This is a genomic window from Weissella muntiaci, assembly GCF_008107635.1.
Classification (GTDB): Bacteria; Bacillota; Bacilli; order Lactobacillales; family Lactobacillaceae; genus Weissella; species Weissella muntiaci.
The window spans coordinates 1-57671 of sequence record NZ_SDGZ01000008.1; the positions used below are offsets into that span (position 1 = coordinate 1).

Annotated in this window: 51 protein-coding genes; 46 read left to right on the forward strand and 5 right to left on the reverse strand. The window is 36.3% G+C overall.

Annotation, left to right across the window (positions count from 1 at the left end; all coding sequences use genetic code 11):
* The 21 genes from ESZ50_RS11605 to ESZ50_RS02245 form a co-directional block, all read left to right on the forward strand.
* Positions 1-810 (forward strand): CAP domain-containing protein (locus ESZ50_RS11605; RefSeq protein ID WP_187387522.1); only part of this gene is annotated, 810 nt, incomplete at its 5' end.
* A 407-nt stretch (positions 811-1217) separates the two neighbouring features.
* Positions 1218-8744, forward strand: a complete 7527-nt coding sequence (locus ESZ50_RS02150; RefSeq protein WP_148621960.1) for a mucin-binding protein — start codon at positions 1218-1220, stop codon at positions 8742-8744.
* Positions 8745-9900: 1156 nt separating this feature from the next.
* Positions 9901-10425: a hypothetical protein gene (locus ESZ50_RS02155; protein WP_148621961.1), complete on the forward strand. Its 525-nt coding sequence runs from the start codon at positions 9901-9903 to the stop codon at positions 10423-10425.
* A 1-nt stretch (position 10426) separates the two neighbouring features.
* On the forward strand, positions 10427-11635 hold the full coding sequence (locus tag ESZ50_RS02160; RefSeq protein ID WP_148621962.1) for a hypothetical protein: 1209 nt from the start codon (positions 10427-10429) through the stop codon (positions 11633-11635).
* Positions 11636-12427: 792 nt separating this feature from the next.
* The gene (locus ESZ50_RS02165) at positions 12428-13084 is read left to right on the forward strand and encodes a hypothetical protein (RefSeq protein ID WP_148621963.1); all 657 of its coding nucleotides are present in this window, start codon (positions 12428-12430) and stop codon (positions 13082-13084) included.
* A gap of 28 nt (positions 13085-13112) precedes the next feature.
* Positions 13113-13703, forward strand: coding sequence for a single-stranded DNA-binding protein (locus ESZ50_RS02170; RefSeq protein ID WP_148621964.1), 591 nt, complete (start codon positions 13113-13115; stop codon positions 13701-13703).
* A 553-nt stretch (positions 13704-14256) separates the two neighbouring features.
* The gene (locus tag ESZ50_RS02175) at positions 14257-14679 is read left to right on the forward strand and encodes a hypothetical protein (protein ID WP_148621965.1); all 423 of its coding nucleotides are present in this window, start codon (positions 14257-14259) and stop codon (positions 14677-14679) included.
* Positions 14679-15218, forward strand: a complete 540-nt coding sequence (locus ESZ50_RS02180; RefSeq protein ID WP_148621966.1) for a hypothetical protein — start codon at positions 14679-14681, stop codon at positions 15216-15218. Before ESZ50_RS02175 ends, ESZ50_RS02180 begins: the two co-directional genes overlap by 1 nt.
* 29 nt (positions 15219-15247) lie before the next feature.
* Complete coding sequence (locus ESZ50_RS02185; protein WP_148621967.1) at positions 15248-15514, forward strand: hypothetical protein; 267 nt, start codon at positions 15248-15250, stop codon at positions 15512-15514.
* On the forward strand, positions 15507-16799 hold the full coding sequence (locus tag ESZ50_RS02190) for a DUF3854 domain-containing protein (protein ID WP_148621968.1): 1293 nt from the start codon (positions 15507-15509) through the stop codon (positions 16797-16799). Before ESZ50_RS02185 ends, ESZ50_RS02190 begins: the two co-directional genes overlap by 8 nt.
* Positions 16800-16876: 77 nt before the next feature.
* Positions 16877-17416, forward strand: coding sequence for a hypothetical protein (locus ESZ50_RS02195; protein WP_148621969.1), 540 nt, complete (start codon positions 16877-16879; stop codon positions 17414-17416).
* Between the two features lie 39 nt (positions 17417-17455).
* A complete protein-coding gene (locus ESZ50_RS02200; protein WP_148621970.1) occupies positions 17456-17707 on the forward strand; it encodes a hypothetical protein in 252 nt (83 codons plus the stop codon).
* 83 nt (positions 17708-17790) lie between these two features.
* Complete coding sequence (locus tag ESZ50_RS02205; protein ID WP_148621971.1) at positions 17791-18780, forward strand: DNA-methyltransferase; 990 nt, start codon at positions 17791-17793, stop codon at positions 18778-18780.
* Between the two features lie 48 nt (positions 18781-18828).
* A complete protein-coding gene (locus ESZ50_RS02210; protein ID WP_148621972.1) occupies positions 18829-19302 on the forward strand; it encodes a hypothetical protein in 474 nt (157 codons plus the stop codon).
* A 12-nt stretch (positions 19303-19314) separates the two neighbouring features.
* The gene (locus tag ESZ50_RS02215) at positions 19315-20514 is read left to right on the forward strand and encodes a DUF6094 domain-containing protein (RefSeq protein ID WP_187387523.1); all 1200 of its coding nucleotides are present in this window, start codon (positions 19315-19317) and stop codon (positions 20512-20514) included.
* Positions 20515-20626: 112 nt separating this feature from the next.
* Positions 20627-24010, forward strand: a complete 3384-nt coding sequence (locus ESZ50_RS02220) for a helicase C-terminal domain-containing protein (protein WP_148621974.1) — start codon at positions 20627-20629, stop codon at positions 24008-24010.
* A 157-nt stretch (positions 24011-24167) separates the two neighbouring features.
* A complete protein-coding gene (locus ESZ50_RS02225) occupies positions 24168-25202 on the forward strand; it encodes a hypothetical protein (RefSeq protein ID WP_148621975.1) in 1035 nt (344 codons plus the stop codon).
* Between the two features lie 8 nt (positions 25203-25210).
* Complete coding sequence (locus ESZ50_RS02230; protein WP_148621976.1) at positions 25211-27334, forward strand: helicase HerA domain-containing protein; 2124 nt, start codon at positions 25211-25213, stop codon at positions 27332-27334.
* A gap of 12 nt (positions 27335-27346) precedes the next feature.
* Positions 27347-27922 (forward strand): hypothetical protein, encoded by a 576-nt coding sequence (locus ESZ50_RS02235; protein ID WP_148621977.1) that lies wholly within the window; start codon positions 27347-27349, stop codon positions 27920-27922.
* A 12-nt stretch (positions 27923-27934) separates the two neighbouring features.
* A complete protein-coding gene (locus tag ESZ50_RS02240; RefSeq protein ID WP_187387524.1) occupies positions 27935-31264 on the forward strand; it encodes a TrbL/VirB6 family protein in 3330 nt (1109 codons plus the stop codon).
* Between the two features lie 17 nt (positions 31265-31281).
* Positions 31282-31770 (forward strand): hypothetical protein, encoded by a 489-nt coding sequence (locus ESZ50_RS02245; protein ID WP_148621979.1) that lies wholly within the window; start codon positions 31282-31284, stop codon positions 31768-31770.
* 211 nt (positions 31771-31981) lie between these two features.
* Here ESZ50_RS02245 and ESZ50_RS02250 read toward each other — a convergent pair whose 3' ends face one another.
* Positions 31982-32596 carry a hypothetical protein gene (locus tag ESZ50_RS02250; RefSeq protein WP_148621980.1) on the reverse strand — a complete coding sequence of 205 codons (615 nt, stop codon included), beginning with the start codon at positions 32594-32596 and terminating at the stop codon, positions 31982-31984.
* Positions 32597-32794: 198 nt separating this feature from the next.
* Between ESZ50_RS02250 and ESZ50_RS02255 the strand changes: the two genes are divergently transcribed.
* Complete coding sequence (locus tag ESZ50_RS02255) at positions 32795-34120, forward strand: Y-family DNA polymerase (protein WP_148621981.1); 1326 nt, start codon at positions 32795-32797, stop codon at positions 34118-34120.
* A complete protein-coding gene (locus ESZ50_RS02260; protein ID WP_148621982.1) occupies positions 34113-34490 on the forward strand; it encodes a hypothetical protein in 378 nt (125 codons plus the stop codon). Before ESZ50_RS02255 ends, ESZ50_RS02260 begins: the two co-directional genes overlap by 8 nt.
* 133 nt (positions 34491-34623) lie before the next feature.
* Here ESZ50_RS02260 and ESZ50_RS02265 read toward each other — a convergent pair whose 3' ends face one another.
* On the reverse strand, positions 34624-34956 hold the full coding sequence (locus ESZ50_RS02265) for a helix-turn-helix domain-containing protein (protein ID WP_148621983.1): 333 nt from the start codon (positions 34954-34956) through the stop codon (positions 34624-34626).
* Between the two features lie 259 nt (positions 34957-35215).
* Here ESZ50_RS02265 and ESZ50_RS02270 point away from each other — a divergent pair, with 259 nt between their 5' ends.
* The 11 genes from ESZ50_RS02270 to ESZ50_RS02315 all read left to right on the forward strand — a co-directional run bounded on the left by ESZ50_RS02270 (position 35216) and on the right by ESZ50_RS02315 (position 41496).
* Positions 35216-35689 (forward strand): hypothetical protein, encoded by a 474-nt coding sequence (locus tag ESZ50_RS02270; protein WP_148621984.1) that lies wholly within the window; start codon positions 35216-35218, stop codon positions 35687-35689.
* Between the two features lie 9 nt (positions 35690-35698).
* Positions 35699-35860, forward strand: a complete 162-nt coding sequence (locus ESZ50_RS02275) for a type II toxin-antitoxin system RelB/DinJ family antitoxin (RefSeq protein WP_148621985.1) — start codon at positions 35699-35701, stop codon at positions 35858-35860.
* Positions 35861-36032: 172 nt separating this feature from the next.
* Positions 36033-37283, forward strand: a complete 1251-nt coding sequence (locus ESZ50_RS02280) for a MucBP domain-containing protein (protein ID WP_148621986.1) — start codon at positions 36033-36035, stop codon at positions 37281-37283.
* Positions 37284-37504: 221 nt separating this feature from the next.
* Positions 37505-37663: an alpha-crystallin domain-containing protein gene (locus ESZ50_RS11610; protein ID WP_187387525.1), complete on the forward strand. Its 159-nt coding sequence runs from the start codon at positions 37505-37507 to the stop codon at positions 37661-37663.
* Between the two features lie 66 nt (positions 37664-37729).
* Entirely contained in the window at positions 37730-37981 is a 252-nt protein-coding gene (locus ESZ50_RS02285) for a hypothetical protein (protein ID WP_148621987.1), read from the forward strand.
* Between the two features lie 125 nt (positions 37982-38106).
* Positions 38107-38388: a hypothetical protein gene (locus ESZ50_RS02290; protein ID WP_148621988.1), complete on the forward strand. Its 282-nt coding sequence runs from the start codon at positions 38107-38109 to the stop codon at positions 38386-38388.
* 329 nt (positions 38389-38717) lie between these two features.
* Positions 38718-39038, forward strand: coding sequence for a hypothetical protein (locus ESZ50_RS02295; RefSeq protein ID WP_148621989.1), 321 nt, complete (start codon positions 38718-38720; stop codon positions 39036-39038).
* Positions 39035-40399 (forward strand): Tle-like phospholipase domain-containing protein, encoded by a 1365-nt coding sequence (locus ESZ50_RS02300; RefSeq protein ID WP_148621990.1) that lies wholly within the window; start codon positions 39035-39037, stop codon positions 40397-40399. Before ESZ50_RS02295 ends, ESZ50_RS02300 begins: the two co-directional genes overlap by 4 nt.
* A 38-nt stretch (positions 40400-40437) precedes the next feature.
* Positions 40438-40668 carry a hypothetical protein gene (locus tag ESZ50_RS02305; RefSeq protein WP_222860785.1) on the forward strand — a complete coding sequence of 77 codons (231 nt, stop codon included), beginning with the start codon at positions 40438-40440 and terminating at the stop codon, positions 40666-40668.
* Positions 40665-40964: a hypothetical protein gene (locus tag ESZ50_RS02310; protein ID WP_148621992.1), complete on the forward strand. Its 300-nt coding sequence runs from the start codon at positions 40665-40667 to the stop codon at positions 40962-40964. Before ESZ50_RS02305 ends, ESZ50_RS02310 begins: the two co-directional genes overlap by 4 nt.
* Positions 40965-41316: 352 nt before the next feature.
* Positions 41317-41496 carry a hypothetical protein gene (locus tag ESZ50_RS02315; RefSeq protein WP_148621993.1) on the forward strand — a complete coding sequence of 60 codons (180 nt, stop codon included), beginning with the start codon at positions 41317-41319 and terminating at the stop codon, positions 41494-41496.
* A gap of 79 nt (positions 41497-41575) precedes the next feature.
* Here the strand turns inward: ESZ50_RS02315 and ESZ50_RS02320 are convergent, their stop codons facing one another.
* Entirely contained in the window at positions 41576-42181 is a 606-nt protein-coding gene (locus ESZ50_RS02320; RefSeq protein ID WP_148621994.1) for a hypothetical protein, read from the reverse strand.
* 316 nt (positions 42182-42497) lie between these two features.
* On the opposite strand from ESZ50_RS02320, the gene ESZ50_RS02325 reads away from it, so the two are divergent.
* The 4 genes from ESZ50_RS02325 (at position 42498) to ESZ50_RS02340 (ending at position 45568) form a co-directional block, all read left to right on the forward strand.
* Positions 42498-43220, forward strand: a complete 723-nt coding sequence (locus ESZ50_RS02325; RefSeq protein WP_148621995.1) for a DUF6198 family protein — start codon at positions 42498-42500, stop codon at positions 43218-43220.
* Positions 43221-43230: 10 nt separating this feature from the next.
* Positions 43231-43611 (forward strand): VOC family protein, encoded by a 381-nt coding sequence (locus tag ESZ50_RS02330; protein ID WP_148621996.1) that lies wholly within the window; start codon positions 43231-43233, stop codon positions 43609-43611.
* A gap of 14 nt (positions 43612-43625) precedes the next feature.
* Complete coding sequence (gene scrK / locus ESZ50_RS02335) at positions 43626-44498, forward strand: fructokinase ScrK (protein WP_148621997.1); 873 nt, start codon at positions 43626-43628, stop codon at positions 44496-44498.
* Positions 44499-44578: 80 nt separating this feature from the next.
* Positions 44579-45568, forward strand: a complete 990-nt coding sequence (locus tag ESZ50_RS02340; protein WP_148621998.1) for a LacI family DNA-binding transcriptional regulator — start codon at positions 44579-44581, stop codon at positions 45566-45568.
* 35 nt (positions 45569-45603) lie between these two features.
* Here ESZ50_RS02340 and xerS read toward each other — a convergent pair whose 3' ends face one another.
* Together xerS and ESZ50_RS02350 are read right to left on the reverse strand one after the other, a co-directional pair.
* Positions 45604-46794 (reverse strand): tyrosine recombinase XerS, encoded by a 1191-nt coding sequence (xerS, locus tag ESZ50_RS02345; protein WP_148621999.1) that lies wholly within the window; start codon positions 46792-46794, stop codon positions 45604-45606.
* 20 nt (positions 46795-46814) lie between these two features.
* Positions 46815-47525, reverse strand: a complete 711-nt coding sequence (locus tag ESZ50_RS02350; protein WP_148622000.1) for a hypothetical protein — start codon at positions 47523-47525, stop codon at positions 46815-46817.
* A gap of 183 nt (positions 47526-47708) precedes the next feature.
* Here ESZ50_RS02350 and ESZ50_RS02355 point away from each other — a divergent pair, with 183 nt between their 5' ends.
* From ESZ50_RS02355 to ESZ50_RS02390, 8 genes are all read left to right on the forward strand, one after another.
* Entirely contained in the window at positions 47709-49928 is a 2220-nt protein-coding gene (locus ESZ50_RS02355) for a Cna B-type domain-containing protein (RefSeq protein ID WP_148622001.1), read from the forward strand.
* Between the two features lie 519 nt (positions 49929-50447).
* Positions 50448-51047, forward strand: coding sequence for a TetR/AcrR family transcriptional regulator (locus tag ESZ50_RS02360; RefSeq protein ID WP_148622002.1), 600 nt, complete (start codon positions 50448-50450; stop codon positions 51045-51047).
* A gap of 403 nt (positions 51048-51450) precedes the next feature.
* Positions 51451-52089 (forward strand): WxL domain-containing protein, encoded by a 639-nt coding sequence (locus ESZ50_RS02365; protein WP_148622003.1) that lies wholly within the window; start codon positions 51451-51453, stop codon positions 52087-52089.
* A 68-nt stretch (positions 52090-52157) separates the two neighbouring features.
* On the forward strand, positions 52158-53189 hold the full coding sequence (locus ESZ50_RS02370) for a WxLIP family cell surface protein (protein WP_148622004.1): 1032 nt from the start codon (positions 52158-52160) through the stop codon (positions 53187-53189).
* A gap of 36 nt (positions 53190-53225) precedes the next feature.
* Positions 53226-55781 carry a hypothetical protein gene (locus ESZ50_RS02375; RefSeq protein WP_148622005.1) on the forward strand — a complete coding sequence of 852 codons (2556 nt, stop codon included), beginning with the start codon at positions 53226-53228 and terminating at the stop codon, positions 55779-55781.
* 55 nt (positions 55782-55836) lie between these two features.
* Positions 55837-56169 carry an LPXTG cell wall anchor domain-containing protein gene (locus tag ESZ50_RS02380; RefSeq protein ID WP_148622006.1) on the forward strand — a complete coding sequence of 111 codons (333 nt, stop codon included), beginning with the start codon at positions 55837-55839 and terminating at the stop codon, positions 56167-56169.
* A gap of 86 nt (positions 56170-56255) precedes the next feature.
* Positions 56256-57080, forward strand: a complete 825-nt coding sequence (locus tag ESZ50_RS02385) for a WxL domain-containing protein (RefSeq protein WP_148622007.1) — start codon at positions 56256-56258, stop codon at positions 57078-57080.
* Positions 57081-57276: 196 nt separating this feature from the next.
* Positions 57277-57660 carry a YxeA family protein gene (locus tag ESZ50_RS02390; RefSeq protein ID WP_148622008.1) on the forward strand — a complete coding sequence of 128 codons (384 nt, stop codon included), beginning with the start codon at positions 57277-57279 and terminating at the stop codon, positions 57658-57660.
* Positions 57661-57671: the final 11 nt, after the last annotated feature.

The window sequence follows — 57671 nt, forward strand, 5'->3', positions numbered from 1 at the left end:
GGAACTAGCACAAGCGAAAGTGAGGCTGGAAGCGACACAACAGGAACGAGCACGAGTGAGAGTGAAGTCGGAAGCGACACAACTAGCACAAGCGAAAGTGAAACTGGGAGTGATACAACAGGAACGAGCACAAGTGAGAGCGAAACTGGAAGTGAAACAGGTAGTGAAACAGGTAGTGAAACAGGGTCAGATAATGGGTCATTTACTGGTAAGACCAACGCTACAATTGATTCCATTAACGACTCCGTTGCCATGCAAATTAAGGATGCAATGTTAACGGAAATAAATGACTATCGCGCGCATTATGGAGTAGCTCCGCTTCAAAAAGATGATGTTGTTCAAAATTTTGCAGATACAAACATGCAATGGGGTGTTGACGTAGCAAACCAATCTGCAACAGATCATCAATACTTTAATACGCATGGAATTGATATTTTGATGAGTACCAATTTTAGCAAGATTGGAGAGAATGCTACCATTTCAGGTACAAGTTATGGTGTAATGCTTAATGATGTTTTGTCTGAAAGTGTTAATACCAAGGATAGTATTACCTATTCGCAAAAAGTTATGAATGCTAACTTATTAAATGAAGCTGAACATAACAATTCAACAATTTCAGATATTGCAAAAACTCTAATTGCCTTATTTGGAAATGACGGGCAGCCAGTCGGATATCAAGGAACTACTAGCTTGACCCAAGGCTCAGCTCATAAGCAAACTATGCTAAATTCTGCATATACTGCAGTTGGATTTGGAATTGGCTTGGATAAAGATGGGAATGTGCAAGTGTTAATTGATTTTGCTGGATAATTTAGAAGTTAATGAAAGAGCACTTTGTGCTCTTTTTTGTTTTAAAAAGGTATATGCATCAGAATCTATTTCAACATCAGATGGAACTTTAGAATCTTATGGATATAGTCTATATGAGTTTTTGACTTTGTTAGATAATTGTCAAATAAACGAGATGTTTAAGATACCAAAAATCGGTGCTTCAATTGAATCATTTATCAAGCCTATGATTGATTTGGTGAAAATGTCAACGTGAAATATAAACCAAAAAGGAGCAATTCATTTGAAATGTTCCTTTTTTATGTTTAAAAAGGTTGTTAAAAGGTTTTTCATTGTTATATGAAGAGTAAAATAATATAATAAAATAGTAAGTCTTTCGTTTAGGGCTATTTGTAAAATTATTTGTTTTTGGAAAAAGGAGAAAGTGTATGACGGCTAAGACGCTATCCCATCGCGCTATGTTAAAGCATGATGAATTGGATATGACCAGAAATCGCAAATATAAGTTGATAAAGGTTGGGAAATTTTTAACAACTGCTTCAACTATGGCTATTACAGGTGTTCTGGTAAACACAAGTTTTGTAAGTGCTGATGTGCAAAATGCAACAGGAAGTAAGAATAGTGACACTAGTGTTACTGAAGTATCGAGTAGCAAAGTTTCAGATGTTTCTGGAGACAACCTTGATGCAAGTAGTAATACGACAGGTGATCATTCTGAGGTAGTAGTCAAAGCAGGAACTGATACTACAGTTACAAAATCAAGTGAAACCAGTGCTAATTCGACAAGTTCATCTGAAAACAGCTCACAGACTAATTCTGAAACAGTGAATACCAGTGAGACATCATCAACGGCAAGTACGAGTGAGTCGTCATCAACAGCTTCATCACAACAATCTTCAAGTCAATCACAAGAAGCTGATAAAGCAAGTTCGTTACATGTTGAAGCAAGTAACTTTTCGAGTATTGCTGCCTCAGCCCAATCTGCAATCGATTCGATGGCGATTGAAGATGGAAATGCTAATAAAGCTGCAGGATTTGTATCCAATGACGCTTTTGTCGCTTTAGGTCAACATCAAGAGACTGAGAGTAGTGTTGTTGCAGACAACGTAAAAAAAGCTGATGAATATATGGCCAAGGGTGATAATGAAGCAGCAAGCTCATTGATCGTTGCTACGGCAGGTATTATCGCAACTATGAATCAAGAGATTCAATTAGCCGCTGCAATGGTCGAAGAGGACTCTTTCGGAGCCGATGCTAATGTAAAGGCTAGAGCTGATGAAGCGTTGAATAAGTTGCCAAATATTGACAAAATCAAGTACCAAACTGATGCTTATGGAGATCTGATTGTTTCCGTTGATAAGTCAGCTGGGCTTGGAGCATATAACGACGCGATTGCCGCTATTACTAAGGCTGGCTTGAGCTCAAACTTCCGAAACATTGTTGACCCAATTGTTGGTGATGGATTAAATGGTGGGACAATAACTGATCCAAGTGGTATCAGCATTACATTGAGTGGTTCTCGAAATAATTCGACTGCTGCAAATATTAACTGGGGATCAGAGGGTTCGGCTCAACAAATTGAGCAAGGATTCAACCCTACTTTGACGATTACGCCTACCCCTGGTAGCAAGCTAACGCAAGAAAATATGGAGGACATGTTAGTCAATGACAACGGTCTTTCATTCAATAGCGGGAATGTTCAAGTTACTGGACAGGATGTGCGGACAGGTGCATCAAAAGATGCATATCTTTCGGCTGCTGGTGCAAATACAGGTGATAACAATGCAGTTGTTGCCGATTGGCAAACTGGGACAGTCATTCATTTAGGGCAAGTTGGAACTACGGTGTCAGGTAAAGCTATTTCGGCCGATATTAAAATTACTGGTGTAAATGGAGGATCAGGACTATCTGCATTACCAAATACTGGTTCATTCTGGTTCGTTGGTGCTGGAGGTATTTCATATAATGGTGTCGGACTTTCAAGCGACCTGGAATGGTATGTTGATGGAAAGCCAGCTACATTAGTAACGATGGATATGATCACTGATTTAGATCAGGGACAAAGTGTTCAGTACCAGACAGGTGTTCCTACAGCCGTTCTAGCTGGATCTGCACTAACTTATGATGCTTCTACTCAAACATATAATGGGGGACTTCAAACTGGCGGTGGGAAAACAGCTGGAGCCCAAGCATTTATCTCAGTGACAGTTGGAACCCATATTGGGATGAGTTTTGTTGAGTACAATGGTTCAGCAACGTATGGTATTCAAAGCTATGGTAATTTAAGTCAAACTATTCGGAATATTTCCTATCCACAAAAGCTACAAGTTCAGTATTATGACGATACTACCAAGACATACTTATCTGATGATCAGGTTAAGTCTATGGGATTGTCTAACGAAATTAACGGTTTGTCTGGTGAGTCCGGAACAGTTGTCTTGCCGATTCCGAAAAATTACGAAGTAAGTTGGGCAAACAATGGCCAACTGGTAGCAGATAAAGGTACCGTTAAAAACGGTTATGAATTAGTTGGAAGTGGCCTTTCAACTGATACATCTGGTATCAATGCCACAAGTAAGCCTTTGTCTGTAAATAAAAATTATTACGAGACAACTGGAACTAGTAAATTGGCTTATACTTTCGATAACAACGAGGATAGCCAAGGAGATACTCAAAAAGTAATTGTCCATTTGGTTCATGCAACTGAGGATGGTGTTGCAACCAATAACTATACAGTTAATTATAAGACTTCCGATGGGTCTAAATTACCAGCATACGTTCACTCAGTTACTCAAAGTGTGAACTGGACTGATTCACATGACTTGTTGACAGACACTCATGTTTATACTCCAGATTATGATATTGTGAACACAACTTCTCCAAAAGTCCCAGGTTATGTAGCAGATCAAGAAGCGGTTACGTCTGGTTCATGGAATCAAAGGTCAACACAAACTGTCTTGCCTTCAAATGAAGTGAAGTTGGTGACTTACACACCTGCGACTGCCAAGGTGATTGTAAAGTACCTTGATGATACTACTGGTGGGACGCAAGTTGGTACAACCCAAACGATTGATACCATCACAAACGGAAAGGGTAGCTATACTGTAGTTAATCCAGACCCTAGCAAGTGGGTGATTTCTGATATGGTATCTGAGCCTGTACAACTTTTGTATGGCACTTCAGCAGATGGTGTAGGCTCTATGACTACGGACGGTCAGAACTTTGGTTCAAAGATTTCTTATGTAGGATCTGATGGAGTAGGTGGAGTTCAAGAAATTGATATTCATCTAAGCCACAAAAATAATGTTACTGAATTTGCCAAAACACAATATGTTGTAGATTATAAATTCGGTGATGTCGGAAGTTCATTGACTGGTACAACGGCAGCGCCAAGTCATACAATGAACGTTGTATGGACAAAAACTATTGACGAAGTCACTGGAGCTATCACATTATCTCCAAATACTAGTCAATTTGAATCAGCGGTACCATCCCCTGAAATCAAAGGATTTACGCCTGATTCAAATCAGTCATCATTCACACAACCTATTGCTGTAACCTTCCCAAAGGGAACGCCTGATAGCAATATTGTTGCTGCTTTGCAAAATGAACATATTCTAGTTCAGTACGATGGAGACCACCAATCAGCAAATGTACATTTTGTGGATGTTAATTCGAAGTATATGGGCGATGGAAATGGTAATGATCCGAAGGGACAAAAAGATGGCTTCGATGAAAAGGATGGCAATGAATTAACTGCCTATCAAGATACATTGACTGGAATTACTAGCCAAGGTTTGCAAACAAGTGTTCAGGATAAGATCAAGGCTCTTGAAGATAAGGGATACAAAGTTATTGAGACATCTGCTGGTGCGCAAACAAACGGAGCAATCAATTTAACTTTCGACAATGATGATGCAACTAATCAAAATGTTGTATTCTATGTAATTCATGATGGTGGACCAGTAACAAAGGATGATGTTCCTGGACCAAATTTGCCAGATAAGAACGGTAACGTCAGCGTTTCTACTGAAATTGATTACGTTTATGGTGCAAATGCTGGGGATAAAGCTGGACAACAAGCTGCAAATCCATCAATTGAAAATTCAGTGATGAATGGTTGGAAGGACAAGGTAACCGGAGATATTGATTGGAACCCAGCTAGTGTGAAAACAGCTGATGTTAAGTCACCAATTATTAAAGGTTACACACCTTCAGAGAGTGTTGTATCAGGTCGAGAAGTTACACCTTCTTCGAATAATTCAAAGAAGACAGTGACTTACTTCGCTGATGACCAAAAAGCTAACATCACTTATCATGATGAGGACTCAAACAATCCACATGACAATATACCTGGACAGGTTATCACTGGTTCGACTGGCGAACATAAAACAGTGACGTTGACGCCACCAGATGGTTATGTGATTGATCCTTCTAACTTACCATCAGATGGTAAATATAATCCGGATGACAAGTCATGGACATTTGATATGGACGATGACGATAATGTAGATCAAAATTTCAATTTTGGACTAAAGCATGATTATCAAAATGCCAAAACTGGCCAACCGGGTGTTCCTGATGGTGTTGAACTTGATGCTGATGGTAACAAAGTTATCACGCGTACAGTTCACTATCTGTCTACTACAGGAGTTACTTTAGCTCCAGACGTAGTACAGACAGTTGTGTATCATGGAATTTATGATCCAGTCGAAAAAATGACTAAATTTGTAGTTTATCGTGATATGACTACGCTGACTACTATTCCAAATTCAGTCAAGAGTGTTACATCAGATACTAAGAATGAAATTGCTTACGGTCTTGGTGATGATGGATTAACATCAGGCATGGAAATGAACGATGTGCCATCACCATTTATTAAGGGGCATAATGCTTCGCAAAGCCAAGTGACAAATTATGCTACAATTTTGACGACACCAAGTCAGGATGAAGTTGTAACGTATGATGGTTACAAGGATTCAACAATGTTTGTATACTATGATGATGTAACAGGCAAGATTATCCCTGAGACAGAGCAAATGTTTAGTGGGGATGAAGGTCAAAAGTTTGTAAATCAAAGTTTGGACTTTGATATTTCAAAAAATCATTATTCATACGTAGACACAACTGATGGTAGTGCTGCTGGAAATGTAGTAACTGATGTTGTAAATTCTGATGGAACGAAGGCAACATTTGTGACAGGTTCACATGTGTACTACATCCATTTAACACATCAATATATCCCCGCAAAAAATGGAGATACAGGGCTTCCCGAAGGTGTAACTCCTGATGAAAAGGGAAATTATGAAGTTACGCGCACGATTAAGGTTGTAAATGAGAACGGTGACGCATTGTTTAGTATTCCTCAGAAGGTACAATTCAATGCACAACTCGATCTTACAACAGGAACGGTCTCTTATACTCCAAGTGAGGGGATGTTTGAGGCATATACTGTACCTGAGATGAATGGTTATACTGCAGATAAGTCGTCTGTGGAAGCAATGAAGGTTACGCCAGACACCAAATCATCGGAAGTGGTTATCACTGAAATTGCCCAAGGGCAAAAAGCTGAAATCTCGTATGAAGATGAGAGCGGTAACAAGATTGATTTGAGTTCTAAAACCCAGAATATTGCAGGTAAAACAGGTTCTCAGGCAAGTGTAGGTCTATGGGACTTCGCTAGTGCTGGATTTATGATTGATGAAGCTAAGGCCAAAGCAAACGGTTTGTCATTGTCAGATAACGGAAAAACACTCAATTTTGCGTATGATACAGATACAAGTAACACGCAAAAGTTTGTTATTCCGCTAAAGCATGTAATTCGTGGGGCAGTAACTGGTGATAAAGGTCTACCGGATGGAATGACTTTGGATAGTAATCATAACCATGTAGTATCACGTACGATTAATTATGTTGATGCAAATGGTAAGGTAGTAAGTCCTAAATATGTTGAACAAGTTGCTTACCATGCAACAATTGATGTTGCATTAGGTAAAGTTTCTTGGACAGTAGATAAGGCAAACTCAGTGGACTCACAAACGTTGACACCAACATTGATCAGTTCTGATTCAATGGAGTCTACTTTCAACCGAGGTATTGTTGGAGGCAGCTTGCAGGATAGCTTGAATGAAGTTTCAGTTCCAACATTGTCAGGCATGAAACTTATTTCATCAGATGCTAGCGTTAGTGATCTAAAGGTATCACTTGGAAGAGATAATGCTGTTGTCAACGTTGTATATGCCGAGCAAGGTGCTACCGGTTCAGAAGTATCATCAGTAGTTGATAGTGCTGGAGCAAGCCAATCATCAAATAATTCAAATGCCTCTGGAACTGAGAACTTAGCTACCGCACAACAGGATGCACAGTACTTCATTGACCTGGCATCTACTGCGACTTATACAACTCCTAATGTGGACAAAGCAATAGCAGTATTAAAGGCAATGTTGAGTAATTCTGATGTTACCGCCCAAATGATTATGGATGAATTAAATGCGAATAAACCAGCATTGATGCAAATCAATTATGCAATCAAGGGAGCCGGTACTCCAATCGCAAATTCAGACTTCATTATGGGAACAGTTTCAGATACTGTTGCAGCGGGGGATGATCCAAACGCAGGATTTAAAATCCCATTGAAGAATATTCCAGGATATAAATTCGCAAATACCATCAACAATGGTTCAACCGAGTTTAAAACTGCATCAGGTAAGACAATTAAGGTCGTAATTGGTGAAGGTGGCGCATACATTGAAGACGATATGGAGTCTATTAATTTGACTATGGATTATGTAGTAGACAATACTTCGGGTACTAGCCAAGCAGGATCAAATTCGTCACAAGGTTCGCAATCACAAGCTCAATCACAAGGTTCAGCGGCGCATAGTAACGCAAATTCTCAACCTGTTGATAACACGTCAGGCGACAATAAGGGTGAAACTGGTAATCCAGTTGTTGATACAACAGTTACTCAACACTTTATTGACTCAACTACGGGTAAAGAGGTTGAAGTATTGGCACAAACTAAGGCTGGAACACCAGGTAGTGATCATAAATTTGATCTACCAGATTTCGGTGCTCTAGGTTACGGTGACGATACCTCTAAAGCTTCAGATCAAGACAGTTTGACCGGTAAGTTTGGAAACAAGAATAGTGATATCTATCATTACTTAGTTGAAAAAGAGGTCCCAGCTACATCGAAAGATGAGGGAGTACCTTCAAATGTCGATGATAAGACTGGCATTGCCGAAGTCACTCAAACTGTGAATTTTGTGGATGAGAATGGTAAGAAAATCTCTGATTCAAATATTCAAACTGCTAGTTTCAAATACATGAAGAATTTGGTTACTGGCAAGATCACAATGACTGTGGTTAAGAATAATTTTGTTGAGGTTAATGCTCCAAAGGTGGATGGTTATCAATTACTGACACCTTCATACGCTACAATTAAGCCCGTTAATGGGCTGACAGCTATGTCAGAGTCATCAGTGATTAATGTGCCATATCATCAAATTAAGACTATTTGGAATGATCAAAGTGGTAAGGAAATCAAATCTGTTGTAGGAACTGCAGTAGTTGGAGATGTTGATGGATACGTTTTGGTAAACACTAAGCAAACAGCTAAGGGCGATACTGTTTATACTATGGAAGCGGTTGATAAAGCCACTCCCGGAGCCGACAAGACAATCGATAATGGTAACGATAATGCGGGATCCCAAAACAACGGTGGTTCAACAAAGGCTGCTGTGAACGATTCACCAAGCACAAAGGCTACTATGCTACCAAACTCAGATACTGGCGTTCAAGCTGCAGGTATTGGCGGAGCTGGCGGTACTAGTCAAGCAACTCTGCCTGACACAGGAATGACTGATAGTTGGTTCTTAGTTGAGGAAGTAGTAGGAGCTTTGACACTTGCTGGAGCTGCGGTAGTAGGAAAGAAAAATAAGCGTGAGATTTAAAGTTTTATTGAATTAAAGCACGTTAAGCACACCAGAGATGGTGTGCTTTTTTAGTACAAAAAAACATAAAAATTTAATTGTAAATTAGCGGTAATGGCGAAGGTGTTGCAGATTATAATACTGCCATTGATAACGGTGTAAACATTGGAAACTTTGCCATAGCAGGTGTGGTTATTGTAGGTGTCGTAGGAATGTTCTTTGCACCCGAAGCAATACCAGCTATTTCAGCGGCGATGACGGCGGTAGTTGCATCTGTGAAGGCATCCTTCGGTATGGGCGCTTAAATAGTTTAAAAGATGCATCAGATAGAGTCTGTTGTATCTTTTTTTTGTAGAAAACTATATTATTGGACTTTTAGAATCAATACAAATAAAACAGCCATTTGATTAAATCAAATGGCTGTTCGGAAGAAGAATAATTGGATTTATCACCCACGCTAATTGTAGGGCTCGCATATATTCGGGGAAATATTATGCAACAACTTAATTGTAGTTGATCTTTTGTAATATTACAACAAATACTTTTAAAAAAGGTTATTCAAAGGTATACTAAAGTAGTAACATCTTTAATTTATTTTTTTATTCTATCTATCCTTATAGATGAGCACTTAATTAATTTATTCTTTAATTAGTTTAATTAATGAATGGATATTCCAAAGTGTTATTTTTAAAAGATTTATCAACGATATTTTCGTTATGATTGGACATAATTGGTTTATGGAGACATAATTTATCAATCAATGCTAGTAACTGGTAATAAGGAATACGGGGCTAACAGTTATTTTTTGCAGGAGATTATTATGATTGGACGTCAATTAGCCAGACGGTGGAGAATTTTTATGTTGTTTGATATGCCCTTTTTTGGTCATATTTGTGTTGAACAACACAACAGCTAGAATGTTAATGTCACGATATTTACGTACTTTCATTCATTATTTTTACTTAGCTGCATTTTTTAATTTAGATTTATAGACACTAGTTGAATTTTTTTGACTGGTGTTTTTTTGCGCTCAAAAATCACGACACTTTGATAGGACTATTTAGCATTTCACTTAAAACTCCTATCAAAGGTGGTTTTGAGTGCGATGCTAAGTGGTTTTGTACTACTTAAATCTTATAGGGAGGAACAATTATGTTTAAAATTAGGAGGAATTATTATGCGTTTAGCTAAAAATATTGTGATTAGCGCGATTGAAGTTGAAAAAGATATGCGGTTTATAAAATACACGTATCATTATCAACGCGGTCAAGCAGGTAAGGACTATAAGACTGTGAATTCTTATCATGACAAACTGGATCTTGTTGATGATTTGGTGAGTCTTGCTGAGAAGGTTGTCTTAAAGAAGGAACCAATCACGGCTGTGGGCAGTGCTAAGGAGCTTTTTTGGCGACTTTTCGAACTATTACATTGGCATGCGGAAACGCCGAGTCAGGAGCTTATAAGTGGCGATTACGGAATTACCGTAAACGAGCTTGCGAAGCTGATACAAAATAATAAGTTGAAAAGCGTCAGGGCAGCACGGTATGGAGTGAAGAATGAAGATCAGGGAAAGTACGTATGGTTTGCTGACAGCGGAAAGATAGAGATATCATCGCAAGTTAAAGCTAAGTATGCGTATGCTCAAGTCTATCAATTTCTAAACGCTAATGCCGAATTCAACTTAGTGCAATTGGAGGATTAATATGTCAAATTACTTAGCAGAAAAATTACCTACAGTTATTGGTGAATTGTTTGGTATAGGAATTTCAGAGTATACACTTAATGGCCAGGAGGAACAGACAATTTTTGGGAAGTTCCGGGACACGAATTCTAAGAATATGTTTAGCAATGATAGACAAATTAATGTGCCTATCGTGTCTACGTATGATAAAGAGCCATTTGAACGCCTAAATAAAGTGTTCGAACGCCTTATTATGCAGACAGGTAAACACGTTAGTATGCCATCAGAAATTTCTTTAAATTCAATTTCAATATGCTTACATGATCTTATAGAGTCAAGAATACATGTTGAGTTGTATATAAAAGAAAGTACTGTGAAAAGGACCCAAACTGACGGTGGTGATGAATTCGTAACTAAAAAAACATACTCATTTTTTGAGACTGTTAATAGTACAAGTGTCTTTCCTAATGCAAGCATACAAGAACTTGTGGAGTTGAAACCTGATTCGGTGGGCAATGTATTCTATGGAAATTTGGCTTCTATCTTGGTCGAAAAGAATGATAGTGTTTATTCCAATCGTCAAATACAGGGTGCTGAAATTGAAAAAAATACAAAGACCCGGATGGGCCTAATGTTGTATATTGGCAAAACATTGAAAGATGATAAATCTCCAAATGCTATGAAACTTGCAAAAAGTCTCGCTGAGTATATGCAACAGGTTGATCCAGATAGATATACGACACTTGATATTTTGAAACATGGAGTATATTCCAGTAATGCAAGATTTGCAGAGGGCATAAAAAGAGAAAATATTGATAAGTTAAAAAGACTCATTGATAAAAAGTCGGATTACGGCCGTGCAAATTTTGCAACTGTCAGGTTCTCTTTTACATTGCCAGATGTTGATCCAGGTAAAATTTTCAGGACCAAGGAATTACTACCTAATATATATTCTCCACTAAATGTTGAGAATGATTGGGAGGTGATTTTCAATCCTGACGATTTTACCATTCACGAATTTGCGAATATTCTTAATCCGTTAATTGAACGAGGCTTGCTTGATGATAACGATTTTCAAAACCTGCAGAAGGCTACACACTACAGTACAGTGTTCGACGTTGTTGAGAAAGTGTTGCATAAGCAAAATGTAACTTTAAAATTTGCGTACACAAACTTAAAGAATGGTGCTACGACAGAAATGTCGGCGATCTCATTCTTAGGAACCTTATAGTTGATTAATACTTGTTAAAGAGTAAAGGAGAAAAATTATGAATAACCTAATGAAAAATTTAGTACACTTTTCCGTTGTGATTGTATTATCCATTTTGGTGAGTACAACAGTCTTAAAATACGCGGAGGAACAATATACAACACATCCAAGATTAGTAATAGTTACATTGCTAATACAATTGGTCTCGCCAACGATAATTGCGAGAATAATTGGTAATGAAAAGGCTAGAATTAACGTCGCGTGGACATTAGTTTTAACGTTCATCGTAATATTAGTTTCGGACATTTCAATTACTGCTTATTCATCAGTTTCCTCTGTGAAAAATACAGCGATTTTCGTTCTAGTCGGAGGTATTGTATTGTATATTGTCCGTGCTTTAAGAAATAAAATGGAAATGAAATAACAGTGCTTGGATATATGCTAAAATAGTTAGTATATTTAATGAAAAGGTGACTAAGATGACTTTTGTTTTTGTAATGATTGTAGTGGTATGTTCATTCATATTGGCATATCTATTTCGCAAATTAACAAGCATTGTAGAAACGAAAGTATCAAGTTTACCAGCACAAAAACAATTACCAGTAACACTGGCGTATCTTGCATTTATACTGATATGCCTTGTCGTTCTTGTAATTTTGATATTAAAGATACTAAATTTTTAAAATATTCTAAGCACTGACCAATTTAATATTGGTGAGTGCTTTTTGTTTGGAGAAAAAATTATTTCATATTTGGAATGATTTTATGAGATTTGGTAAGAATAATTATCGAGAATTTAATGGGAGAATTGAAATGAGTACACGTTTAGAAATTGCTATTAAGAAGATGCACAATTTGGAATCAGAACTTGAAAATGCACAGAGGCTTGCTCGTGAAGCTTCAAATGAAATTCCTTTTGGGCAGCCTAACATAATTGGGCGGAAAAACATCTATAGAGACGTCCAACATTATCATAATAAGGTAATTAGTTTGGATATCGAATTAGAAGATCAGAAGAAATATGTGGAGAAGCTACAACAGTGGTCTGATAACAAGGATTCTGGACGTAGAAAAGATGGTAACGTCGACTTTAATAATGTCGCAAACATCGAAATGATTTCACAGATGATTGCTGATTTAGAACTTGAAAAGATTGAGCGAAAAGCCAAAGGGGATTGGACCTCAAATTCTCAGACCAAGCTTCGTACTTGGAAAAAGAAATTGAGTATTTTAGAAGACCTGAAGGCACAAAGTGAGATTGGTCAAGATTCAATGAGTAGTCTTACAAAAAGAATAATTGATTCAGGCCGAGTTAAACGTTGGGATAAAAAGCCTATGTTTTACTTTGTTCAGGGCCTTCAAAAAGTCGCGTTGCAACTGACGGAGCAAGGTGAATTCGTAATGTCATCACGTTATGCGGCTAAAAATGAAGATGATTTAAAAATTGTAAATTCGTTATTAGAAATGTAATAAACAAAAGATCAAGGAGAAACAAATTATGATTAATAGCACATCATTAACAGGACGATTGACGAGAGACGTAGAGCTAAAGTATACACAAAATGGAGCCGCTGTTGCCTCATTTACTCTTGCTGTGGAACGGTCTTACACTAACGCTAATGGCGAAAGAGAAGCAGATTTTATTAACGGAGTAATTTGGCGCAAACCCGCTGAAACCTTTTCGAATTTCTTTTCAAAAGGTTCTTTGGTTGGAATAGAAGGTAGGCTACAAACTAGGTCTTATACTGATCAAAGTGGTCAACGTAGGTATATCACGGAAGTTATTGTTGAAAACTTTACTCCTCTTGAGTCGAAAAACGATAATATGGCACGGAAAACAAATAGAGAACAAAATAATTCGCAAGCTAATAATGGTCAATATAATGCCGGAAACAATGCTAACGGCAATGTTAATGGTAATGGTCAATACAATGCCAGAAACAATGTCGCTGGTAATGGTAGTGATAATGGCTTTAATACAGGCGGAAATAGTAATTTTGGATCTGGATTTGATGGAAACAAGGGTAACCCTGGAGGATTTAACGGGGCGACTGAGGTAAATGTATCAGATGATGATTTGCCATTTTAATTTCTGATTTTAGATGTTTTTTATAGGAGATAAATTATGACTGAATTAATTAAATACTTGATTATTGCTTTGTTCGCTGTATTCGTATCAAAGGCTTACGATCAAATCGTAAAACCGCGTAATCATAACGATAAAAAGTAATTAGAAGATTAACCAACCAAGGCAACTTAGGTTGGCTGTCCAAAGCTATCAACCCGGAAGGGAGGTGCGGCTGGCATGGAAACACTTTGAAAGGAGTGATGCCAATGTATCATGATAGTAAAGGACCGCAAAAAGAAAACGACTTTGCAGAGAACGCAAAAGCCGTTTTGATTGCGGTACTAAGTACCTATTTAGCTGATCATATTGACAGTATGATCAACTTTTTAGTGAACTGTATCAGCCACCTAATACAACTTAGGTAAATTATAACATATTAATTAATTAGTTAGTTATAAAGGTTGATCGTCGCAAAATTATTTACTAAAAAGTTATGTCAGCTAGGTTGATAGCTTTGGAGAGCCAATTTAATTGTTATTTCATAGGAAATCAGCAATTGAAGAGGAGATACGTTATGAGTGCATTTGCAATCTCAAAATTTTTTTCGGATAGAATCAAGGATACGCTAAGTATCTTTAGTACATCGACAGATTGGCCTCAGACTAACGTGAAGTTATTTGAGAATGACTGTTATGAGTTGAAACTGAAATGGAATGTAATTCATGGAGATCAGGAAATTTCGTTGTTTGAAATTGATGATGAGTCAAGAATTGATGCATCCTTTATGACAACAAGAATTCATTTATCTATGAGTATTCTAGAGTCAAAATTCCCAGACTATATTCAAACTAAAGAATATGACTGGGAACTAAGAACTGATGGTCATAACATTGATTTTTTGAATAGTAGAATGGAAGTCGTGGGCTATTGGCTTGGTGCAATGATCCATCTTGGCAGTTATTTGCATCCAAAGCAAGTCGTGAAATCTGGTGAATAATGGAAAATAATGTACTGAATGAAATTATATTTCCAGAATTGCCAAAAATGGTTTTTGACGAAAGATTTGGTATTACTGGTAATCCTGAAACGATATTATGCGTAATGGCTGATATTAGAGCTTCAATATTTCAGAATTCTGATGGAAAAGTTGTGGGAGGAGTAGCTGTTGAATTTGAAGAGTATCTTGATCGAGATACACCGATTAAGGCAAACGGTACTGTGAGACAACGTGGAGCTGGGGATTTACCAGGATACATGTATTTGAAAAAGTCAGAGAATGTTAATGGTTTCTATCCAAAATTTGATATTGTCACAAATGGAGTTAATTTCTCAAACTGGGAAGAGTATAAATTTCTAAGAGAGATGTATGAGCGCCTTGAGAATATCAATGACTTATTAGCTGTACAAATTCGTATTGCTGTAGATAAGGTGGAAGATCTGTTGAGTTCAATAAGACAGAAACAAATCAATCTTGATTTGAAAATCAAAAAAAATGTAACACAAAACAAAGTGAACAAATATTATATTGTTGACTGAATGTAAAATTAAAAAATTGGAGAAAAATTATGAATGAAGTAGTTTTGTTCAAAAATGGGAGTGATGAGAACGAGGCAAAAAAAATCATTGAGGCATTTAAAGACGCAGGTCTTGAAATAGCCGAGATTGATATTCAAGGTGATGAGGACGCGCAAGCAACATTAAAAAATGTTTGTGATTTCAAAACACCTGTTATTTTGTCAAATCTGATTGAAACATTCCAAGGTTATGATGCTAACAAAGTTAGCACGCTAATCGCTAGAGTAAAACAAGTTAGGGAGAGAAATTATGTCTAAAAGTATACTTGAAATAGATGTTTCAGATTTGAGTAGAATGACGCATCCCCGTGGGGGTGGTGAATTTACTGATGAACAGGGCAAAGTAGTAAAAAAACATTTCTGGTATGTAATCGATAAAGGAGTTTGTCCGATTTGTGGTAAAGGTGGCAAAAAGAATAATTGGTGTGAGGTCAGAGATGATGGCATGGCAGTTATTTGCAATCACGATTTATCTGGGGAATCAATATATGGTGAAGATGTCTATCCAACCAGAATGAAGCAAGGTTTTAATCATTATTTTGGTAAGAAATCAAACATCAGTGTTAAACCAGTTAAATTTAATAATATCCCCACAATCAAACAGCTTCCTTTGGCTGATGCTTCTACAAGGGATATCGTTTATAGATTAGTATTGAAATATTATCCGCTAGTTGAGAAAGATAGAGAAAATCTTCTTGCACGCGGGTTGAACAATGAAGATGTAGACGGTAAACTATTTGGTTCTTTAGTTTCAACAAAACCGATTGATAGATGGTCAAAAATATTTGCTGAAAATAATTTACCTTCTGACATTTGGAAAGGCGTACCAGGCTTTGCAGAACAAGTCTTTGGAGACAAAACACTGGTATCTTTTGGTTATAGTTCGCTGACCTACGAAAAAGATGGAAAGCGCGTGAATTCACTTAAAGATGGTGATTCAATGTTAATGGTCCCCTATCGAAATAATTCGCTTCAAATAGTTGGTATTCAACTAAGAAGTGCAAATTATACAGGTAACGGATCAAAATATTTTTGGGTATCATCATCGAGTGAAAATAATGGAGCTAGTGTTTCACAAGAAGTAAACTTTGCATTGCCTACCGCTGGAATGAAAAGGTTGGAGCAACAAGACGGCAAGCTGAGCACAAAAACAGTTTGGCTAACCGAAGGTGGCTTGAAGTCAGAGGTGGCGGTGCGACAACTAGTAAATATCGCAACTGATATTACAAAATTGCCAAACCAGGAAGACAAGCTGGCTCGCTTTCTTGATGACTATGGATTAACAGTAATTGCTGTTGCCGGTACAGCTGTTTGGAGAAAGTTCATTGATGTTCTTCAAGAGTCACAGGTCAAGCGTGTAATCGTCGCTTATGACTCTGATTGGAAAACAAATGAAACTGTTGCTGCAAGACGTAATGAATTAATTGAGGCATTAAGAATTATGGATGTCACATTAATTGTTGCCGATTGGGATGGCTCAAATGGTAAAGGAATAGATGATTTATTAGCCAATGGTTATTGGCCAAGCCTGGAAACTCTTTAGATTTAAAAAAGTATACAAATAACTCAAACCGAGATAGCTATGCTACTCGGTTTTTTATTATAGAAAAGAGAAAAATTATGGATAAGTTTACTGTAGCAGTCGGTGTTGTATCAATGTTTGATGTTCAACCATCCTCGGATGGCTCTGATAGTTGGACATTAGTGATTAATCTTCCTCAAACTTCACAAACAGAAAATGACCTTGACTCGCGTTTAGAAGCGCTTGACGGCGCTGAATACGACAAGATGTCAGACAAGTTTTCGTTCCTCCTTAATGAGGACATATTAGGCAAAGATATTAGGCCAATGATGGATCCGGAAGTGTTGAAGGAATATTTTGTGTCTAAAAAAGCTAATGAAGATATTTATGATGAATTAGAAATTCAAGATTGGGAAAAACAGATTTCGTTGGCAGAAAAGAATTTCAACGAAGGTCACAAGCCAATCAGAACCGTTGGAGATCTAATATCACAGATAACAATTCAAGATTTCACTCTATATCTGAAAAATGAAGAAGACAAAGAATCTTTGATTACATGGGCAGATTTAGATTGGGATGCAAATTACTTCACGGAGTACTCGAATCGGTCAATATTTGATTTCTTTGGAGAATATTAATTATCACTTCATCAAAAAGCTTAATCAGGAGAAAAGATTATGAATACCAAGCAAAAGTTAAATATCACTCATAAACTTGAATTGATAAATTACAGTATTAAAGCAATAGGTTTGAGAATTGTTCAGTATAAGGAGATAACTTCTACAGAAAGACAAGTCGATAAAGCGGCAAATTTCTATGTATGTCGAGACCGAGAAAAAGAAACGGATAAAGTAATTTATTCGACAAACTACTTTTGGGATCTTAAAAATTATCTTCGTTATCATGGCGTTGACGTATCTATGCTTTAAAAATTTATGAAGTGGAATTTAAATACGCAGTCAGGCGATTACAGACTGATGAACGGGTTGGGAGCACCCAATAGGAGAAAATTATGACTAACAAAACAATTGTCACAAAATTAATTGCAGTATTTGTTGATTCTCAATTCACTTTGAAACAAGCATATACAGCCAATAATGACAGTAATGAGACTAGTGTAAGAGCTCGTATATATGAAAATTTGGGTACAACCTTTGAACGCATTGAGCGAGGAGTATACGCAGTGTCTGATGATGCAGCAAAAATCTTCTTATTAGAAGGGGATGGCCGTGATCTTTCATTTATAGACGATAATTCTATTGACTTGATTTTGACTGATCATCCATATTCTTTTGACAAGAAATCGTTAAAAGGTGGAAATCGGAACTTTGCAGATTACGAAGGGTTTCAATATACAATGCAAGACTTTGTTGAAAAGTACAGGGTTTTGAAACCAGGTCATTTCTTGGTTGAATTTTTGCCTGAATTCAATGCAGAAAATTTTGACTATGTAACTAAAGTTATCAAATTTGCAACTCAGGTTGGCTTTCAGATATACACTGAGGTTGATTGGAAGAAAGGCAATTTTGTTTCTAATACAGGTCGGAAAGCAAAGAATAAAGAGCAAATTTGGATGTTCTCCAAAGGCAAGGCTGTATCTATGAGGGCTGACAAAAAGAAGGACTTGGCAGAACCTGGTAAAAGACATTATATGTCTGGTACTTCGGGTATGTTGCCTACAGCTTTTGATGTTCAGCCTCCAGGTCGCCTAGAAAGAATACATCAGAGTGAGAAACCAGTTGAATTAATTTCGGAGATTTTAGCATACGTGCTACCAAAATCGAGGTTTGATATGCCTGTAGTATTGGATCAGTTTGCTGGTTCAGGCAGCACCGGTATTTCAGCTGCATTAAGTGGCTATCTTGCTATCATGATTGAAAAATCGCACGAGTATTGTGAGAAAATCATAAACCGTTTTGAATCGCAAAATATCGAGATATTTAGTGTTTTAAAAAGTAAGGTTGTGAATGAGTTTTATGATGATGAAATTTATTTGTTTTAGATGAGTAGCGGGCCAACTAATTTTAGTTGGTCCTTTTTGGAGGATATTATGACTTTTAAAGAAGACGAGCAATTTGTATTTTCAGTGTTACACAAGGCTGTAAAAATCAAACAACGAAAGTTGCGAGAATTTATGAGCCAAGATGTTAGCTCACTAGAAAATAACACATTAGTAGGTGAATTAATTACATTGGCGAAATTGCATAGTCAATTAGATCGCATACAGAGTATCCAAGAGTATTATGACGTAATCAATTTTACTTACACTTCGATTAGTGTAGGTAGTTCGAATACCATTAAAGCTATGTTGGATAATTCAGTACAAAAATTATTTAATCTTGCAGAAAATGTTGACGATTCATCCTTGGCCAGCGACTTATACATGTCCGCAATCGAAACAACTAATGTGCTGCTTGGAAACATGCTTAGTACAGAAGTTGCTAGGGAGCAATGCAAAGGAAGTGAGCTAAATGCAAAATATAATTTGCCTGCATCAAAGAATAATAGTTACACAACTATCTAAAGGAGAATGATTATGAGAATAAACAATGGAAGTGGACGAATCGGAAATCAACTGATGATGGGATATTATGCGACACCAGAATTTGGTGTTGGTGATGTTCTAGTGAACAAATTGTTGAATTGGGGAGACCCATCTGACGAAAATTTTTACCATAGATTATTTGATCCAACTGCCGGAAAAGGGAAAATATTAGCTTATATCGTTAATAATTCTAAAAATGTGAATGTTGAATTGATGGATACGTTTGGGGTTGAATTAGATGCGTATAGAGCTAGTGAAGCAAAAAGTGTGCTTAACCATGTTCTACATTCACCAATTGAAAAAACTCGTTTGTCTCCAGAGATGTTTGACTTTGTTTTTAGTAACCCTCCATATTTAGCAGATGGAGATGGTAATAATTTTGAATACACTGTGCTTGATAGAGCTACAAATGTTCTGAAAGCAACTGGTATACACGTATTTATTGATAGATGGGATAGATTTACATTACCAAAGTTTCAAAACCACTTTTTGAGTTTGTACGAAGATGGCATGCTTATGCGTTTTAATGATGAGCAGTTTGAAGATTTTGAACAGGTTATATTTATTGGTAAAAAGAGACGTAGTCAAACTGTTATTGACCCAAAATATCAAGACAATGATGTGTTGTTAAGAAAACAATTTTCAAAGCTAAATGAGTTAGGATCTACCCGATTTGGCGATATCCACCAGATGGTTAAAGAGTATTTACCTACTATTGGTGATATTAACCACGAATGGACAGTTCCCTTTTCAAAACAGGGAAAATATACGTTTTCATCAGTTGTCGATTATCCAGAAGATTATCAAGGAGTTGGTAATTCTGCTCCACTACAAAGTTTGTTTGAACGCTTTGTTGAGAGTTCTAAACCATTAGACCAAAGCAATCCACTTAATAGACCCAAATCATTAATTAATTCGGGGCAAATAGGTGTGATGATAATGTCTGGTTTAGCAAAGGGATCTTTTGGTGAAGGTAGTACATTTCATTTAGCTCAAGGATCTGAGAGCGTATCGACTAGCACGAGAAGTGAAATTAGTTCAGATAACGAAGGTCGTGTTTCAAGTATCAAAGAAATTGAAACCACCTCACGTCAGGCGAGCTTCGTAATTGCTACAAAGGCGTTTGGATTTAGAAGGCTTTATAATAAAATGCCGGAACCAGAACGGAATGTTGATGAAATTGAAGAATGAGAACATTTATGTGTAAAAACTATTAATTAAAGTTTTAGTTTAAACCCAATAGGGACAATTATTATCCCTATTGGGTTTAATAATTGTCCCTTTTTTTTGAAAGAAGGACATTATGACTGAAAAGATTACTACTAACAACTTTGTGTTCACAACAAATTGGAATTATACACGCGATTATCATGCTGAAAATCAGCAGGGTACCGAAGACGATGCAAGTTTTTTGTATTATGAAGGGGCAGATAAGTTAATTAAGGCTCAGATATTGTCTTTGACATTAGATAAACTTGATTATGAAAAGTTTGCTTTAGTATTTGGTGTATTTGGTGGTTCATCTTCCGAACTGCAAGCTCTAAGAAGTATTTTATCTATGAATACAAAGGTTTATGCTCAAGGTGCTAATTGGGATGAAGATAGTAATGATTATGACTTAAAGGCGAGAAAATATGATAGAGCGATTGTTTCAAGGCCAGCGAGTGATGCTGGTAAACTAGCATTTAATTTTGTTAGAGAAGACAACGGAAGACATATTCTTGTAGCCTATAACACTCAATTAATTGATGAAGGTTATATAACATCTAATGCCGGGCAACGGTATGGAATTATTGCCAACAAATTAAGAAATGCACCATTTGGAATACCAATTCTCGAAGAGTGGGAAGAACCAATATTTAAGTATTTAGTAGATAAACACGAATTAATTGAATATGAAAGTTGGATACAAAGGAAAGCAATTGATACACCATTCTATGCCGGGAAATTAGTGATTAGTCCTGATGAAGCAATTCAATCTCTGAATGAAATGCTGAATGAAGGTTTAATAAAATTACCTGATAGAGGTGACGGATCCGCGATGTCCGATATTAAGTTGATAGATGAGTACATGGCTGAACAAGGTCCCGTCTTACTCGATACTGTTCGTAATGAATATCAACCGCTATATCGACCTGGTCAAGATGAAGGATATACTGATGAAATTTCGCAATTGCAACCAGGCCTGAAACTTTATCCTAAACAAGAAGAAATCGTTAACTCGGTTGTGACGGCATTTAATGCGAAGCAGAAGGCCATTATTGTTCAAGGAGAGATGAGTACAGGTAAAACAATTGTTATGAGCGCAATAGCCCAAGTTACAGCTTTATCTAGAGGCCAAAAGGGGTACTTCGCGTTTATTGACTCACCTTCCATTATGACTGATAAGTGGGCAAGTGAATTGAAGGTTGTAATTCCAGATGTTGAGTCAATAGTGTTGAAAAATACATTTGACTTAATAAAATTTCATAGACAATGGCTTCGTGAAGGAAGTAAAAAACCAGATAGACCAACATTTGTAATATTTTCATTTGAGTTGAGCCGAAATTCTTACTCTATGGCATTTGCTGGAGTTAAATCTACGTTGAAAATGGCAGATAAATTTGAAATTGTTGACGGAAAACTTGGCCAGTCAACCGGACTAGTTGGTGAATTAAAGTCTCAGGTGTTTAGATCACCTATTACTGGAAAAGTATTAGTGACAGATGTTAAATCTGAGATGGTCACGGATGAGGAAGGTAAGCAGCAGGTTAAAGTAGAGAGCATGGTTCCACTAACGTCGGAAGACTTGGAATCAGTAACTTCAAAGAACTATAAAGATCTTGATGGGAATGTCATGTGGACTCCGAAGGTCCCAACGAAATATAAAAGTTTCTCTGAATTTAATAGTATTTTCCAAGAAAAATATGTTAAGTCGGTTGAAAGTAATAATATTCGTCAGGCTGAATACTTGCTGAACCTTCATAGACAAAGGTCGGAACAGAACTTTTATAAATCTGGTGACAAATTCGACTTTTCTAATTCAAAGACTGCTTATCGACGTCTTAGCGTTGCATATTATATTTTTAAACAGATGAAAGACTTTTTCGATTTTGGTATCGTGGACGAAATCCATGAACTAAAAGCTGGGAACTCGTCGCAGGGAGCGGCTTTGGGTCAATTAGCAAAACGTGCAAAACATATAATTGGTGGAACTGGAACTCTACTTGGAGGTTTTGCATCAGATGTGTATTACACGTTATGGCGGCTTTTCCCAAATCTTATGTCACAGAATAATTATGAATATTCGAATGTAACACAGTGGGAACGTGACTTTGGAAATATTCAAAAGATCGTGTACAAAGATGCGAATGGAAATGAAAGGCATAAATTAACAAGTCGTGGTAAAACTACTTCCATGAACAGGATAAAAAAATTACCTGGAATTTCGCCAATTGTATTTGGTAAATTTTTGTTACAAAATACGGTTAATATGAGTTTGAAAGATGTATGGACAGATGCGGTAGAGCACGTTGAAATGCAGCCCATTTATGTACCTTATGGTCATGAACTTGGTGCTGTGATGCAAGAAACTACTCATCAGTTTGATAATTATCGAAAAGGATTAAATAAATTCTCCGATAATTTCAAATACTCTCAGGCCATGTTGAGGGAAATGGAAGTTTCACTGTCATTTCCTGATAATCCATTCACTGATAAGCAAGTTCGAATAGACGAAAAAATTGTGTTTGATGCTGAATCAGCTCGTTCTAAGTCTACTCTGCAAGAGGACAAGTTGTTACCTAAAGAAGAAAAGTTAGTTGCAATTGCTAAACTTGAGAAATCAATGGATAGACCAATGGTCGTTTATATCAAAGACGTGAACAATGGTTTGCCTGAGCGATTGACAAAAATTCTTTCGGATAGAGACTTCAAGGTTAGTGTACTTAAATCAAATACAACTGCTTTGACGAAACGGAGTCAATGGTTAGAGGACCAAGTCGTAAAAAAACATGTGGATATAATAATTACTAATTATTCACTAGTTAAGGTTGGTCTTGATTTAATTTCTACACCAACATTATTGTTTTACCAGTTGGGGTATTCATACTTTGATGTGGCACAAGCTGCAAGGCGGGCTTCAAGAATAGGCCAAAAGAGAAAAACTGAAACATATTATTTGGCATACGAAGGTGAAAAATCTTATCAGAAAATCTTACTTGCTTTGATTGCTAAAAAACAGCAAGCTACTAACCTAATAAATGGAAACACATCGTCTGATGGTCTATCGGCCATGTTAGGTGGGGAAGAAAGCGGTTCATTAGCCGATCAGGTATTAAAAGTCATTCAGGGGAAGGAAAAATTAGATGATAAACTTGGCCAAAAATCTAGTTCCGAACTTTGGATACTGGATCATATAGGTAAAGAGGTAGAGCCAGTTGATCATCGACCAAAGTTTACGAAGGCAGAATTAAAAAAGCAAAAAGTTGAAGATACAAATAGTCTGAATAGACAAAGCGATGTAGATAGACAAACTAACAATGTAACACAGACTTTGCCGAAATCTGCTTCGATAACTAACCAGGTGACTGTTGATGTTACTGATTTATTTTCATTCACTGAAGATGGTGAAATACAGTATGAGTTTGTTAAAAATGAGAAAAAAGGAATACAGGAGATGGATTTGTTAGCAGGATTCTTTAATTAATAGAATTTGATATTTTCGTAGATGATGATTCGTCATCATCTACATACATATAGACCGGCTTGGCTGGTCTTTTTTGTGCAGTAAGGTTATTAGATGTATATAGAAAGGTTTTTAAAATGTTATAATTTATAGTAAAGAGTTTTTGTAGGAGTATGTAATGGAAGAGAATAGCAATGAAAAGGGCCAAGAAATTCAAGACCTTGATGAAAAAGGTGAGAATACTGAGCTAGAAGAACAATTTATCGAACAAATTGAGAAGAAAGAATTAGATGATGAGGAATATTACGATGATCTAATGCAAGTAGTTAGGGACGGCGAATATTACTTTAGTGATTTTGTCCCATTTATTGATTTTCTACTTGAGATGGGAATATTGTACATCCGGGACTCAATGGTTATTTATGAAATTCCTAATGGTTATCGTTTTGAAATTCTATATGAACAATCGACTATGAACCCCTATTTGAAGTCTCCAAAAGAACTTGAACTGGATCAAGCAATGCGTCAACAATTTTTGTCGACGTTAGATAACAGAAATAGAACTGACTTTTATGTTCAATCAGAGAAGATTGATATGTCCACATACACAAAGAAGTTGATAAGACAAACTGAGGAACGTTGGTCGAAACCTGACCAAATTGCCCTAAAAGAACGTGCACTAGAAATAATTCAGCACACTAGTGAATATCAAAGACAAGAGGAACGATTCGAGCCCAGGGCGTATGTTGGTCTGTCCTATAAAGTGTATTTTGAAGAAGTCAATGACTATGAAGAAGACGAGAAACTAGATGCAATGATTCAAATCGCATTTATGCACCTAACTAGTAAAGGTGAATATTACAATCAGACTTTATCAACTGTTGGTCGAAGTTTGAAATTTGTTGATACAGAGGCACTTGTAAATATACTATATAGAACATTTAATCCTGAAATGGCTAATAAATTACCATTACACAAGCTACGCGAAAACTCGAATTTTTCACTCATTCCCGTTTCTGAACAAACTGAGAAAACACTTGTTTTAGTGAAAGAACTTGGTGAGATATTTAGGAAATCCTTCAAGAGTTCGATCGAGGAATTAAGAAAAACAAGGAAAACAGATGAGCTAATTGTTGATGAATTCACAGGAAAGACTTTCAACGATGTATTGGCTAATGTATCAGACGATGTATTTAATAACACTAATGGATAGGCGGAAAGATGGGATTATTAGATAAAATTTTTAACAGGAATAATGATGAAGAAGACGTTAACGATATCGAAGTGGGATACCAATTTGGTGAAGGAGAAGATGCCATCCCCTCTGTGACGCTATCTAATGTTATCGGGCCTTCGGTCATAACAACTAATGATAACTATAGGGATGTGGTTCTTATAAGCGATACTGTGGGACATCACACAGTTTGGTTACCATTTTTTATGACCCCAACCGGTTATCCGCATATATTTAAGCCGGATATGCTGGATCAAGTCCTAGCAAATGGATTTGTAAATATGCACTTGGCCGTCAATGCCTTCTCAACTAGAGAGTCTGTTAAGAAGTTTCAAGATCAAGAACAAAACATGATGGTAGATACTATTACGAAGTCACAACAAGGTCAAATAGCTAAGGTTGAAGCGAATAGGCGGCAAATGGATGAAGTTACTGCACATTTAAGAGCAGCAGACATGCAATTGAATCAATTATTTGAAATATCGCTTACAGGCGTTATTACAGCCGATAGTATTCGTGAAGCAGATATGAGGGCAGCAAGTATTGAAGGTCAATTTGCATCAGTAAATGGTTCGATAGCAAGGTTCGATCAACAAGCGTTGACGGGTGTGAAATTAGCTTTGCCATTAGGCTATCACGAGGATAATACCGAAGCATGGCATACTTATCGAGAAGTAAGCCGAAGTGCAGTAGCTATGATTGATTTTGCCCGCTCAGGTGCATCAGTTTTTAACGAAGGCTTTCCATTTATCAAAAACCTTTCCACTCCAGCAAAGAACATTGAGTATTATAACCATGCTGGTACGGATATTATGCCTGTCGATAGTTACAGCATGATAGTTACTGGGTCGACTGGAGGTGGTAAATCCTTTGCAGTCAAAGTATTCCTTTACAGAGATATTTTAATGACTGGGAATCCCAAAAGAGGATTTGATCCAGATGGTGAATATATAAGTCTTGCAAAAGCATTAGGAAAACACGGCTTAAATCTAACATTTGACCATGATTCTCCTTTTGTAATTAATGTTATCGAGGCTAATATTACAGAAATTGACATAGAAGAGCTTACAGGTGAAAGAGACGCAGATGGTGAACCGTTGGAGACAGATGCCTTAGTAAATAGTTTGAGATCAGCAGGTAAAAAAGTTGTCTATCGAAACAACAATTATTATGTACAACGTGTCAGCATCAATGAGGCGATAGATATGGGTGTTTTAGTAATGAACACTTTCCTAACGACTTTAAAACAAGAGCCAATGAACGAGAGAGAAAACAGATTAGTTTTGAACATTATGCGCAAGTTGTTTGAAGAACGCGGAATTAATTCTGATCCAGACTCTTTGTATTCTGGAACTCCAGGAACGAGAAACGGACTTTACTATAAATCACTACCGAAGGATCAACCAACATTAACTGATTTATTTATCAAATTAAATGAGGAAAAGGGAGCCGAACGGTTAGTGAATACACTTGCTGAGTTTGTTTCTGGGATTGGTACTTATACACTGTTTGATGGACAAACAAACTATGGAAATAATATCAGTACTAAATTAGAAGAATTTCTCTATGTAAACTACGATATGTCCAAATTAGACGGGGAAAATACACGTTTAAAATTTATCACAATGACGTTACTTGGTTACCAAGTATCGAATTCATGGATGAAGGCACCTAATGTAGCAGATAAGATAAAACTGATTATGTTTGAAGAACTTACGACTTTTACGACTTACGAGCCAATCAAAGACCTAGCGGCATATATTGCACAACGTGGACGCAAATATTCTGCTGGCGGAATTTATGTAACGCAGGACATGAGCCAATTTGAAACGGATCAAAAATATATAAGTATAAAGAACAATTCTTACAACTATATGTTTTTTAAGACACAGAGTACGCAAGCAGAAATTGTTCAAAATTTGTTTAACTTGTCTGATGGAGCTACAAGGATAATCTCATCAACTGATACTTCCATTGATACGCGAAGTAAGGACCACGCAGGCTTATTCATTCAAGGAAATCAGGTGACTCACGGTATAGTGGACGCTACTGAGACTGAAATTAAGTTGTTCGAGAGTAACCGTAAGAAGCGCATGGAAGCTAAGTTATAAGGTGAGTAAACGATGACAAAAAAATCAAAAATTATTGCAGTTGGTTCAATAATAGTTGTGATCCTTTCGGTCATAGGACTATCTATCCATTTTTCTAATAACGGGGATGCACACAATAATCATTCCACAGTTAAAAAAAATACGGTAAGTAGAACTAAAAATAAAAAGGATACCAATAATAGCGAGGAAAGCCACGGAAGTATTGGGGAAATAGCTGGTTATAGCTATTCAGAGAGAGTGGAAAAAGCAGAGACCTATACTGATTACGATACGCCTACTCTAAATAATATTTTTGGAAAAGTCCTATCAACATATCAACAAGACATAGCGGACCACAAATATAGTGATAATACTGATTATTCTGTGGGATTAAAAATTGATGTAAAAACTCAAACCCTAGTTATCTCTTTTCCAATTGCTAAAAAGGCTAGTACATCTACAAAACAAGCTATAGCCATTGAATTGTTAAAAACTGCAGTTCAACAAAGTGAAACTGTTGTACAAAACAGTCCAACTTTTATCGTAAAAATGAATGGAAAAGAAGTGGCATCAATTCTCAGTGGTGAGGATGTTGTGAATTATTTTTAGAAAGGAGATAGGATGAGTTCTAAATATAAAACCATATTGTTTCCGGCCCTAATATTATTATCTGTGTTAATGGCTTCTATGCTGGTATCTAAGTCGAGTATTGTTCAAGCTTATGATACTTCGGCACCTAACTACCAGAAAGGTTCTGGAGAAGCGGAAGAAGCCGAGGGTCACATCAAAGGTACGATTATTGATAACACAATCAATAAGGGATCTGAAATATTAAGTAATATTGGTGCGGATATATCTGGCGCCTTGGGAAATAAGACCGCCGCTGAGGTTTCGAGTGAAAAAGCAAAGAATGCAAGTTCATTGAGCGCTAAAACTGAATCAAACAAATCTGTTCAGGCATCAAATGCTTCTACAATTTCAAGTGAAGCGAAACAAAATGGTGTTGATGATTATAGCGAAATTCCGCTCTGGAGCAAAATTAAAAGCGCAATTTTGAATATGATCTTTCCTGTTGAAGAATTGAATAATGTAATGTCATTCTTTGGATTATCTAGATTCATCTTGATGCTCGATAGTGGTGAATTAGTAAATAAGGATGGTTCCAATCCCACCAAGTTACGTGGAGTATTTTCGAGTGACGCATCAAATGAGGATATGCTGAAAACTTTAGGCGCAAATCCTTTGGTTGTGATTTTCTTGGCCTTTGATCAGGATGGTAAGTTAATTAGTTCACTGATGGATATTTATCAAAGATTCTCATTATTGTTTACTTATCTAGCAGGAATAATATCAGTAATTGTATTAATTTTCCTTGGTATGAGGTTAGTTAAATCAGGGGTGTTAATGGCTCCCTTAGAAAGAGTAAAAGCGATATATTCGTTATTAGACTTTGTAGTAGTGGCAACAGTCGAGGTCACATATACTAAGATTGTTGGAATATTATTATACTTTGATGGCATATTTGTGATACTAGTGCGAAATACGATGAAAGCCATCCCCGTGGGAAATGGAAATCTGCTACTATTAGCAGAAAACTTGTTCAGTACAGTTGCGGGTAAAACTGTTGAAGCCGGAGTGGCAACAGGTGCATCAATGGCACTTGCAACATTATTTCCGGGTGTTGGAGCTATTTTGACAGGTACTTCAGCTATGTCATCCATAGCTATTCTATTTGCTCTGATGGCATTAGCAGGTCTGATGGTCTATAATTCATTTTTCTATTTTTCAAGAATGATCTCATTTGGTTTTTTGTTTGTCATTGGCCCAGTGATGATAATATTTGCGGTAGTCCCACAGTTAAGAGGGCGATTCTACAATTGGATTAAGGAACTATTGGGTACAATATTCTATCAAGCAATTCAGGCATTCGTATGGGCAATTTGTCTGGTTATCATTGGTGTAGGCTTGACAAGCATGAATATCATTAAGGATCTTTCAGGTTCAAGCATGATTGATGCGTTGCTAATGATTATAGGCGTTAGTATGTTAAGACCCGCTACTAATGCAATAATGAGTATCTTACAAATAACTTTCAACATGGTTGGGGACATTAATAAAGCAACATCAACAAGTACTATTGCAGCTGCTACAACATCAGTTGTAAGTGGTGTAACAGCTGGAGTAGGAGCCGCAGGTCTCTTATCAGGGTTAAGCGGAACAGCATTGGGTGAAGCTGATATTTTATCTAAGATTGGAGACTTTGGTGGACTTGCTAAGAAATTTGGTGCTGGAAATATCGGCAATAGTCTTAAAAATTTGGAATCTGCAATGGCTCTGGGTAAAAATGGTGCTTCAGAAAGTGCTTTGGAAGCAGCTAAGGAATTACCCGATGATGCGTTAGATAAATCTAAAAAAGCAGCAAATTCTAAGATAGAACAGTGGAAGTCAGATGGATATGATGTTGAGAATGGTCAAATTCCCAAAGGTGGTATTGCTGAGCTTTCAGATGCGATGAATGAGGGCTTTGAACATAATGACGTTCGGAATGATCTTGCACTAGATAAAATGGAAGATGATAGTCCTGGAATGAAAACCAAGAGACGTTTTGGGCAAATGTTTGGTAACAATGAGAACTCGAATTTTAAAAATTACGTGGATAAGGTAGCTGGTTGGCAAGGTTTGAGTAAGATGAGCTCAGTAGTTTCAGGTGCTGCAACTGCTGGATTTGTAACTGGCTTAACAGATAATGGAATCTATGGATCTGCGGCTGGAGCAAAAGTAGCTCAGTTGACGGGGAAAAAAGTAGAAGAATTTGGTAATGATAAGGTTGGTCGATGGTTAAGTACATTACAACCGACAGTCGAAGGTGAACCTACAGATATTGACGATTCCCTTGATGAAGCAAGAATATTGCAAGCAAATGATTCAACAAGTGAGTTTATGGATTCATTAGGGCGTACATCCACAGATATGCCTACTAGGAGTGGCAACAAGGGCTTCGCCATAGATGCTAGTACAATTAAGTCTCCTAGGCCTTCGGGTGTTTCTGAGGCGGGAATGACGTTCAAAGCTATGGGGCTTCCAGATAATATATCTGACTCAATGGCAGACGGTTTGCCTGACGGAGTGTCCGCTTGGGGAGTACAAACTAATAAAGGGCTCTCAATAAAGGGGGATGACGGTCAGCTTTATGGTGGTATTGGTCGCGCTGATATGCAATTAGGAAATTCTCAGGTTAAAATGCAGCCCCTTGTTTCTCGCAATGGTACATTTGAACCTAAAGGCAACTACGCAAAGATATTAACATCAGCAGGAGCTTCCGCGATCTTGTCAAACTCTAGGACATTTGATAGTTTGGATGGCATTTTGGACCAGCCTCTCTCAGCTGATGGAATCAATTCAACAGGTATAGGAGCAATGAACTCAGTTGGAGGAATTGCACCAGGAACATCTACAATTACCCCCATGCAGTTTGGTTTTGATTATTCTAATCCGCCAGTGGCAAACGGTAATGTATTGAAGACAATGTTTGATACTGGTGCTGATGCCATGATTGTAACTGGTAAGAATGGTGCAAACCAATTCTACAATGGTCGTATTTCTGGAAATGGCGTCATTCAAACAACAAACTTCAATCCCATTTCATCAGGATATTCGTCAAATATGGAAACGATTGCTGCAAAAGGCAACAGGCCGTCAGTTAATCGAGCAATGTCTAGCATCAGTTTGCATCCGGGTGAAGCGATGTTGTATGACTATAAATCTTCTGCCTGGGGCCTTACAGTAGATGGTGAGCGACAACCAATTGTTTCGGATCGTTTGAAAACAACAGCAAACGCATTGGAGACTCTGCGGAATAACGGGGTTTTTGATACACCGACCCCAGTACAAGCTATTGCAGATGATATGGCTAATGGTATCATGTTTGATATTCCATATCGCCTGCAGTAACGAACGGTCAAGCATCTATGAAAGAACACAATACTTTATATTTAAATGCTTGGATAGGGATGTCCATAATAATAGTTATAGTGACTATCCTTGCAGTGTGGAATGAAGATGCAAAGCTGATCATAGTATTCTTGCTTCCACCATTACGTTATACGTTGCTTCCTGTTTCAACTGTGCTGACAAACAGATTAGGAGACACGTTTACTTTTTTGGGATTATTTCAGGGCTATAGAAATGCGTCAGCATCAAAGATTCCTAATGTAAGTAAGATGGATAATAGGATTAGAACGATTTTAAAGGGAACTGGTAGTCTTTTGGTCAAGTCCTATATTATGTGGGTTGCAGAGGGAACGATGATAATTTCTGGTCAGTATATGAAGACTGAGAAGCGTACTCATGCCATAACAAAAAGTCCGTATAGGCTAAAAAATGGATTGAATGACCCGTCAATAGATCATATATTAGATAGTACGATAGTGAGCCAGGATAAACAGGTTGATAAATAAAACTTCTACAATGATACTTTATCGTTGTGGTACACAATACAGGTGTTTCAGTAGTTAGAAACGCAGTGATAAAAAGGAGTTGTGAGACTTTAAAATCTCACAACTCCTTTTTTATTTAGAATAACTATAAAATTATTTAAAAAAATGTTACTTCAACTTTTGAAGTGCACATTATTGATTAATAGCAGGACATTTTTATCAATATATACCCTTAGTTATTCACCGGTGCCTTCTTACCCGTCATTATATATCCAAGGTCTTGTGTTATTTGTTGATTATTATTTTGATTTGTAAACGTATAAGAGTCGTTTTTATTATCAATTGCAACAACATGATCACCATTTGTAAATTTGATATCAAAGCCACCGGGTATCTCGGTTAATGCGTAACTATCTGGATCAAACTGTTGTGCATAAGGTTCCGCAAACGATAGAGCGTAACTAGCAATATGTTCTCTTATGTTGTGAATAGCCAGCATTTTATCTTCATTACCAGTGTATATCGAACTGGTAGATGAGACTACGCTGGAAGAACTAGCTATTCTAGAACCGTCAGAATTATTTGATTTATCAGTGTTTGAGTTACTAGATGATTTTGTATTTGAACTGACAGATGACTTTGTGTCTACATTTGAGCTGGATTTTTTGGAATGCTTATTTACAGATTTATTTGTTGAAGGGGATTCTATTTTTGAATCTACTTTCGTATTTACATTCAAAAAATAAGCAGCAAGTGCCGCAACAATAACTACGAAAAAAACTATTGCCGAAATTATTAGAGGCTTTCTCTTCCTGGGCGACTTATTTTTATCAGATCGACTTTCCATTGCAATATCCTATCCTTTAAGTGTTTAAAAATAATATTACCATAAACTATGCATAAATTTATAAGGAATGAGTATAAGTGATAAGGATATAACATTGTTCGTACCACTTATAAACGGAAAACTCAATCCTTTAAATACACTTTTACTTGATGTATCATAAAAATATTAACTTAAATCTAATATGATGAGGGCGGAATTATGCAGGATAAAGATGTAACTGCTAACGAGACTCGAAGAAAGATTATGCTTATTGATTCGAAGAGTTTTTACGCCAGCGTTGAAAGCGTATCTCTCGGTTTAAATCCAATGAAGTCGCTTTTAGTAGTTATGAGTCAACAGAAGAATACTAATGGCGGGCTGGTGTTGGCGGCGTCTCCAAGGGCTAAAAGTGAGCTTGGCGTTAAAAATGTAATGCGTCAACGTGATTTACCTAAAGATCAAAGACTAATTATAGTTAACCCACGTATGAATTTTTACATTGCAATGAATAAAAAAGTTAATGATATTTTCCGGCAATACGTGGCAGAGGAAGACTTACAGCTGTATTCAATTGATGAATCAGTTCTTGACCTTACAAACAGTTGGGAGTACTTACGTGTTAAATTTGGCGCTGATTTGACCATGCACAAACTTGCACGAATAATTCAATTGCATGTAAAACGTGAACTCGGATTATATTTGACTGTTGGCATCGGTGACACTGCAGCAATGGCAAAAATGGCTTTAGATATTGAATCAAAACACAATCATTCATTAATAGGTGAATGGAGTTTTGAAACTATACCAGATAAACTTTGGCCTATTGAGGATCTTGATGAGGTATGGAGTATTGGTAGGCGAACGGCCAAGAAACTACGTCAGTTAGGTATTTTGTCAATGGGTGAACTTGCCAGGACAAATCCTTTCTACTTAAAGAGTAAGTTAGGCATCAGAGGGGAAGAGCTATATGCTTTAGCTTGGGGAGTTGACCGAAGCGTAGTTGCAAATAAATACCACGTTAAAGAGGGTAATATATCCAATAGCCAGGTCTTACCAAGAGACTATGCCAAGTCATCAGAAATTAAAAATGTCATTCGAGAGATAGGAGAGCAAGTTGCTTCGCGACTGAGAGCAAAGCACAAAAATGCAGGTGTCGTCTCGTTATATGTTGGGCCGTCTTATGCTAGTTCTGTGAACGGACACAAGGGGTTCAGTGCACAAATTGCTATCCAGCCAACCAATAAGTCACGGCCAATCGTGCAGGCATTATGGCAGATCTTTGATACACATTATGATGACGCTGTTGTTCGTAATCTTGGGGTATCGGCTGGAAAATTGTCAGATGACGGAGTAGAACAAATGGATCTCTTCACACCTGTGCCAAAACAGTTAGAGGAATCTATTTTAGAAAAAACAATTGATGCAATCAGAAGTAAGTACGGAGTTACATCATTAGTCAAACTATCGTCACTTAGTAATGGAGGCACAATGATTCAACGTGCGGGATTAGTTGGTGGCCATAACGGTGGAAACGCTTATGGATAATGAAGAAGAATATAGAATAATAGCAAAAGATTATTTTGAGAAATATTACGTTGATCGAGGCATGGTTAAATGGAACGGTTATTATTTGTCGGATCATACTGAAAGCGCTGGTAAGCATTCTGCTGACGAAGCGCACAAACGTAGTCAAGTTGCTATGCCGGAAATGGCGGTTGAAGAAGTTACAGAAATTATATTTAAAGCTTATGCACAAAACGCTGAGATTAGTGTTCAGGCAAACTCCAAAAGTAAGATGGGTTTCAATAGCCCAATAATCAGTGGTAAAGTTAAAGGCTTTGATGATACTCATATATATATTGGTGAGCACAAATTTGAGTTAGATGATATATTGTGGTGTGAATTAAGAAGATAATTTATAGTTAGGTACAAATCAAAAAAATCAGAGACGTTTAAAATCCATATTTGCTGTATAACGGCCTAAATCTAAAAAATCCGCTAGAGTCACAATATAAATAAAGGGTCAGAATTTAAGTTTCTGACCCTTTTTATTTATCTGAGTAACGAGAAAGGAGAGTTAGAATTACTTGCCAATCATCATCATTTATAGGTTTACCGAAAGCATTGACGTATGAAGTCTGTTCAGTAACTGAAAGCTCTGCAATATTGATCGGAAGGCTGTTAGGAGAATCATTTCCAATTAAGTAGTCAACATTAACATCCAATTTTTTTGCTACAGCAATTACGTTATTCAAACTTGGTGCGTGTTTCTTCCAGTCATAAATAGCGTTAGTCCCTAAGCCAACGGCTTTAGAAAGCTCAGATAGATTTCGATAGCCTTTCTGTTTGGCTAAAGTTGATACTCTTTCATAGATACTCATGAAAAGCGCTCCTGATATACATGAAATATAATTAAAAAAACGGCTTGCATTAAGGAAATATCGTGTTATATTTATATATATACAAGCGGAAACTATGAATGAATTCAAAGTGAGAATATATATAAACTTGCGCTGTTTGAGAATAAAAAACAGCCGACAATATTTTTTTCAATCAACGTTAGTATATCATAGATTGGCACATTGATGGATTTTATAGAATCATGTTTGTATACAAAATATATTTGTTGAGGTGAATACAGTGAAAATTGATTCTACTTCGCAATATCATGTTGAACGTATAGGTTCATTACTCGGAAACATCTATTCCGCTGGTTTACGTGAGAAAGATGTATTCGATTATTTAAAAATTTCCAAGATGTCCTGGTGGAATTTGAAAAACAACAAAGCTGGTGTATCTATCAATTTGTATCTTACACAAGCTGAATTGTACGTTTCTAGAATCAATGACGAAGTTGATTTAAAGGAGTCATATTCTACAAGGGTTTGGAGTAAAACGGTTGGCAAAATGACTGCACTCATATATTCGGCAAGAATAAAAGAAGCTGATGTATATGAGCAAGTGGGAATTAGTAGGCCAACGTGGTTGCAATTCAAATATGGAGATTTATCAAAAAATCGAATGCAGTATGTCTTTGATCAAGCGAAAAAAATTATAATGCAGAACCTAGATGAAGTTCGCTGTAAGGCCGGATACGTTCGAATCATAGAATAGGAGAAAAGTATGTCAGAAAAGCTAATTCAGTTGAGAATCGACGGAGAACTTAAAGACAGTGCGGATGAAATATTCAAAAAGCAAGGCCTTTCAACTCAAACCGCCATTAAGATCTTTTTGACTCAAGTGGCAAATTCGGGAACAAGTCCGTTTGATAATATTTTTATTTAGTAACTAATTTGAGTATTTTCCACGTATATGTAAAATACAAACCTAAACAAGGTCTGCAAGGATACTCCTATCTAATAAATTTTAGATAGGAGTGTTTTTAGTTTATAAAAGGTTTATAAAAGGTTATATATTGGTTTATAATAAGTAATTATAAATCAATAAGGGGTAAGTAATGAATATCAAGAAGGCAAGTGTAGTAGGAATTCAGCTGATTGGATCGTTTGTACTAATGGCTACGCCAGTCATCGATTTAGGAGTTTATGCCGATACAACTAAGAGCAGTATCAGTGAATCTCAGAAGAGTGCTCCTATTACAGTAAAATATGTAGATCAGGAAAATAATGAATTCTTGACTGAAGATACGTTAGTTGGCCAGGTCGGCGAAGATATAGATTTTCGTCCGAAAATGCACGATGATATGGAGCTTATTAACGTAGAAGGAAACCCAAAAGGGAAATATACCACTGAACCACAACAAATTGTGTATCATTTCAAGCGTATTCCAATTAATTTTCCTGTCCAATATTCAGATGAGAATGGACATGCATTAACTAATGCTAATGGTGTTGCAATAAAGCCAAATCAAACATATTCATATACGGGATACAACACTGATTTGTTTCCAGATGATCTACTTAATGTTCCCGGGTGGCAATTAGATCTTGATAAATCCATGTATGGCGACTCTTCTGTTAACCAACTAATGTCATTCAGGCAGTTATTAGAGTATACCGGACTTCCTTCAATTTATGACCTGCCAATGATGCTAAATTACCAGTTAAACTCATTTCCCATTGATGATACTCACACCTATAAAATGCCTGAACCTATCATCAAACCTGTCTATAAACGGATACCTAACTCAACTGGTGCAATCACGGTAAAGTACGTGGATGCAGAAGGTAAAACTATTATTGCTGATCAGACAAATTCAGGAGTCATCGGCTCACAATACTCAGTATCACCTCGAAATATCGACGGCTATAAATTATTAAAAGTCGTCGGTTCATCTACAGGAAGTTATTCAGGTACAGGTCAAATTGTTGAATACGTGTACGAAAAACAACCTATTGCAGATAATCAGGAAAAAAATGAATTAAGTAATGAGGAAAGCAATTTGGTTAATTCAGAGAAGAATATATCGGGTAATCACAGCAACAATAGTGAGACTACCATTAAGAATAATTTCGAACAGTCTGCTGGCCATGAGAATGTAATTGTTACAAGTAACAACCCATTACAATCGGTTGGGCTTCAGAACAAGCGAGTTAGTTCTCAAAAGACAATTAATCAAGAAATGTCACAAGAAAAACTCCCTAACACTGGCCAATCTGAATCGACCGGCATTACAATCGCTGGAATTCTTTTTGTCCTTGCTGGATCTATCGTATATTTAGTTAAGGTGCCATTTTCAAAGAAATAAAGAATCTTATAAATAGCTCACTTAGTTAGAAGAAATGTCTACGTAGTGAGCTGTTTTCTATTAACAAATAAAAAACATGATGTTAGAGTTTGTGTGTAGAAAAAACGCTTAAGTCTTTGCAGGTATCTTATAATGGCAAAAGAGTTGTTTAAGAGTTCATGGAATCCATTTGATACTTTCGAGATGAACTTTGCTGTAAATCTACAAAATGTCGTGGATTTATGAAAACCGATGTTTGGGATAATGATGATAAGTATGTTGAGAGTGTTGAATTACCAGGTCTGGAAAAGACAGATATTGGTATTGATTTTAAGAATGATACACTTACATCTCTACAGTTAAGCAGGATATTGCAGATGATGGTCACAAGGCCGTTATGATCGATTACAAAAAGAAATGGCTAACAGCATTAATCGGCAGGGACAAACTTATAGGAGTAATTAAAAATGGATCAAAAATTAAAAAAAGTTCTATTATTTTTTAGCGAACATACTGTTGCAATTATGGTGGCAATACTGGGTGGAGCAGTCATATTAACTATCATTACAGCCGCTTTGGGTAAAGCAACTGAAATGTCAGTCTATTTATCTAATGTGAATGCGATACTATTCAAACTTTGCATCATATTAGCTATAATCCTAGGTATACTGGTGGTTTTACTTGGTATTAAGGTGTATTTTCAGAAGAAAAATAAATAAGGGTTCCTAACTATATTTATACAACCATTAAATTTTTTTGTTATAATTCTGTAAACTAAATTAGATGATAAATCGAAATTTTCAGCTTATACTTTAATCATTCAATCTTTTAGGTGGGTTATAACATGATAAAAACGGTAGTGAATGTGAGTGAATTGGGTATAAATGACGGAAAGCATTTCTATGCCCTTATGAATAGCGATGAAGTAATAGAACGGGGCACCTTGCAGACTCAGTTAAATTTAGACAAGGGCTTACTATCTATATATATAGGTGATCAAGAACGTCATTTTAATTCAGAAGTAAAGGCAGAGATCTCAATCAATTCAGCTACTAATGAAAAAGTCGGTTTTAAGATTAAAGACGGTGATACTAAGGTGATTGTTTATTTCATGAATGAAAAGTAAAGATTTTTTTAGAGTTAAGCCAAAATTAAGGGCGTTGGCATATTATTAAGTTGTAGTAGTTACCCAGCTACTATACCTACTCCTAAGATAAAAACACATACCGTTAATTGTTTACCCAGAACAATTAACTATTTAGAGTCACTAGGTAGAGTTATTCTACTTAGTGACTTTTTTTGCATTGTTAAATATGATAATCTAATCACAATGGATTTAATGTTTTTTCATTCATTAGTATAGGGAGAATACATATTATGTTCAAAAAACATAAGAGGTTGGTAATAGCAATCATACTGGGTGTGATTGTCTTGTGTATAGGAGGGAAGTTTGGAATGGACTATAAGAAGGACTATGACTGGCAACAGGAGAAAGATAGGCAGATAGCTGTAGCAAAAAAAATAAAGAATTCATATAGGGATATTTCTGAGATAAGGATATTAAGAGAAGGAGTTAAATTAGGGAGTGGGTCAACTTTGTATCACTCAGTTATTCTACAAAATGGAAAGAAAATAAAGATTAGTGGCATAGGCTACTATTCAAATGACAATATTGATACTGGAGGATATATTCCTTCGGAGGGTGTACCTTCAGAAGGAATTACCAAAGCTACTACAACAGTTGTACTAAGCGATGGTGAGAAGGTATCAGTATGAGTATAAATAATGAACAATATCAAGAAGATAAGTTTATTAGCGGAACGGCATATAAAGCTTCGCACTTGAGTGCTGGCGATGAAGCTTTTAAAAAGGGACAGGTCTTCCAGGATCCAGACACCAAAGAATACTATAAAGTAATATCGGCTGCGGATAATAATAAGCTTGATGGTAAGGAAAGTGCTGGGTATTCAAACAACGGGTTTCAAGGAATAGCAGTTGTACCAGTTTCAAATGATAAAGGTGATCATCCTAAATATTCAAATACTACAATCGGCTACGCGGGAACTGATTTTCCAGGTGAATTTATTAAGGATGCTGGAGTAGCCGATGGTGGTAATGTGGTAGGTGGATTGAAGACTGGAAATAGTCAATTCGACTCCGCAGAGAGCTTCTACAAAAATGTTTCAAAGATGAAAGGCGTTAAAGTGACAAAAATTACCGGTCACTCGCTTGGTGGAGCGTTGGCTCAAAAAGTAGCCGCAACACATCATGTTTCTGCAATGACATTCTCCAGTGCGGACGTCTCAAAGCAGTTAACACAAAAAGAAAAACAATGGTTGCTAATTGGTGGGAAGCAAAAGGTAACAAATATTGTTCATTATAATGATGTGATTGCACAGTGGACAGCAACACAGGGTTATGGAACAACAGTATTTTCAAAATCAACTTCAACAATTCCGATATTGAGTATACTTTCAACGCATATGTTGAGTTCGTATCCTCAAAAGTTTAAAGTTGATAATTCCCGCGTTGGAGATTTTTTGCTGTATCAATGGTCAAATAATTTTATAAGGCAAGTAACCGATCGGTTAGCGTATCCAATGGAGATGTTAGAAATAGACAGAAAAATTATCTCGAAAGGCGCTAGTTGGTTCAAAAAGGGTGCTAAGCTGGCCGAAAAAACAGGAAAGTCTATTCTGTCTGGTATTGAAGGGTTATTCGTTACAACTGCGAATGCTGATACTGTGGGTGGTAAAGTCGAGGTTGATAAAGACGAGTTAGATTCCGCAGCAAGCGCAGTGCTAAGCCTAAATAATCACTTAGATAATATTGAAAAGGTTAATCAGAGTATCATGTCCGATATGGATAAAATATTCAAAGACGTCAAATCAACTGTGTTTCACACGCTAAGTGGTGTGGGCGTTACTATGAGTGATCTCGATCAGATTGTTTATGAAACAAGAAGTGACGTTCAACACCACGTTGATCAAAATGCAATTATGCAAACACATAAATCCATTCAAGACCAAAAGGGACATTTAAAGACAGTTGCTCAGGGATTAAAGAATACTGGTAATAATGCAGTAATGAATGATCAGAAGTGGGCGAGGGCTTTTGGGAAGGGTTATGGATTCTAAAAATGTTTGAAAAAGAAATGCACGATATGGGAAAACGTATGGCCAAAGTAATCCTTCCTAGTGCTCTAAGAGTCGGATACGTTGGTTTAAAAGGCGTAGACGAAGTTAAGATTATGGCTGATGAACAGGCATTCTCAATTAAGATCAAGAGTGAAGAAACCATAATTCAACAAAGTCTAAAAGGTAAGTCTGGTGATAAAGCTGTTGAAGCTGTTGGAAAGATTCATTCCGAATCAAAGTTTAAGAACGGAGTGAATTCTATCAAATGACAAAGCTTGAAGAAGACCAACGTTTGGCACGTGATAAAGCTAAGCGTAAAATACAAAAATTTGAAGATGATTTTGCTGACTATAAAAAGAAGTTTGAGGCACAGTTTAATCAAATACATTCAACTATCCAAAAGCTAGGTATTTCCGATGATGAAATGGTTCGTCATGAATATAATCAGCAGTTAGAATGGCATGATGAGCGAGTACGTGGCGCTAAGAAACAATTATCAGAGTTAAAAGATAACTATGAATCGTTGTTACGTGATCAAGAAAAAGAACGAGCAAATGAAGAGTAATGTATTAAAAATGCACTACTGAATATCTATAAAGAGTCAAGTATCGAAAATCAGCATATTTGAACGTTCGAAACTGCAAATTTAAACACAATATAAAGGTAATAAAAGACTCAGTGTAGTGCTGGGCCTTTTATTTTAGATTAATATAGCGTTAAAATGTCTATTTTAACGCTATGTTGTAAACTGAAATCGGCCCACATATTCCTAACACAAACGCCTATACATCAGCATTTGAGCCATCTTTCTTTAACAGTAGGGCCGATGAAATTTTTACAACAATTCTTGATTGTGATTCATGTAACTATGTTGTTAAGAAGCATTTGTACCACTATCATAATGAGGGAGGTGTGATATGGGCAAATCAACTTACGGAGACTCACAAAAACGTTACGATGCAGCACATGCTGAGGTCAGAAAGGTTCAGAGGCTTCGATCTCAGGCTAAAAGGTTCCTAACAGAATTCGCGGATGAAGATGATATCGAGATTTTTAAAGAGATCATTAATGAAAGAAAAAATAAGATAAAATCTTAGTTGCGTCAAGATTGGCGCTGAGAGAGAAAAAATTCTATTCAGTGTACGATTATAAAGAAACATTATGAAACGTCACTTGTTATTTTTTTAATCCCAATCGTTTTCTAGCCTGCTCTATCGCTTGACGTGATACGCCAAATTTTTCGCCAATTTGTCGGTCGTTCAGTCCTCGAATAAAGAATTTCTCAATTTCTGAATCTTTTTCAATTGATTTCGCACTTGGTCGCCTTGTTATATGAGGAAGTCCAAGTGCTTTTAATTTATATAAAATTGTACGTTTACTTATACTAGTTAGCTCAGATATTTCTTGCACAGTATAATGTTGCGAATTCGAAGTTAACCAATTAGCTAATATTTTCTTGCTCGAAGGCATTTTGGGAAGTGGTTTAGATTCAATCGTAGAATTTTCAATTTTCATTTGTTTAAGAAATCGTACGACATCGGATTGCGAAACGGACAAGAATGAACTTAAATCAGAAATACTATAGTTCATTCTATTTCTAAGAATAAACTCCTTCCAATATACGTCTGAAATTCCTAATTCAATTCTATGCTCGTGGATAACTTTTTTTATATTTCTTATGGATAATCCCGAACTTTCACTAAACTGTTTTAATGTAAAAGTAAACGCATGTGCCAGGATGTAATCATGCCAATATTCAGGTATACCAATTTGTGTTGTCATTTCCATACCACCTAAAAATATGTGTGAGTAAAATAATATAACAATTGTACCTTAAATAGATTCCGCAATCTTTATTTCCATCCGATTATTTGTCATCGCATTGGATAGCAAAGAAATGCGTTAATATAGGTTTTTTGATACAACAACGTTATAAGAAAAAATTGTAAGATAAATAACATATACACATACTCCTAATTTGTATATGTTAATCGGTTGACATATAAAGTCACATAAGTATAATTTAAATTAATGAAAGCGCTTTTATTGGAAATATTTCAAGTTTATACTTACTCAGATGTAAAAGAAGGTGGATAGGATGCTCAATCATAGAACACTTAATCGTTCTACAACTATTTCATTCAGCCAATCAATTTTTTATTTTACTATATCTATTTTGTTAAACTCTTTTGGAAATGTATTAACTATTGTAACTAGTCAGAAAATGCATCCAGCAATCTTAGGATCTGCATACTGGACCGCAACTCAATCAGGCTTTAACAAGGCGATCTTTAACGGATCGGCAGTTATGCTTGGTTGGACGTTCTTTGGGTTTGGCGTTCTTACAGCATTACTGAATGTTATTCTCCAGGGTTACTTTGATTGGAAAAAGTTCTTTGGAAACATCGCCTTTATGGTGCCCTTTTCAATGCTCATTAGTTTTTTTGCCAGTGAGTTTTCAGGTCTATTCCCTGAGGTGCATCATCTTTTAGGAGGAATTGGATATACTGCTCTAAACTTTCTAGGGGTAATTTTTATAGCAATCGCTATTTCGATTTATCAAAGAGTAAACTTGGTATTACACCCTGCAGATGATCTGATGCAAATTCTTAGATTTAAATACTTCAAGGGTAACGCTGTAGTCGCAATGTGGGCCTCATATATTCCACCAACAATCATTGGAATTATATCTATAGTAATTTTGCCAGACTTTACCAACTACGGATTAGGAACAATATTTGCATTTATTTTCCAAGGTGGAATTACTGGTTGGGCGGACAATCATATTATTCCAGGTTTAAAACATCAACGGATTAATTAGGAGATTTATAATGTTAAAAAATGATTTTCATGGATTGCAACATATCGGTATTCCTACGTTAGAGCTTACCGAAGCTGAAAAGTTTTGGGGAAAACTTGGTTTTACTAAGATTGGTGACTTCCCAAGTGGTAACGTGATTTTTATGGAAAAAGATAAACTTGTAATTGAAACCTGGAAGCTAGATGAAGTTGCTGGTGCACCTGGAGCAATCAATCATATCTCGTTAGATGTTAGTGATATAGACCAAGCATTCATAGATGCAAAGGCTGAGGGATTTGCACTGATAGATAAAGAAATTAAATTTCTTCCTTTCTGGGAGAATGGCATTAAGTATTTCAACGTCCAGGGTCCCGAAGGTATCATAGTCGAGTTTTGTGAAATATTAAAATAAATGGGAGAAGAAATATGTTAATTGGAAGTATTGAGGCTGGTGGTACAAAGTTTGTTTGCGCAGTTGGTAATGAAGATTATCGTGTACTTGATAAAACATCATTCCCTACAACAGATCCTGAATCAACATTAAATAAAGTAATCGATTACTTCAATCAATTTGACCTAGAAGCCATTGGTGTTGCTTCATTTGGACCGATTGAATTACGAAAAAACTCTGAAAAATATGGCTACATTACAAATACACCTAAGCCAGGCTGGCAAGACGTTGACTTTGTTGGAATTTTGAGAGATCACTTCAACGTACCTATCACCTGGACGACAGACGTGAATGGATCAGCCTACGGCGAATATGTAATGTCTACATTAGCTAATGAAAAGACTAAATCGTTAGTTTATTATACTATTGGAACTGGTGTTGGAGCAGGGGCTGTAGTAAATGGCGATTTCATTGGATCTCTTGGCCATCCTGAAATGGGCCACGTTCTTGTTAAAAGACACCCAGATGATTTGAATTTCGAAGGGATCTGTCCCTTCCATCATGATTGTTTAGAGGGACTTGTTGCTGGGCCAACATTTGAGGCACGAATAGGTAAAAAGGGTGCAGATGTTGATATAAATGACCCTGTATGGAATATAATGGCATGGTATATTGCCCAGGCTGCAATGCAAACCACTCTTACTCTACGACCTGATAAGATTGTATTTGGTGGGGGAGTAATCAATGATACTCTAATGGATAAAGTTAGGTCCCAGTTCTCAGACATGATGAATGGGTATATAGATATTCCAAACTTAGAACAATATCTAACTCGACCATTAATTAAAGACAACGGTTCTGCTAATCTAGGAAACTTTGCATTAGCTTATCAAGAACTAAAAGCATAAGTATACAGCCTTTAGAATTTATCCTCCTGGTTATATTCTGAGGGCATTTTTGTGTAAAATAGATTGTGCGGAGGACTACTATGCCAACAATAAAATTAGAAGATGTTGCTAAACTAGCAGGTGTATCAAAAACAACTGTATCGCGAGTTTTGAACCATCGAGGGTACCTAAGTCAAGCAACTATTGATAAAGTAAATTCTGCCATTAACGAACTTGGATACCACCCAAATATAGTTGCTAGACAGCTTTTAAAGACTAAAACAAACTTAATTGGTATTTTATTGCCAACCATATCGGACCCATTCTTTGGTGAGTTAGCAAGCCTGTTAGAGAAAAAACTGTATAAAAAAGGCTATAAAGTGATAATTGGAAACTCTACAAATGACCCAGATAAAGAGATTGATTACCTTAATCAATTACTTAGTAAGCAAGTTGATGGTCTGATCGTAGGAACCCATAATCAAAATATCCCTGAATATAAGCAAAAAAATTTACCAATAGTAGCAATTGACCGTATTGTAAATGAAGATATACCAATTATCGAGTCGGATAATTACGATGGAGGGAAACTGGCAACTGAACGGTTAATCGAGAATGGCGCAAAGCGAATCATTCATACTAACGTATCTCAAAGAGAAAGCCCAATGCAAAAACGTCGTTTAGGCTACGAAGCAGTTATGGAACTAAATGACTTAGAGAGTAAAACATACATTATAGATTTTGATATACCAACTACCAAAAAATTAAATTTACTAAACCAAATTTTCGTAGAGAATCCGAATATTGACGCAATATTTGCCGGTAATGATACAGATGCAGCATACGCCATGCAAGTGGCTCAAAAGCGTGGTATTTCAATACCTAAAGACCTATTAATCATCGGCTATGATGGTACTGAGTTAATGCGGAACGTGTTACCTCAACTAACTACCATTGTGCAACCGTTAGATGAAATGACTGAACTTGCCGTAGATTTACTTGAGTCACGTATGAATGGTAGAGATACGAGACATGAATATATATATCCCATCACTATTTGGGAAGGTTCCACAGACAAAAGAACAAATTAAAAAAGTATCTTTATTATTTAAATAAAGATACTTTTTTAAATTAATTCATTTACTTTTGATGCACTATCTTCATATACGCTTATAGAAGGGAACGAGTCATTGGATTCAGCATTAAGATTAGCAACAACATCGCTTATCTCTCCATCAAGTATGTGAGTGTACTTTGTCGTAGCAGACGTAGTCGATTGGCCTAATGCATCAGCAACGAGCACTATATTTGAAGTGGCATTATACAGCTCAGTAGCAAATGTATGGCGTCCCTTATGAGGCGTCGAAGGGCGTCCAAACGCCGTGGACCACTTTTTCCACATTCGTTGTACAGCGCTCACTGTAATTCTATTGGCATGGTCATCAGTGCGGGAGAATGCTAAGAATAACGCTTTTTGCGATTTTTGTGGATTATATCGTGCATTTCTAATATCGAGATAATCTCGTATATATGGAATTGCCCATTGTGAAATAAATGCAGTATTAGTAAAACCACCTTTTCTTAAAACTCTAATTTCTCCACCATTTTTCTTGAACTCAATAGCGTCAACGTCAGCGCTTACCAATTCATTTACACGTATACCTGATCCTAGAATTAAAGCAAATATTGCAAGGTTTCGTTCGATGTCACGTTTATATGTTTTCTTTTGTTGAGGCTTCATATCCGATGATGCAGGGTACCTATTTTTTGCCCAATCTAGAAAATCGAATTTTATATCTCCAAGAAACATTTGCCGAACTAAATCTTTATTTCTTTGATTACCTTTAGCTTCTTTATCTTTCAGTAATCCAGCTTTCTTAAAAGCATTCCTATCAAAATATACGTCTCCATCAATTTCAACATCTTCAGTTAAATATCTATATAAAGATAAGAGTGCGGATAATTTATTGTTGATTGTTTTAGTTGTTAGGGTATTGTCGGCATTTTTTGCGCTTGCAGCATTACGAACATCACCATAAGTACTTTGTCTTGGACGTTCACGCAGATAATATTTATAATCATTTGCCGTATTTTTATCTATATTGAGGTCTTTCGGTTTAATATCTTTGATTTTCGAATAATCTAGTACACCCGACTCCAGAAGCCAAGAAAAGAATTCCCTTGTTGTTTTGAAGTATTGATATATCGTGGCATAAGATATTTCATTGATAACTAGTTCTCGATTCCAATCTTTCATAAATGGCGGAAAAACGGAGAGCATTGTTTCAACTTGCTCTTGATATTGTTCTCTGTTCATTAATACACTCCTAAATAGTCCTAAGCATCATAACTTTCCAAAAATTCTAAAACGTTTGGTGTTAATTGCTCTAGTGTTATTGGCAAGTTCAACATGGCAGCTGATCTCAAACGTTTCTTTTCATCTTCTGAAAATGGAAATGATTCAAATTCAGTATTACTAACCAAATTTTTCACTTTCGATAATAGAACCACCTCGGGTTTGTATATATTGCTGTTAGCTGTAGCCTTGAAATAATTCTCGAAATTCTTTGATTTAGTCTGAATTTGTTTGTAAAAGTTCAATACCTTTTGAGTTGATACTTGCGTATTTGTTGATAGATTAGAAAGCCTTCTATCGTACTGTTTTGCTTTGAAGTCTTGAATATTAAGTATACTTTTTAATGCAGGAATACTTTGAGGGTGTTTCATTAGTTCTTCGATCTTGGTTTCGATTTTGAGTAACGTATTTTCATACCTATCAAGTTGTCGCTGATCCAATATATATTTTCCAAAGCCTCTAAATATTCTTTTAAATGTCATCCAAGAAGGGGATATATTATCACGTAGATTAATTCTTTTTTTCAAAAAATACATATATTGATAATCCATATTACCTAAATCGGCAACTTCACGAGGAGTATTGACCGTGAAGCACTTCTGAATATATGCAAGTAAGTCATGATATGTTTGTATCAATTCTAATAGATCTGTATCGTTAGAGAAATCCTCGTGGCTTAATGACCTGATCATACTTCGTGCTCCAATAAATGTTATTATATTTTAAATTATAACATAGCGTTAATATTTTAGCTTTAACGCTATTATTACATGGCCTTTTTAAAAATAATTGCGTTTAATTCTATTTTATTACGGGAGTATAATTAATTACAATAAGTTAGTTTATGCTATTTCGTGATTTTTTGGAGGATTACAATGGGTAAAATAAGGAAAATTTATAAGTATTTCTTTTTGCTTGCGGTCATTATATTCGGGGCATTCGTAAGTATCGTGCAAGTTCCGTCGATTGTGGCATCATCTAGTGATGATCCTGGTGTAACAATAAGCGCCCCAGAAAGCATTAGTTCGAGTGGATTGGTCGATTTAAGTGTTAAGTTAAGCTCCTCATCTGGAAAATTGAATAAAGATGGGTCAGTTCTCATAACAATACCTAAATCAATTGTTGCTGATACCTCACAATTGGCATCTAAAATTAATTTGACAGATCCATTTTACTTAGCGTCACCAGGAAACAAAACCGACGCAAACGGAAACTATATTTTGCAAGTTAAATATGATGCTTCAAAAATTGATCCAACTGAAGCTGTTGGATATACTTTTACAATTGAGTTTAATGCCGTATATTTTAAAGATCATTCAATAGTTGACCCTAATTTGACGTTTAGTGCTGATTTAAGTGTAGACAATCAAGTTGTAAGTAAGGATAGTTCCACCTCAAAGACGGTACCAGCTCAGACAGGTAAGCCAGCATTTATCAAATACAGTAGTTCACCAAGTATTGAAATGAATGGCCAACAACAATTTGTCATGTCACCAACTGATTCCCAGGCTAATCAATTTGTAGTGATTGTTAATTATAACAAGCAAAGTTATGATAACCTTTCAGTCAACGATAAACTGCCTGCAGGTTTAAATTTGGCCGATTCATATAGTGTGTTCGGTAATTCTTCAGGAGATAGCAGCAATATAGATCATTTGAAAATCTATAAAGTACATTTTGATGACAATGGGAATATTGCCTCAACTGAATACGTCACATCTCAATTTAAAGATAATATTTCAGTAACCGATAATGCATTAAATGTTCACTTTGGACAGGTAGGAGTGGATGACGCATACGTAATTAGTTATGGAGCATCTGTAAATCCAGGATATGATACTTCAAATTTTGGTACCCAGTATAATAATGCAACCATGTTAAATGGTTCAGATACATCATATGAATCAAGTGTTCCAGTTACGATGCATGAGTCAATCTCAGGAGCAACTAGCTTACAAAAGTCTGTGGACCGTCCACAACTAGCAACTAATGCTTCAACATTGATTTATACATTAACTTTAAAGAATATGAGTGGTTCATTGAAGGCAGGTACTATTGTAAGCGATCCTCTGCCTGCTAACGTTTCCTATGAAAGTACTATTCAAAACAGCGGCTTTAGCGACGCTGAATATAATAAGTCATCCAATGCAGTTTCCTACAAACTGAATGAAGACATTCCAATGGGACAAAGTCGAACAATTAAGGTCAAAGTTCATTTCAATAACCCTGGAGCTAATTCTGGTGATATTATAATGAACCGAGCAAGTTATACGTATGCTGGGGCCACTATTTATAGTAATGACGCCACCACATTGCTAAAGGGTTCTGCGATTTTGACAAAGAAAGATGTGAAAAATGATACACCTCTAGCTGGCGCAATATTTAAGCTAGTCGACGCTAATAATCAGCTTGTGAAAACTAATTTAACGACTGATAGCGATGGAAATGTTGACTCTGGATTATTAGCTCCAGGTGAATACTCATTTATCGAAACTAGTGCTCCAGAAGGTTATGCATTGGATCCAACACCCAATCGCTTTACAGTCGTTGACGGTCAATCTACGACTGTAAAACTAGTAATGTATAACAGCGAGAGTATTAACATTAACGGAAAAAAGACATGGGTTGATGGTAATAACGCAATGGGTGTTCGCCCAAGTACAATTAAAATTAATTTGTTTGCTGACGGTATGCTACAGAAGTCTCTGAGCGTGAGTGCAAAGACAAACTGGGCATATTTTTTCAACGGAGTACCGAAGTATGACAGTAAGGGAACAGCCATTAAGTATGACGTTAGCGAAGATAGCGTGGACGGGTATAAAAGCACTAAGAATGGCTATAATTTTACTAATATGCTAATTCCAAGTGGACTTACACCAAATACCCCAAGTAAACCAAAGAAGCCAGCTATACCGTCTGTATTTGAAAATAAACCAAAGCAAAATATGGCAAAAAATCCGTTTACGTACAATACGCAATCGCATACTACTCACGCTGAAGAACTACCTAAGACCGGCGTAAACGGTGAAGTATGGTTGTCAATAATTGGAGTAATATTAACGGCTGGACTAATCGTTTATCTACGTTGGCACTAAAAATAGTCTAAAAACGACTACACTATTGTGTAGCCGTTTTAATTTGTTCTGAATATTTTATTAATGCGTGAAAATGCACAATAATTATGTGAATACCTTTAGTTAGATCCATATATGAATATACATTTATAAAACATTTTGGGTGTATTTCAGATAACAAGAAATTGGGAGTAATGCAAATTAAATAATGAGTAGAGTATGGCGTGTTTTAGTGGCAGTGGAATTATTCTCTATTATCACTTTTGGGAATGCTTTGGTTTTTTAATGGCCAGCAATTGTTATACGCTGCAGTAGACGGACAACGAAGAATAACTAGTTCGACAAGTAAATACGATTAAGAGGCTTGCCCATCTTGATAGGTACAATTTAGCATTTACTAGGGGTTAGCACAAATGCAAAAAAACAACCTTACATTTTTGTAAGGTTGTTTTTTTTGTATTGGCACTATACTTTAGGCAGTGAGAGATTTCATGTTGGTCGAATAATTCTTATCTTCAAATTGATGATAAGAATTATTTTATGGGTGAACAATCAATGGGGGACTGGAAGTTGAGTGATGAAGTTAAACAGCGAATCTTGGATTCGGCGCGACAATTGGTAGTACAAAATGGTTTTTCTAATTTATCTATAAGCAAAGTTGCACACGAGGCTAATATTTCTAAGAGCCAAGTTTATTATTATTTTATTTCTAAACTTGATTTAATTGGCCAAATGATAGACGAACAAATTGAAGAATATATGTTCGTCAAAAATTTAATTGACGATGCTGATAATGTGTCTGAAAAAATTGAGATATTGTTTAGTTACATTAAGAAGCCGCTTAACGATATGAATGATATTTATACGAACGGATCAATGTTGTTACATTTTGCTGTAGAAACTGTAGGTGATGACCCAGTATTGAATGAAAAGAATAGAAAGCTTGGGAGGCTGATTTTTGAAGATATATCTTTCTTAATAGCAGTAAGCAATATATTCTCAAAAAATGATGATGAAAATGATTACGCGAAAAAAGTATTGGCAATGATTTTAGGCGCGCTTGTAGTTGATCAAGTCCTTGTTAGCCAGGTAGCTACTAAATACATACAGGATGAATTGACCATAAAATTAACAAATTAGATGATTATGAATATGGGGATAATTTTTCAAATTATCCCCATATTTTCATTTTTTAATTTAGGCTGAACGTAAAAAAATATGATTATTTTGTATATTCATTGCACTTATTTTGTAATTTATAAAACGACTGTTCGGTCGTTCTTTAATATTTAAATTTTACCACAATGGTTATTAATTGTCATTGCATGATAAAGTATTAATACTTGCGTATATATTTTATTCATGCTATTTTTTTAAAAATTATTAAATTGATTAACTAAATCGCTGTTAGGCACCTTTATTATAACATTTAAAAGCCTAGAAATTCACCTTAAACAAAACTTGAACAAATGTTCTAACAATGCTATAGTTATACCTGTAGTATGTTACTTACATAAAGTTATTTAAAGAAGAGGGTAGGGTTATGTTTAGTAAGAAAATGACTGTTTTTGCTTCTGCAATCGCACTAAGTACTGTCGCTGTTACTCCAGCAGTATTGGCGGATACATTGACATCAACAGGTGATGTATCATTTACAGCACCGACAGATGTAGTTCCTCCAGTTAATCCTGGTGATGGTGATACAGGTACTGGTTCAGCTGGTGATTTGGTAATTTCAACTATTCCTAATTTGGAATATGGAACGCATGAAATTTCTGGAAAGAACGAGACTTATGATTTGACTCGTGACAACCAATTGCAAGTTGCTGATCGTCGTGGTGCTTCTGCAACAACTGGTAAGGCACAAGGATGGACTGTTTCTGTTAAGGCTAGCGATTTTTCAAATGGAACGAACACGTTACCAGGCGCTTCAATTAACTTTAACAAGGGAACTGTTGCGGCTTTAGCTGGTGAAACAGGAAATGCACCAACAGTTGTTGCAAATAGCGTTGATTCAACTAAGGGTGCTACACCAGTATTTGCCGCTGCTGTTGATCAAGGTCTTGGTCAATGGGGTGCAAAGTTCTCAACTAGTGATGTTCAGTTAGCTGTTCCAACGCAAGTTGCTGGTAACTTTAAGTCAACACTTACATGGTCAATCGCTAATACTCCAAATGCATAAATGGGGCTGATCATTTTGAGGAGAGAAGCCCCAGCTTCTCTCCTTTTTTAAATAAGAAAGAATAGTTTATGAAAATCAAAAAAAACTTAATGACACTGTTATCCATTATTAGTTTTATCGGCATTGGATTTGCTCAAGGTTCAAATGTGCATGCGGATGATAATCCTGGTCAGTTCAGTGTAAAGGCAATTATCCCTGATAATCAGGTTGATAAAAATGTGACTTATTTTGATTTATTAGTTACGCCTGATCAAGAAGAAACTATCGAGTTTGAAGTACAAAATCTTGCTAACAAGGATCGGACATTTGATATTAATGTTAATCCAGCAATTACGAGTGACGGTGGCACAATTGATTACAGTCAAAGTAACGCTAAGTTGGATAAAACGATCCCCTTTGATGTCCGAAAGTATCTCAAGTTAGATCAAACAAAAGTAACTATTAAGGCAAATTCGACTGCACGAATTCCAATTAAAATGTCCTTGCCTTCAAAGCAGTTTGATGGTCGAGTGTTAGCTGGTGTGAATGTTGCTCCAGAAGATAATGAAAGCTCAAGCAGTTCAAGTTTGAATAAGTCAAATACTGGAACTACGATTGAAAATCGACTAGCTTATACCCTTGCTATTGTATTACAACAAAATACGAACAAAGTTGAGCCTAATCTTAATTTAGTTTCAGCAAATGGTAAAGCATACAACAGTAAGCCATATGTAACGATGAACTTTCAAAATCCTTCAGGAACGATCATTAATGATCTAAAATTTTCAACGAAGCTTTATAAGGATGGAAAGTTGTACATTAAAAACGATTCAAATCCATTCCTTGTAGCACCTAATACCAATTTTAATTTACGTCTCGATTTGAATGGGCATACATTAGAAGCTGGCAAATATTCAGCTGAAGTAACAGCAAAGAATAGTGAACATACTTGGAAGTTTAAAAAGTCGTTTACCATTTCAGATAGTCAAGCTAAGGACGTAAATCGGAATACTGTTTACGATACTAATAGTAATCGCTGGTGGATCTGGTTAATTGTAATTATCGTGGTTGGTGCAGCTGGTGCGGGTGTATATATTTATATGAAACGGCGTAAGAAGTAAATTCAAATTTTGAAATAACTTCAGAGGAGGAGGAGCATGTTTAAAAAAAGAAATATCATACTATTTTTAGTTATGATTATTGGTCTCGTTTCCTTGCCGAGTCAGCAAGTACATGCGGCTTACACAAGTACTGGGTGGGATTATACTAATATTCCTGCTGGGTCAAATGGATCGAGTTACGATTCTGTGAACCCAAAAGATAATTTATATGCAAACAGTGTTGGAGCAGTTCCTATTAGACTGGCATCTGGAACTACTCCAACTGCTAGTTTTACATATACACCAGAAGATGCTTCAAAGGATCCATGGTACGGCGGAAATATAAAAATCGGATGGCAAGGAATTGTTAGTGCTGATATAACACTAGGTACTGTTCTTAATATTTGGAATGGACTAGGTTTCGTCGCTAATGTAAATCTACCAGAAACAATTTATTCTGGAGATGTTCAAGATTCAATTAATAACGCTGCAGTACCGCCAGTGATAAATATTGCGGGTGTTGATGTAACACTGAGCGGGCAGAATTTTGTCCCCATTGGTCCACATACGCTTAGATTAACGCTAACTAAAAATAATATTCAGGGTATTGCCGGAAAGTTAGTGGATATAGCCAGTAAAAATATTTTTAATTTAAATAATTTGCCGATTAATTTTTCTATAACTGTCCCAGTTAAAGACATAACGAAAAATGGAGCATGGAACCCAGCTACTAAAACTTACTACACAGGCGCTCAAAAGACATTGACACAAAATAGATTCCCGCCAATGGTGGGTAAGACTGATGAGTTTAGCGTTGATTTTTATGGATATGATGATATTCGGGAAGGTGGAACAAAGGGACCACTAGGTTTTAATATTTTTGGAACTGGTAATTTGTATGCAAAATTAAATGCTGATAATACATTTATGTCTAAGAATCGAGTCTACCCGACAAATCCCATAAAATCTTGGGATCAATATATCTCTCCATCAGATAACACTGGTTATTACAATACTGCAACAACCAGCGAAACAGTTGATGGATCAAACAAGGAAATTTCAGACTTTAGTTTCACGAATAACTATTTGCGAAACTATAACTTGAATTTGGATGTGTTCAACGGTACCTGGGATCAGGTTAATCAAAATACTCCGTCGCGTTTTGATAGAATCGTGAATTTCTTTACTCAAAAGAGTACAAGTGGTGGAACTGTTTCTCACACACCAACGACTGGTGGATCAATTGGTTCAACCTTGCCGGTCCAATATACTGGTAAGGACTCAGACGGAACAACTCTTTCACCAGTTCAAGTAAACGTTGGGGAAAAATATCAAACGTCAGACATAAAGGCGAATGGAGTAACTACTTATGGCGCCTTCAAGAGTGGTTCTACACCAACAGCAATACAAAGTAATAAACCAACTCAGTTGAGTATATCTTGGAAGGCACCTTCGCTTAAATCAGGTAAGATTGTGTACTCTATTGTGGATAATAGTTTTCAAAATAATGTACCTGAGACAACCTTCGTAAGTAAGATTTCAAATACGGCTGATACAGTTAATACTTATCAAACAGTAACTGGTACGATTCCTGGTTTGAAACCTGGAAATTATGCTGTAATGTTCAAAATTGTTGACGATGACTATCCGACTCAGAATGCATATATGTCAATTGATAATTCTGCATACTTAGCTTCATTGGATACACCGAAGTTTGATGTAAGTAACATAATTACAAATGAAAGAACGAATGCAAGTGATAGTAGCAGCATTAATGCATTATGGGGCGATACTATTGATGAGAAAGTAAAGTATTCTGTCACGGATACCGGACAAAATACTCTTAAAGATCAAACTTTGACAATAACAACTCCTAAGAATACTTCATTTGTAGCTGATTCATTGTCTATCAAGGTAAATGGTAGTTCAGTTGATTTATCAAGCGCTGACTATTCAAAAATCTCCTCAGGAATGAACGTCACATTGAATGGTGTGACATTTAAATCGGGAGATACTGTAGATATCGCTTACAAGTACAAGGTTGGAAATGTTTCCAACCAGACTATTAATACAATTCCGGTGGTGTTTAACGCCAAAGCTCAATTTACAGATGCAAGTGGTGCAAGTAATTATACAGACCTGCTTCCAATTACGTCTCAACAAATGGCAATCAAGCTTCCTGCAGAAGGTCTATTGTTTGTAAGTGCTCCAAGTTCATTATCTTTTGGAACAGTAAATCGGCCATATCAAAGTACTGATTTCCCAACTATTAGTAAAAATCTACAATTTGTAATTAACAATACTATGGTAGGAACGGCTAACAGTAATTGGCAGTTAAGTGCCACGCTCTCTCAAGAGTTCCATACAAGTAGCGGACAAACATTAAATTCAGAATTTGCAAATCTTACTTATAATGATGGAAAGTCAACATCGACAATCAAAAATGGCCAAACAACGCCAATTTATAACGGTAGCGGCAAGGGAGAGCAGACATTTAGCTTGGACAATCGTTTTAAGTTGCATGTGGATCCAAATGGTTTGAATCTAGGACTAACAAATGATACCTATACAAGTCAGATAACATGGAATTTGAGTAATGGGCCAACAAGTTAGACCTAAATGTGTAATTTTGCATGGATTTAAGTGTTGAAATATTTGGGAGGACAATATGAAGTATAAGATTTTCGGCTTAGGCATGGCGCTTGGGTTGGCACTGGTTCTTCAAACTGGCTATCCTGGCGTCAAAGCAGATAACGTTGACTATTCAACGAGCGGAGATGTTGGTTTCGTGGGGAAGTATCCTGAAAAAAACAAAGATACTGAAATCAATAATCGCCTTAGTCCGTACTATGGTAGACAGAACTATCAAAATGGTCATCCAGTATTACCAAACACAGGTGATGTACCAATAACACAGAATATCTTAATACCAGCAGGGGTGTTAAGTATGGGTATTGGTTTATTAATATTTAAAAAACGTTGGTTAAGTCGAAGTAGTTAAGCTTCTTAACTACAGAAGGATGATATTCTTCTAGACTTAAGTCTATTACTTGGTTACTTTATATACATTTTTAGGAGAGAATGATTATGCATAAAATTATTACCTTGGCATCAATTGCTACATTAGCCACACTATCACTCGGTACTGCAGTTGCAATGGCCGATAACGTTAATAACTATACTTCTAACGGTCAAGTTGGGTTTGTAAGCTCAACGTCTACGGTTAATCCTACTGATCCTTTGGATCCATCAAATCCAAATCCTGGGACACCAACAGATCCTACTGATCCAACAAAGCCAGTTCAACCTGGCACAAGTGGTCCACTGTCATTAGACTTTGCATCATCACTTGATTTTGGAACTCAAAAGATTACAACTGATGATCAAACTTATCAAGCTGCATCACAAGGGTTCAAACAAGCTGATAATTCAATAACCTATAGTCCTGACTATGCACAAATTACGGATAATCGTGGAACATTTAAGGGTTGGACTTTGTCAGTTGCGCAACAAGGTGATTTTAAGACTGCAGGCGGTGCAGCTTTGACTGGAGCGAAGGTTACACTTGGTGGACAAACACACTCAACTGCCGCAGATCTTGATGGATCAGTTACGAATGCTTCAAGTACCACGTTAACACCAGACGGCGCAAGCATTAACCTTATGTCCGGTGCTGCGGCTGATGCAGGCAAGACTAATGGAACATCTGGAACTCATTCTTTGGTCTTTGGAGATAAGTCATCATTAAAGACGGACCAAGTTAGTTATAAGTCAGATGATACTACTGTAGCGCGTCCATCAACTGATAGTGCGGTCACACTTTCAGTACCAGGTGCAACGCCTAAGTTGGCTGAAACTTATACAACTACGTTCCAATGGACTTTAGGAGATACACCATCTGTAGTTAAGTAAAACAATAGAAAAGGACGTTTGCTTTATCGCAAGCGCTCTTTTTTATTTAAGATGATTAAGCTAAATCGAATTCTAACACCTTGAAAATATAATACTAACCTTACCATTTTGTAAGGATTAGTATTTGAATTTTGTCTTACAATTTATTAGTAAAGTTACAAGGGAAACTTTACTAATAAATTTAGGGGATAGAACAATGAGTAAAGGTTTGAAAATTATATTATCAATTTTAGTAGTTATAGTGGGTTTGAAATTTGGTCTCGATTTTGCTTTAGACAGCTATTGGAAAGCGAATTATGGTGGACCTGCCTATTATACGAAAATCACCAGCAGTACTCCGTTTAATAAGAAGCAGTATGAGGATGGAAGTGGTAACTATTATGAGTATAAAGTTGAAGCTATTAATGCAAGTGGAAAAGTGAAAGAAATAAATTTCAATGAATCAATGGATCGACCTTTAAAAGTAAATGCGTATATTAAATTTGTGGTTAACAACAAAAAGGGAGTGACAGAGTGGAAGTCTGTGAAATTGTCTGAAATACCTAAAAAAATACAAACAAAGGTTGACAGTGATAAATAGTTTAACTTAGT

Coding starts and splice junctions, on each gene's coding strand:
- ESZ50_RS02150 (WP_148621960.1), top strand. CDS start 1,218: ATGACGGCTAAGACGCTATCCCATCGCGCTATGTTAAAGCATGATGAA.
- ESZ50_RS02155 (WP_148621961.1), top strand. CDS start 9,901: ATGCGTTTAGCTAAAAATATTGTGATTAGCGCGATTGAAGTTGAAAAA.
- ESZ50_RS02160 (WP_148621962.1), top strand. CDS start 10,427: ATGTCAAATTACTTAGCAGAAAAATTACCTACAGTTATTGGTGAATTG.
- ESZ50_RS02165 (WP_148621963.1), top strand. CDS start 12,428: ATGAGTACACGTTTAGAAATTGCTATTAAGAAGATGCACAATTTGGAA.
- ESZ50_RS02170 (WP_148621964.1), top strand. CDS start 13,113: ATGATTAATAGCACATCATTAACAGGACGATTGACGAGAGACGTAGAG.
- ESZ50_RS02175 (WP_148621965.1), top strand. CDS start 14,257: ATGAGTGCATTTGCAATCTCAAAATTTTTTTCGGATAGAATCAAGGAT.
- ESZ50_RS02180 (WP_148621966.1), top strand. CDS start 14,679: ATGGAAAATAATGTACTGAATGAAATTATATTTCCAGAATTGCCAAAA.
- ESZ50_RS02185 (WP_148621967.1), top strand. CDS start 15,248: ATGAATGAAGTAGTTTTGTTCAAAAATGGGAGTGATGAGAACGAGGCA.
- ESZ50_RS02190 (WP_148621968.1), top strand. CDS start 15,507: ATGTCTAAAAGTATACTTGAAATAGATGTTTCAGATTTGAGTAGAATG.
- ESZ50_RS02195 (WP_148621969.1), top strand. CDS start 16,877: ATGGATAAGTTTACTGTAGCAGTCGGTGTTGTATCAATGTTTGATGTT.
- ESZ50_RS02200 (WP_148621970.1), top strand. CDS start 17,456: ATGAATACCAAGCAAAAGTTAAATATCACTCATAAACTTGAATTGATA.
- ESZ50_RS02205 (WP_148621971.1), top strand. CDS start 17,791: ATGACTAACAAAACAATTGTCACAAAATTAATTGCAGTATTTGTTGAT.
- ESZ50_RS02210 (WP_148621972.1), top strand. CDS start 18,829: ATGACTTTTAAAGAAGACGAGCAATTTGTATTTTCAGTGTTACACAAG.
- ESZ50_RS02215 (WP_187387523.1), top strand. CDS start 19,315: ATGAGAATAAACAATGGAAGTGGACGAATCGGAAATCAACTGATGATG.
- ESZ50_RS02220 (WP_148621974.1), top strand. CDS start 20,627: ATGACTGAAAAGATTACTACTAACAACTTTGTGTTCACAACAAATTGG.
- ESZ50_RS02225 (WP_148621975.1), top strand. CDS start 24,168: ATGGAAGAGAATAGCAATGAAAAGGGCCAAGAAATTCAAGACCTTGAT.
- ESZ50_RS02230 (WP_148621976.1), top strand. CDS start 25,211: ATGGGATTATTAGATAAAATTTTTAACAGGAATAATGATGAAGAAGAC.
- ESZ50_RS02235 (WP_148621977.1), top strand. CDS start 27,347: ATGACAAAAAAATCAAAAATTATTGCAGTTGGTTCAATAATAGTTGTG.
- ESZ50_RS02240 (WP_187387524.1), top strand. CDS start 27,935: ATGAGTTCTAAATATAAAACCATATTGTTTCCGGCCCTAATATTATTA.
- ESZ50_RS02245 (WP_148621979.1), top strand. CDS start 31,282: ATGAAAGAACACAATACTTTATATTTAAATGCTTGGATAGGGATGTCC.
- ESZ50_RS02250 (WP_148621980.1), bottom strand. CDS start 32,596: ATGGAAAGTCGATCTGATAAAAATAAGTCGCCCAGGAAGAGAAAGCCT.
- ESZ50_RS02255 (WP_148621981.1), top strand. CDS start 32,795: ATGCAGGATAAAGATGTAACTGCTAACGAGACTCGAAGAAAGATTATG.
- ESZ50_RS02260 (WP_148621982.1), top strand. CDS start 34,113: ATGGATAATGAAGAAGAATATAGAATAATAGCAAAAGATTATTTTGAG.
- ESZ50_RS02265 (WP_148621983.1), bottom strand. CDS start 34,956: ATGAGTATCTATGAAAGAGTATCAACTTTAGCCAAACAGAAAGGCTAT.
- ESZ50_RS02275 (WP_148621985.1), top strand. CDS start 35,699: ATGTCAGAAAAGCTAATTCAGTTGAGAATCGACGGAGAACTTAAAGAC.
- ESZ50_RS02280 (WP_148621986.1), top strand. CDS start 36,033: ATGAATATCAAGAAGGCAAGTGTAGTAGGAATTCAGCTGATTGGATCG.
- ESZ50_RS11610 (WP_187387525.1), top strand. CDS start 37,505: ATGAAAACCGATGTTTGGGATAATGATGATAAGTATGTTGAGAGTGTT.
- ESZ50_RS02285 (WP_148621987.1), top strand. CDS start 37,730: ATGGATCAAAAATTAAAAAAAGTTCTATTATTTTTTAGCGAACATACT.
- ESZ50_RS02290 (WP_148621988.1), top strand. CDS start 38,107: ATGATAAAAACGGTAGTGAATGTGAGTGAATTGGGTATAAATGACGGA.
- ESZ50_RS02295 (WP_148621989.1), top strand. CDS start 38,718: ATGGACTATAAGAAGGACTATGACTGGCAACAGGAGAAAGATAGGCAG.
- ESZ50_RS02300 (WP_148621990.1), top strand. CDS start 39,035: ATGAGTATAAATAATGAACAATATCAAGAAGATAAGTTTATTAGCGGA.
- ESZ50_RS02305 (WP_222860785.1), top strand. CDS start 40,438: ATGGCCAAAGTAATCCTTCCTAGTGCTCTAAGAGTCGGATACGTTGGT.
- ESZ50_RS02310 (WP_148621992.1), top strand. CDS start 40,665: ATGACAAAGCTTGAAGAAGACCAACGTTTGGCACGTGATAAAGCTAAG.
- ESZ50_RS02315 (WP_148621993.1), top strand. CDS start 41,317: ATGGGCAAATCAACTTACGGAGACTCACAAAAACGTTACGATGCAGCA.
- ESZ50_RS02320 (WP_148621994.1), bottom strand. CDS start 42,181: ATGACAACACAAATTGGTATACCTGAATATTGGCATGATTACATCCTG.
- ESZ50_RS02325 (WP_148621995.1), top strand. CDS start 42,498: ATGCTCAATCATAGAACACTTAATCGTTCTACAACTATTTCATTCAGC.
- ESZ50_RS02330 (WP_148621996.1), top strand. CDS start 43,231: ATGTTAAAAAATGATTTTCATGGATTGCAACATATCGGTATTCCTACG.
- scrK (WP_148621997.1), top strand. CDS start 43,626: ATGTTAATTGGAAGTATTGAGGCTGGTGGTACAAAGTTTGTTTGCGCA.
- ESZ50_RS02340 (WP_148621998.1), top strand. CDS start 44,579: ATGCCAACAATAAAATTAGAAGATGTTGCTAAACTAGCAGGTGTATCA.
- xerS (WP_148621999.1), bottom strand. CDS start 46,794: ATGAACAGAGAACAATATCAAGAGCAAGTTGAAACAATGCTCTCCGTT.
- ESZ50_RS02350 (WP_148622000.1), bottom strand. CDS start 47,525: ATGATCAGGTCATTAAGCCACGAGGATTTCTCTAACGATACAGATCTA.
- ESZ50_RS02355 (WP_148622001.1), top strand. CDS start 47,709: ATGGGTAAAATAAGGAAAATTTATAAGTATTTCTTTTTGCTTGCGGTC.
- ESZ50_RS02360 (WP_148622002.1), top strand. CDS start 50,448: ATGGGTGAACAATCAATGGGGGACTGGAAGTTGAGTGATGAAGTTAAA.
- ESZ50_RS02365 (WP_148622003.1), top strand. CDS start 51,451: ATGTTTAGTAAGAAAATGACTGTTTTTGCTTCTGCAATCGCACTAAGT.
- ESZ50_RS02370 (WP_148622004.1), top strand. CDS start 52,158: ATGAAAATCAAAAAAAACTTAATGACACTGTTATCCATTATTAGTTTT.
- ESZ50_RS02375 (WP_148622005.1), top strand. CDS start 53,226: ATGTTTAAAAAAAGAAATATCATACTATTTTTAGTTATGATTATTGGT.
- ESZ50_RS02380 (WP_148622006.1), top strand. CDS start 55,837: ATGAAGTATAAGATTTTCGGCTTAGGCATGGCGCTTGGGTTGGCACTG.
- ESZ50_RS02385 (WP_148622007.1), top strand. CDS start 56,256: ATGCATAAAATTATTACCTTGGCATCAATTGCTACATTAGCCACACTA.
- ESZ50_RS02390 (WP_148622008.1), top strand. CDS start 57,277: ATGAGTAAAGGTTTGAAAATTATATTATCAATTTTAGTAGTTATAGTG.